Genomic DNA, 57,671 nt, shown 5'->3' on the forward strand with positions numbered 1-57,671 from the left:
ATGATATAAATTTTACACACTTAATAGAAGCTGGTATTTTTGAGTTTTTAAGACGAGTAGTTGTAACTGATATAAGACCAGATGTTTTTAGAAAAGCTTTACAAAAAAAATCAAAAGAGATAAATTCGTGGGTTATTTCAAAATTAAAACCATCAATTGAAACTATTGACAATGGTGTGTTTTTACAAAAATTTGAAGAGTTTTTAAACAATCCTGAAATTTACAAAAAAGAGAGATTTATATTAAAAGCAGCTTCATATCTTGCTACAAAATGGGAATTTTCAATAGTTTATCAAACAAGTCAATTTTTAAGTGATATTGAAGATGTAAAAAAAAGTGTAGATGAAGAACTTGAAGATTATTATGAATTAATTGCTGTTAGAAAAATAGCTTTAAATAAAAAACTATCAAAAATTGTAGATTTAAGTGGAAGATTAAGATTCCAAAAAAGATGGGCACAAACTCCAAGGATTCCTGAAACTTCAGTTTTAGGACATATGTTAACAGTTGCTATCTTTTCATATTTTTTTAGTCTTGAAGTAAAAGCTTGTGATAAAAGACTACAAAACAACTTCTTTACAGCTTTATTTCACGATTTACCTGAAGCTTTAACAAGAGATATAATAAGTCCTGTAAAATACAGCGTTGATGAGTTATCTGAGATTATTGCTGAATATGAAGTTGAAAAAATAGAAGATGCTATTTTGCCAAATATCCCTGAAAATATAAGAGATGAATTTTCATATATTCTAGGTATTTATGATGGAATAAAAGAAGAATTCGCAAATAAAATAAAAATTGATGGGAAAATAGAAATAGTTGATGATATTTCAAAATATAATATCGATAAATATGAAGCAATTGACGGTCTTGCATTAAAACAATGTGATAAACTTTCTGCTTTTGTAGAAGCTAGTTTATCTATCTCTCATGGAATAAAATCAAAAGAATTAATAAGTGGTAAAAAAGAGATTTTAAAAAGCCTAAAAGAAGTTCAAGGAGTCGATTTTAAAGCTATTGCCAGTTCAATAGATAATGAATTTGGAACAACAGGACAAACTCAAGTTAGAATGGATTTTGAATAAGGTAAAAACAAATTAGTTTTTACTTTATCTTTTTATCCAAATTATCTTGTATTTTTCTTCTAATTTCATGTAGATGAGCCATAACATCTTTCAAAACTCTTTTTTTTAAAAAATATTCATCTTTATTTTTATGTTTATCACATTCTTTTTCTATATTTTTTATACTTATAATCAACAAATTATAAATATTATCCATTTTTTGTTCCTTGTGTAATATATTTCAGTACAATAAAATTATTTATTTAATTCTTTTCATTTTATATTTATAATTATAAATATGAATATTTACACTATAATAAAGAAAAATAAGAATTTATTTATTCATAATAATAATTATATGCATCATGTTATAAAAATTATTATTTATTTCGAAGTTAGTATATTATTTAAATAAAGCTTATTTTATGGTAAATATGAGAAATATATATTAATTATTTTATATTTTACATAATTTATATTTTAAAGATATATTTATAAGAACTAAAATAAATAATATAAGTATCTCAAATAAGAATATTTGTATTTAGCTTAAAAATAACCATTTAATATAAATTATTTATTAATATTTATTGTTTATTGTATATTTTCATTATCAATATTATTTATTATTTACTACTTTCATTTATTTATATAAAGATACCATTTAAAAATTATTTTCTTAAGCTTATTTAATATGTTTTTAGATAGGATTCCATTCTTATGTTTATTAATTACTTTAAATCACCTATTTTTTATCAGAACAAAAAATGAAAAAAATTCCATTTTATTTACTTACAAATAAACTTTATACAATGAGTTTAAAAAATTATTTAAATTATTTAAAAAAAGATATTTTATCTAGCAGTTGGTTTAAAGAGAATTGTAAAAATAAGAATATTAGAGTAAAAGTTTTATCAAAAGACTATTTCTCTCAAGAACCAAAAAATTGTTATTTTATATACAATAAAGAAAAAATATATTTTTATAAACTCTTTTTACTAAAGTTTGAATATCAAGAAACAATCAAAAACAATTATCACCTAAAGCTATTAAATATAAATATAAAACATGAAACTTTATTTAATTTAGCAACATTGTTATTTTCATCACAAAAATTATTTTTAGACACAGGTCACTATCCAAATATAATTTTTTTAGATAGAAAGATATTTATAAAATCTTATATAAAAGAATATAATTCTTACTTAGATTTATCTATTTTATCAAAGATTTTAAACAATATAAATTATGCACAAGATAGTTATATTTATAAATTAAATCATCTATTTCCTAAAAAAACTTTTATTTATTCTGTTTATATAAAAATCTTATTAAATTCAAAAAAAGTTTTAGAAAATGATTTAGAAATATCAAAACTATTATTTGAATTGTATAATATAAAAATATCAAGACGAACTGTTTGTGATATCAGAAATAAATATTTAATTCCCAGAATAAAAAGAAATGAAGAAAAAAAACTAACATTAAACTTCAATAATTTTAATAATAAAAGAAAGATTTTGAATAAAGAAAATATTTCAACTTTAGAAAATAATTTAAAAGGTGTTTATGAACTATCATCTAATGAAAAAAATTTTTATCCATTTGCAGAAAATAAAGTCATTTATATTGGTTCATCAAATAATTTAAAAAAAAGATTAAAAACATATACTTCAAAAACCGCACATACAAATAATATTAAAAATTTTATAAAAGAAAATGAAAAAATATACTTCAGAATAATAAAAACTTTCGATTATCAAGAGTACGAAAAAGAGTTAATAGATAGATTTATAAATATTTATGGTGATTTACCAAGATTAAATACACAGAGAATTTTAAAAGAGTTTATTCCAGAAAACTAACTATTTTTAGTTTATCTGGAATAATAAAATTTAAAATTTAGTTTTTAATTCAAACCAAAAATTTCTCCCTGGTTCATATATTCTCTCTTGAGCCATAAAAGTTGTAGCACTTGAAACATCTGAATTACTTAAGTGTTCCATATATGCTTTGTCAAATAAGTTATCAACTCCAAAATTAAGTGAAACATTTTTATTATATTTATATCCACCATTTATAGAGAAGATTGAAGCACCTGGAGTTTCACCTTTGTCAACACCATTCATAACTATACTTCCAGCTCCAATATCATATCTATCTTGTTTTGAAATAAATCTTGCAAGAATTCCAGCTGAATATTTTCCATTATCATACATAGCAGATATTTTACCTTCAAGAGGTGGTTGTTGTGCTAAAGGTTTATCCTCTGTATCATTTCTTCCAACAACATGTGTTAATGATCCTATAATTTTATAATCACTTGTTATTTGGTAACTTGCACTTAATTCTCCACCATAGATAGTTGCATCAATATTATAAACTGATGTATAAGATGTTGTTCCCATACCATATGGAACAGTCATTGTATTTCCATTTTCATCAAACCATCTATTTAAAATATAGTCATCAACTTTACTATAAAACATAGAAGCTGAAGTTGTTAAATCACCACTTGTCCAACTAGCACCAATATCAATTTGATTTGTTTTTTCAGGTTCTGGAATATCTATTGAAGTTATCGCATTTGGATTTGCTTTATTTGAATTATTTATACCTTCAAGGTTATATTTTGTTCTTTCCCAATAATCAGCAAATCTTTCAGAGTGTCCAAATCCGATATATGTTTTTAAACCATAATCTGGAATATCTTTTTCATATCTTATAAATCCACTTGGCAAAGTATCTTTATCTGTTTGATTATAATTTGGATTGTTGTAAATCAACATTCCAAGTTTTGTTCTTTTATCTGTTACTTCATGTTTATCTAATCTAAGTCCAGCAACAATTCTATTATCTTCATTTATATCAATTGTAGATTCATTAAAAAATCCAACTTGAGAAAAATCAAAATCTGTTTGTCTTGGAGCAGAAAGCATATCACTATCCGCTATTGAAGAAGATGTTTTCATCATAGCACTTCTTGTAGTATGTTCATCTTCTTTAAAATCTATACCAGATACATTTGTCAATAAAAGAGATGGTATCTCAGTAGTAACTTTTAAGTTTCCTCCAATCGTTGTTCTATCTGGATTCATAGCAGAATATGCTTTTTTACCAGTCATGGCACTAATAGGAGCTTCTCTTAATGAATAATTATCCATGATATGATCTACATAGTTTCTATAAACTTGCATTTCAACTTTTTCTACATTTTTTGCAAGATTATATTTTATTACTTTTAATGCTATATTTTCTCTAAGTAATTTTGAAGCATCCATTGTTCTATCAGCGTATTTTGCTTCACCATCACCTTTTGAACCTGAAATTTCAAAAGTAGTATCATCTGTAGGTGTATATCCTAAAGTAAGACTTGTATTCCATCTTGTATATTCTGAATCTACAATATCACCTTTACCATCTTTATAATCATTTGAATGTGAACGAGTTGCAATTAACTGAGCGTATCCTAAAGGTGCTCCTCCACTAATATCAATAAATTGATCACTTCTTCCAAAACTTCCTTGTTTAAAAGAAGAATATATATCATAATCTGGTGTAGAATAATATTTAGGATTTTTTTCAAATTGCACTACACCAGCAGAAAAACCAGAACCTGCTAATACAGTTTGAGGACCTTTTGTAATAACTACACTATCGTAAGATTCAGGGAAAATATATGCAGTAGGAGGATCCATTCTTCCTCCACATCCTCCATATACCTCTTGTCCATCTGAGAATATTCCAAGTTTAGAACCAGACATTCCTCTAAATATTGGATCTCCATCTGTTCCACCTTTTCTTTTAACAGAAAAACCTGGTATATTTTTCAAAAAATCAGCTCCATCACTAGCTGGAATTGGTTGAATTGGATTTTTAGGGTCTGTTATAACTTTTAATGGATTGTCAGATTCAACAATAGAAACAACTTCTATTTTCTCTAAAACTGTAGTCTCTTTTTTTTCAGTAGTTTTCTCTTCTGATAAGAGTAAACTTGTACATAAAGATAAACATAAAATAATCCTCTTTCTATTCACAATAAATTCCTTCACTAAAAATTTAATTTATTTTAGAAAAGAGGTGTTAATTTTCTGTTAATTTATTATTAATTTTTATATTTTTTATTAACTAATCTAATAATTTAAAATATAGCCTTAAAAGCTATATTTTAAATTTACGTATCCATATCTTCCTGGATCATTAAATAAAACTCTATCTCCAGCAACTTCAACATATGTAATATCTTGATAAGTATTTGTAGAGTTGTAAACTTTATCAAATAAATTATCAACTCCTAAAGTTACTTCAAAATGTTTAAACAGTGCTTGAGTATATTTTAAATTTACTACTGCATATCCAGCAAGTTCTTGTTCTTTTGCACTTGCATCATAACTATCCCATCTATCAACAGCAATTACTTCTGCTTTAAATTTAGATTTTGCATATTCATAATTTATTGCAAAATTTGCTTTTAATGGTGGAATTTCTGCTAAATCTTTATCATTTCCTGTATATTTCCCATCTTTTTTACCTTTTAAGTAAGCAACTCCATAATCAAAAGATAAATCTTGCGTTAAATAATAAAATCCACTAACGTCAAATCCATAAATTTTTGCATCAATATTTTCAAATGAACCACTGTTATAAATATAATCTTTTAACTCTGAATAAAATATTTTTGGTTTTATAAAAAAACTTCCAATCGTTTTTTCAAATCCTAAATCTGCTTCATAGTTTTTTGTATCTTCTAAATTCGGATTTGAAGCTGTTGTTTGTTGATAAAGTTCTCTAGCATCTGGAACTCTTGAAGATTTTCCAATACCAGCAAAAACTTTACTTTCATCATCTATATTATATGCACCAAAAACATATCCATTTAAACTTGAATATTTATTATCATCTACATTTGGTCTTTGAGTTTCTATATCTGTATAGTCATATCTAATTCCTGCTTCTAAATCTAAAGCACCAAATGATTTTTCAATTTTTGTAAATACAGCTTTATTTGTTGTATCTGTAGAGTACATACGATTAGTATCGCTTGGCGTAGTTACACCAGTATTTATGTTTGTACTATACATACCTCCTCGCCAATTTCTAACGCTAGTATCAAGTCCAACTGTAACTAAAGAGTCTCCAACATCTAAAGAGTTTTTAACTGTTGTTCCCCAAACAGAAGTTTTTAGATGATTTGTCATATACATATTTCTCATCATAGCATTCGAATTTAAGAAAAAGTTTCTCTCTTTTGTGCTCATAGGATGATCCACTTTTGAATAATAGTAGTCTAAATCAAGCTGTTTTGATAAACTTCCTAATTCTCTAATTGTATATCCTAAAGTATAAATATCACTATCATCATAATCAGCATCCATTGGACCTGCTGGATATAAAATACCATCACTTCTATTTGCTGTATATGATAGTCTTAAATCTTGGTCATCTGTAAGATTAAATTGAAGTTTTGATAAAACACTCTTTTTCTCAAAACCATCTAAGTCTTTATTCGTATATTGTTGTACTTTTGGAACTCCTCTTTTTATTTGTTGTTGTAAGAAGTTATCACCATTTCCATCTTTGTATTGTTCACCTTTTTCAGTTGATGCTGAAATTAAAGCTTTTACAAAATCATTTCCTCCACTGATTGTTGTACTAGCTTTTTTATATCCAAAACTTCCTGCATTTAGATTTATTTCCCCATTAAATCCCTCTTTTGGTTCAACTGTATCAACTTTTACTAATCCACTTAAAGTTCCAAAGTTTTCAACATCATAAGGACCTTCAATAATTTTTACACTCTCTATATTATTTGTAACAATATGAGAAGTTGGTGGATCCATTCTATTTGGACAAGCTCCATAAATTTTTGCACCATCAATTAAAATATTGATATTATCCTTTTTTTGTCCCCTTAAAATAATGTCATTTGCTATACCATTTCTTCTTACAATAGAAATATTAGGAGAATTTTTCATCAAAGCATCAGCTAAATCTGCACTTTTTAATTCTTCATTACTAATATCTTTTATAAGCTCTGAATTTGCTTTTTCAACTACATTTATGTCTTTTAAAGTTGTAGTTTCATTTGCACCCAATATAGCAGTTGCAATAAGAGACAAAGAGATAATTTTTTTCATAAATTTTCCTTCTACGTATAAAATTTATGTAAGTATTGCAAAGAGGTGTTAATTTAGTGTTAAATAGATATAAAAAAATTTCATAAAAGAGCGCCTTTAGAAGCTTTTTACAAAGCTTTGATATAATAAAAATAAATAAAAGAGGAATAAATATATGCAAATTATTATTGGTATTGCTATTTTTATTGTAATTATTACAGTATTAATCTACAAAATAAATGATAGATTTGAAAAAAAAGAATTCATAATTTTTTTACTAATTACTATTTTTACAACTATTGGTTTTATTTGGTATGAAAAATCTCAAGAGAGTTTTTTCCCTAAAATGTTTAAAGTAAAATATGAAAAAGAAAATAATGTTTTAATTGAAGGTTTAGAATATGAACTTTTAAATAATAAGGTTGTTACTTCAAAAGATAAGTTTATTTATAAATTTACATATTTAGTAAAAAAAGATAATAAAGAGTTTTTATGCACAGTTAATAATGTTGAAATAAATAAAATTCAAAAAGAGTTTATCTTTAAAGATTTCAGTAATTTAAAAGAAGAGTGTATAGAAAAATAGAATGAAAAAAGCAACAAAACAAGATATAGAAATAATCAAACTAGCCTTTTTGGAACATTATAGCGAAGCTGTTACAGAGTTAAATTATACAAATGATTATGAGTTATTAATAGCAATTATTTTAAGTGCACAATGTACAGATAAAAGAGTTAATATCATAACTCCAGCCCTATTTGAAAAATATCCAAGTGCAAAAGAGTTAGCAGTTGCCGATTTAGCTGATGTTAAAGAGTTACTAAAAAGTTGCTCTTTTTTCAATAATAAAGCAACAAATATCATAAAAATGGCACAAAGTGTTATGATGAATTATGATGGAAATATTCCCCACAATCAAAAAGAGTTGATGAAACTAGCAGGTGTTGGAAATAAAACAGCAAATGTTTTTATGATTGAGTTTGAGGGAGCAAATGTAATGGCTGTTGATACTCATGTTTTTAGAGTTTCTCATAGATTGGGACTAAGTGATGCTAAAAATGTAACACTAACAGAAGCTGATTTGGTAAAAAAATTAAAAGGTGATTTACATATTTTTCATCAAGCAATGGTTTTATTTGGAAGATATATTTGTAAAGCTGTAAAACCAGAATGTGACAAATGCTATTTCCCACATATTTGTAAAAGTAAAAGTGGCTTTAAACCAGCCTAACTTTTACTTTTTTACTTTTACATATCCTTAATCTTAGCTATTTCATCTCTTAATCTAATTGCCTCTTCAAAGTTCAAATCACTTGCAGCTTTTTTCATCTGTTTATTTAATTCAATTAAGATTTTTTTACGTTCACTAGCTGGCATTTTTTCTAGTTTTTGTTTTTTCCAAGCTACATCATCATACTCTTCAAGTTTTAGATTTTCATCAAGTTTTCTTTTTGTAGATTTTGGAGTGATATTGTGTTCAATATTGAAATCTTCTTGAAGTTTTCTTCTTCTATTTGTTTCATCAATTGCAAACTGCATAGAATCTGTTACTTTTTTTGCAAATAAAATAACTCTTCCATTTTCATTTCTAGCAGCTCGTCCAATTGTTTGAATAAGTGAAGTTCTACTTCTTAAAAATCCTTCTTTATCTGCATCAAGTATTGCAACAAGTGAAGTTTCTGGGATATCCAAACCTTCTCTTAAGAGGTTAATTCCAATTAAAACATCAAAAGTTCCAAGTCTTAACTCTCTTATGATTTGATTTCTTTCAATTGCATCAATTTCAGAGTGCATATATTTTACTTTTATTCCTAAATCAGCATAATAACTTGCTAACTCTTCTGCCATTTTTTTCGTCAAAACGGTAACTAAAACTCTTTCATTTTTAGCAATTACTTTTTTTATCTCATCGTGAAGTTTTTCAACTTGAAATTCACTATCTATAATGTCAATTATTGGATCAAGTAATCCTGTTGGTCTTATAATTTGTTCAGCAACAACAGAACTCATTTCAAGTTCTAGTTCATTTGGTGTTGCACTTACAAATACATAATGTGGTGCTTTTTTTATAAATTCATCAAATTTTAGTGGTCTATTATCCAAAGCACTTGGAAGTCTAAATCCATATTCAACTAAAACTTCTTTTCGGCTTCTATCAGCTGCATGCATTCCTCGAAACTGTGGTAAAGATACATGAGATTCATCAACAACAAGTAAAAAATCTTTTCCCATTTGTTCAAAATAATCAAGTAATGAATAAGGAGTTTCACCAGGTTTTAATCCAGTTAAATGTCGTGCATAGTTTTCAATTCCTTTGCACATTCCTGTTCCTTCAATCATCTCTAAATCAAATTCAACTCTTTGTTTTAGTCTTTGATACTCTACTAATTTTTGTTCTTTTTGAAAAAACTCTAATCTATCATCAAGTTCTTCTTCTATTTGCTTAACAGCATTTGCTAAGTTTTCTTGTGTTACAACGAATGGATTAACTGAATAGATAATTGCTTCATTTAAATCTTTAGTTCTTGAATTTGTAATATATTCATGTTTTGAGATTGATTCAACCTCATCTCCAAAAAATTCAACTCTAATAAATTCATCTTCAAAGTAAGCAGGAAATATATCTATAACATCTCCATTTACTCTAAAATCTGCTCTATCAAAAAATTTATCATTTCTTTTATAACCCATTTCCACAAGTTTTAATAAAAACTCTTTTTGTGAATACTCAAACCCTACTTCAATTCTTTGAACCATCGCTTTATATTCACTTGGATTTCCTAAACCATAGTTTGCAGATACTGAAGCAATAACAATTACATCATCAAAAGATAAAAGTGAAGCAGTTGCACTAAGTCTTAATCTTTCTAATTCATCATTTATTGAACTATCTTTTTCTATAAATAAATCACTTCTTGGAATATAAGCTTCAGGTTGATAATAATCATAATAAGAAATGAAATATTCCACATGATTATTTGGGAAAAATGATTTAAATTCACTATAAAGTTGTGCAGCCAAAGTCTTATTATGTGTCATAATAAGAGTAGGTTTTTGAGTTTTCTCAATTACTTTTGCAATTGTATATGTTTTCCCACTTCCAGTTACCCCTAAAAGCGTGTTGTATTGATTACCAGCTTTTATTGAGTTACTTAATGCTTCTATAGCTTTTGGTTGATCTCCACTTGGTTCATAATCACTTACTACCTTAAATTTTGACAAATTTTAATCCTTTAGCTTTTCAATAAAAAATTCATTATTTTTAAATCTTAAATACTCTTTTTGACAACAAAGAGATGCAATATTTATATATTTTTGATTTTTAAAAATTAAAGTTTTACCTTGATGATAATGTCCTTCGATAACAATATCATCACTATAATTTTTTACTCTTTTTTCTACAATGTTCTCGAAATTTAAAATATTATGACAAATATTTTTGTTTAATAAAGCTTGTTCAAGTTTTTTTGAAATAAAAAAATTTATATCTATAAAATTCATAAACTTTAAAAATATACTATTTCTTATTATTTTACAAAATAGTTCATATTTCCAATCTAAAAAATTATCTCCATGGGATAAAGCAACTTTTTTTTCTTCTATTTTTGCAAAAAAAGGTTGATTCTCTCTTTTTATTACTTTTATATTTGAAAAAAGATTTTGTAGATTAAAATCGTGGTTTCCCTCTAAATAAATAATTTCTAAATCATTAGATAATCTGTTCAAAAGATTTATAACTTCAATATTTTGTTTTATAAAATATTTACATTCACATGATAAAAAATCAAAAATATCACCCATTAAAAAAAGTTGAGAAATATTTATCTCTTTATTTTCAATTTTTTTTAATAATTGTAAAAGTTCTTGATTTTTTTGATTGAAGTGAGAATCAGCTACAAAAATAGCCTCATCTTTAATTTGAAGATTCATCGGCTATTTTCTTTATAAACTTATCTCTTTGTAATAAACTTTTAAGATTTCAAAAGTTTTAGCTCCACCAGGAAGTGTTGCATTTAATTCATCACCTGCTTCTTTTCCCATAAGTTGTTTTGCTAAAGGTGAATTAAAAGATATCATTCCTTTTTCAGCACTTGATTCTACTCCACCAACTATTGTGTAAGTAAATTCTTCATCTGTATCGACATCAACTAAGTCAATAGTTGACCCAAAACTTACTCTATCATGAGGTAAAGTTGTTGGATCAATAATAACTGCCTTTGAAATTACTGCATTTAACTCTGCAATTTGAATGTCAATTAACTTTAATTTTTCTTTTGCAGAGTGATATTCGGCATTTTCTTTTAAATCGCCTAACTGTCTAGCTTCATCTAATGCAATTACAGTTTCAGGTCTTTCTGTTTTTTTCAAAAAATCTAATTCTGCTGTTACTTTATTATAACCTGCTAGGGTCATTGGTTCCTTTTCCATCACATCTCCAATAAATATATTTGTGATATAATAGCCAAAAATTTGTAAAGAAGAAGTTTAGTATGAAATATGATAGAACAATAAAACTATTTGGACAAGAAACATTTGATAAGTTTAAAGATGTGAAATTAATACTATTTGGTGTTGGAGGAGTTGGTAGTTTTGCTCTTGATGCACTATATAATACGGGAATTACAAATATCACTATAGTTGATTTTGATACATATGAAGATTCAAATATGAATAGACAATTAGGAAGCCACGGAAATATAGGAAGAATAAAAGTTGAAGTATTAAAAGAAAAATATCCAGAAATTACTCCAATTCATGTAAAAGTTACTCCTGAATGGATTGATAACTTCGATTTTTCATCTTATGATTATATTTTAGATGCAATTGATGATATAAAACCTAAAGTTCATTTGATTAAAAAACATTTTACAAAAGTTATAAGTACAAGTGGAGGAGCAAAAAGAATAGATGCTACTAAACTTGAATATATATCTATTTGGGATACTTATAACGACCAATTTATAAAAAAAGTAAGAACTGAATTAAAAAATCAAGGCTTTAAAAAGAAGTTTAAAGTTATCTTTTCATCAGAAGTTCCTTTATGTATCGAAAAAGGAAGTTTTGAAGGAGTTACTGCTTCTTTTGGTTTAATGATGGCATCTGTAACAGTTCAAAAACTATTAAAAAAAATAAAAAAAGCTAAAGATTAGTTAAAGTTTTAAAATTATATAATAAATCACTTACACAATAAAGGATTTTCATGAGCGGTATTAGTGGTAGTGTTGAACAAATGACACAAGGTCATTTGAGAAATGTTCAACAGTTAGCAGTATTTTACACTGGTCATAATAATATTTACGCAATCAATATAGCGAAAGTTAAAGCTTTTATTATAACAGAAGAAGTAGCTATAAATGATACACCTAAAGATTCCGATATAATAGCTGGAATAGCAACAATTAGAGGTGAACCTGTAACTTTAATAAATCTTGACGCTTGGCTTGGATTAAGAGCATTAGATGTTAAAGAATATAAACTAATTATTTTTTGTGAATTCAATCATAAAAAAATTGGTTTTTTAGTTAAAGATATGCTTGATATTGTTGAAAAAACAACTCAAGAATTAAGACATACAGAAGAAACAAACTCTAAAATTACATATACAACTTATGTTAAAGTAAATAACAAAGATGAATTATGTACAGTATTTAATGCTGAACAACTTTTAAGAGACATCAAATGGACAGATGACGGAGATGATGATGTTAGAAAATATGTAGGAGAAGAACTACACTCAAATAAAGTAGTTTTAGCAGCTGAAGATTCTGGTGTTGCAAGAGAAGTTCTAACGAAATTTTTCCAAAAAGCTGGAGTTAGATATGAAGTTTATGCAAATGGTGGACTTCTAATATCAAGACTTGAAGAACTAAATCCTTCAGAAGTGGGAATGGTAGTTACAGATATTGAAATGCCAGGAACTGATGGTTATCAGGTTGCTTCATTTATTAAAAACAACAATAAATATTCACATATTCCAGTAATTGTAAACTCATCTATGACAACAGATGCAGTAAGAGGAAAAATGAATCAAATTGGAGTTGATGGATTTGTTGGAAAAACTGACATTTCTACTTTATATGATTTAACAAAAAGATTTCTTATAAGATGAGTTTTTCTCATCTTATTTCATTTTTACTTTTTTAACCACTCTTCAAAATATTTTATTTGATTTTCTGTTTGAATAGTAGAAGTTCCACCAAATGAATTTCTTGCATTCATTGAGTTTCTTAAATCTAAATACATAACAATTTCATCACTTATATTTTTTAATTCATCATTTGCTTTTCTAATTTCATCTATGTTTAATTCACTAATATCTTTATTTAATGTATTTGCAAGAGACACAACATCTTTTGTAATATAATAAGCAGTTCTAAATGGCATATTTTGTTTTTGAACTAAATAATCAGCTAAATCTGTTGCTGTTAAATGCCCTATTTTAGAAGCTTGTTCCATTTTCTCAACATTTACAATCATAGTTTTTATAACTTCATTTAAAATTGAAATTGAAATTTCAACAGTTTTAACTGAATCAAAAACTCCCTCTTTATCTTCTTGAGTATCTTTATTGTAAGCTAATGGTAAACCTTTCATTACAGTTAAAAGTGAAATTAAGTTTCCATAAACTCGACCTGTTTTTCCTCTTAAAAGTTCTGGAACATCAGGATTTTTCTTTTGTGGCATAATTGAGCTTGTTGTTGCATATTCATCACTCATTCTTACAAATTGGAACTCATAAGATGACCATAATATTAATTCTTCTGAAATTCTACTAATATGCATCATTGTGGTACTTATATTAAATAAAATTTCTAAAGCAAAATCTCTATCTGAAACAGTATCCATTGCATGTAAAGTTGGAGAAATAAATCCTAACTTTTCACTGCTTGAAAATCTATCAATATTATGAGGAGTTCCTGCAAGTGCAGCACTTCCTAAAGGACAATAGTTATTTCTATCATAAGAACTTTCAAATCTTTCATAATCTCTTTTAAACATATTTGCATAAGCTAATAAGTGAAAACCAAAATTAAGAGGTTGTGCATGTTGTAAATGTGTCATTCCTGGAATTAAAGTTGTTGTATATTTACTTGCAACGTTTACAAAAGTCTCAATTAATTCTTTTAATTGCTCTTTTATACTTAAAGATTTATCCTGAACATAAAGTCTAAAATCTGTTGCAACTTGGTCATTTCTACTTCGTGCAGTATGAAGTCTTTTCCCAGGTTCTCCTATAATTTCAGTAAGTCTTGTTTCAACAGCCATATGAATATCTTCATAAGCTAAAGAAAATTTAAATTCGCCACTTTCAATCTCTTTTTTAACTTGCAAAAGTCCAGTTTCAATTGCTTTTTGTTCTTCACTTGTTAAAATACCTTGTTGAGCTAACATTTGTGAATGAGCAATACTACCTCTAATATCTTGAGCATAAAGTTCTTTATCAAACATTATTGAAGCATTGAACTCATCTAAAATTTGTGCATTTGTATTTTTTAAAATTTGATTATTTTGATTTGACATTCGCTTTCCTAATAAAAATTAAGTTATCATTATAACACAAGTTTATAATATAAATTTAAAGGCTAAATTGCTTTATGGAAAATATTAAAGAGATAACAAAAAATACACTTTCTGAGTTAAAAAATCAGAATTTAGAGACGACTCCTGAAAATTATTTTATAGAGTTTAAAAAACAAGCTGATAGTTTAGATGTAAAATTAAATGAATTTAAACTTTTCGATAAAATAAAAAATTCTTTGACAACAGATGAAAAAAGTCAATTAAAAATGGATTCATTTAATAAATTAGCAGCTGTTTTAACAAAAAGAACAACATCCGAAGAGTTAAGATCTTTAATTGAAGTATTTAATGATATTTTAACTCCTTCTATTAATTTCGAATATATAGAGAATATAGAAGGATTTATTTGTGAGATTATGAAAAATCCTAAAAAACTTACAAATAAAAATACTATTTTTAAATTAAAAGAATTTGCAAACCAAAGAATTGATGCCGATAGAAAAGTTTTAAGAGATAAAACAAATGATATTGTAAAATTAACCTCTTTAATGAGTAGATATTTTGATAAAACTTTAAATGACAGTGATTCTTCAACAGATGAAATCACAAAAATAAAAGATGATTTAGTAAGTCTAAATATTTCAAACTCTTCACATAGAGAATTAAGAGTTGTTCAAAAAAAACTTATAGATACGATTTATAAAATTGAAAACTCTATAAAAGAAAATAATAAAATTCTTTCAAATAATATAGAAAAATTCAAATTTTTAAATAGACAGATTGAAGAGTTACAAAAAGAACTTATTTTGGTGAAAGAAGAACAACAATTTGATTTTTTAACATCACTATTAAATCGAAGAGCTTATCAAGAAGAAGTTAAAAAAGTAGAAAAACAATTTGCTATTTTTGGTTCAGACTTTGCAATAGTTTTTATAGATATTGATCATTTTAAAAATATAAATGATGTTTATGGTCATGCTTGTGGAGATGCGATTTTGAAAAATTTTGCATCTATTTTAAAAGACTTAACAAGAAAAGAAGACATCATTTCAAGATATGGAGGAGAAGAGTTTGTTGCACTTATAAATTATCAAAGTGAAACTGAAATACAAAGATATGTAAAAAGAGTAAAAACAGCTCTACAAAATCATGTATTTATATATAAAACTCAACAATTACAAATAGAATTTTCAGCAGGTGTAGCTTTTAGAAATAAATATAGCTCATTTGCGGAAGCAGAAGCTAGTGCTGATAAACTACTTTATAAAGCAAAAAACAAAGGTAGAGACAAAGTAATTTTTGATGATGGTATAGAGTTATAAATTACGACCAAAGTTGTAACTTTGGAAGATGTGAAACAGCCTTTAAAATATCAGTTTTAGAAACAATCCCCATTAAAATATCGTTTTCATCAACAATTGGGATTGCATCTAATTTTAAGTCTAACATAATTTGAACAACTCTTCTAACATCAGATTCTGGTTCAGCTGTTATAATCTCAGGAAGATAAATATCATCTATTTTTCTTTTCAAAATTTCTTTAGCATTTTCAATATCATCCATTAAAAGATTTAAAATAACTTTTTTATTTACAATTCCAATTATTTTTTTACCAAAAGCTGTTATTGGAATTTGATGCACTTTCTTACTTTTAATGATATTATATACATCTTCTATTGTTGATTTATTATCCATATAAACTACATCTTTAGTCATAATATCTTTTATATGGTAAACAGGCTCTAAAGTATCAATATTTGCTACTTTTTTATATGAATCTAAAAAATCTTGTTTTTGTTGTTTATTTAATTCGCTAGAAAAATCCTGTATTAGACCTTCTTTAGGGTCAAATTTTACAGAATCAGCTTCTTCTACATTTTGTAAATTATATAAATTATCTGATGTACTTCTAAATCCAACTGTACCATTATTATATATTGTAAACAACTAAAATTCCTTTTTTAAAGATTATTGAATATGATAATATAAATTACTTAATCTACAGTTAATATAAATGTCATAAAAAAAAGGGAAGTCACAAAAAGTAACTCCCCTTTTTTAATAAACTATTACTTCTATTTAGATTGGTAAAACTCTTATATTATCATCAATTTTTTGTTGTAAAACTGATTCTATTGCATATAATGTTCCTGTACTTCCAGATGCACAACCAGAACACGAACCTAAATATCTAATATACAAATCGTAGTGTGGTAAATTTTCTTTTATATCAATAATTTCCATATTTCCACCATCCATTACAAGCATAGGTCTAATATCTTCATCAAGAACACTATCAATTGCTTTTATTCTTTGAACTAATGTCATTTCACCAAATGATATAGTTCCAGAGGCACTTGCATTCGCAGCATTTTTAAGTTTTTCTTGCTCCATTTCAGCTCTTACATCTTTTAAAATATCAACCAAATATATATCTTTTTCTTCATGTCCACCAGGTCTAATACATGATTTACAAAATGCTCCAGCTTTTGTATAATCAGTTATTTCTTCAACTGTTTTTAAATTATTTATTCTAATAACTTCTTTTAATGTTGCTAATGAAACTCTTGCACACTCACAAACAATCTGTTCTTCTTCAAAAGAGTCAATATCAACTCCCTTGTATTCAGCTGCAGCTTTTTTAATAACATCATAAGCCATAACTGAACAGTGCATTTTTTGAGGTGGAACAGCTGGCGTTTCTGGATTATCTCTTAAGGCAAATTCAACATCAATATTTGTAATTTTTACAGCTTCATCAACTGTTTTTCCAATACAAAGTTCAGCCATAACATCTGAAGATGCAATTGCAGTACCGCATCCAAAAGATTTAAATTTTGATTCTAAAATTTTATGCGTTTTTTCATCAACTGCCCAATAAAGTCTAACAGCATCACCACATGATTCAGCTCCAAAATCAGCAACAATTAATTTTGCGCCAAGTTCAGCTGCTCTTTCTTCAGTGATTTCACCTTGGTGTTTTGGATTATTCATTCTATTTACAACTTGATTTGAGTATTCATCCCAAATTGAACCACTAATTAAACTATTTTTTGCCATTTATTTTTCCTTTAAATATTCTTCAAATTTTTATAAACCAGATTTATGACATGATGGTGCATAAGCATAAGAACTTGAAATTGTTCTAAGTCTTGTAATTGCTTTTTTGATGACATCAATTGCATAATCAATTTGCTCTTCTGTATTAAATCTACTTAAACTAAATCTAACTCCTGTATGAGCTAACTCACTATCACTTCCAAATGCATTCATAACAGGATTTGCTTCTAAATCTTCACTAGCACATGCACTTCCAGTACTTGCACCAATTCCTGCTTGATTTAAATCCCAAAGCATAGATTCACCCTCAACACCTCTAATAGAAATTAATGTAGTATTTGGTGTTCTATTGTCTTTTCCCCCAATAACGATTGTTTCAGGTATTTCTAAAATTGCAGTTTCTAACTTATCTCTTAATTTTGCCACATGATTTTTTTCATAAGCTAATGCCATTGTTGAAGTTGCTAATTTCATAGCCCATCCCATTCCAACCATTGAAGCAACATCAACTGTTCCCGCTCTAAAACCACCCATTTGTTCTCCCCCATGTAACAATGGAGTTAAAGAGTATCCTTTTCTTACATATAATCCACCAACACCTTTTGGTCCATGAAACTTATGAGCAGAAAAAGATAAATAATCTACATTTACATCTTGAACATCAACTACTATTTTTCCAATAGCCTGAGTTGCATCAGTATGAAAAGGAATTCCAGCTTCTTTACAAATCATACCAATCTCTTTTATTGGGAAAATTTTTCCCGTTTCATTGTTTGCCCACATTATTGAAACTAAAGCTGTATCTTCTTTTATAGCATTTTTTACTGCATTTGCATCTAAAATACCCTCTTCATTAACTTTTAAATATGTAACTTTAACACCTTGTTTTTCTAAAAATCTACAAACAGCTGTAATTGATGGATGTTCAACTTCGCTTGTTATTATATGTTTTTTATCACCATTTAAAATTTTATCTATCCAAATACCTTTTAAAACTGCATTATTGCTTTCTGTTGCATTTGCTGTAACAATAATATCATCTTCATCAGCAGCATTTATACCTTCATATAAAAAATTTAAAGCCTCAACCATTTTAGGGTGAGTTCCTGCTCCAAATTTATGTAAAGAGTTTGGATTTCCGTAAATATCGCAAAAAAATGGTTTCATCTCTTCATAAACCTTTGGATCAACCATTGTTGTTGCATTATTATCTAAATAAACTTCCATTCTTATAATTCCTAATATACTATGTTAAAAAATTTTCTTGTATTCTATTTAAAATAGGATAAATTTTGTCTTAATTAACTACTTAATTAAAGTAAGATGATATTTTATCATCAATAGCATTAATTTTTTAAGATTTATTGAATTATATGCCTTTACATTGTATACTAAATATGATAATATTCCAAATAGGATAATTTTTGTCTTATTTAAAAAACTAGATGGAGCAGTCATGAGTGACAATCAACAAATACATGACGTAATAAACAAAGAATATAAATTAGGATTTGAAACTTTAGTTCAAAGTGATACTTTTGAAAAAGGTTTAAATGAAGATGTTATAAGAGCAATTAGTGCAAAAAAGGATGAACCTTCTTGGCTTTTAGATTTTAGATTAAAGGCTTATGAAAAATGGTTAAAAATGGAAGAGCCAACTTGGGCGAACTTAAAATATCCAAAAATTGATTACCAAGATATAGCTTATTATTCAGCACCTAAAAGAGCTTTGAATTCACTTGATGAAGTTGACCCAGAAATTTTAAAAACTTATGAGAAACTTGGAATTCCACTTGAAGAGCAAAAACAGTTAGCTGGTGTTGCAGTTGATGCAGTATTTGATTCAGTTTCTGTAAAAACAACTTATCAAGAAGAACTTGAAAAATTAGGAATTATATTTTGTTCAATTAGTGAAGCAGCACACAAATATCCAGAACTTGTAAAAAATTATTTAGCAAGTGTTGTTCCAACTGTTGATAATTATTTTTCCTGTTTAAATAGTGCAGTATTTACAGATGGAAGTTTTGTATATATTCCACCAAATACAAGATGTCCAATGGAACTTTCAACTTATTTTAGAATAAATGCTTTAAATACAGGACAATTTGAAAGAACTTTAATAATCTGTGATGAAAATAGTTATGTATCTTATAATGAAGGTTGTTCTGCTCCAACAAGAGATGAAAGACAACTTCACGCAGCAGTTGTTGAATTATGTGCATTAAAAAATGCTCATATAAAATATTCAACTATTCAAAACTGGTTTCCAGGAGATGATAAAGGAAAAGGTGGAATATTAAATTTTGTTACTAAAAGAGGTTTGTGTAAAGGAGATAATTCAAAAATATCTTGGACACAAGTTGAAACTGGAAGTGCAATAACTTGGAAATATCCATCTTGTGTACTTCAAGGAGATAATAGTGTTGGAGAGTTTTATTCAGTTGCTATTGCTTCAAAATCTCAACAAGCAGATACTGGAACAAAAATGATTCATCTTGGAAAAAATACAAAATCAACTATTATTTCAAAAGGTATTTCAGCAATGCATGGAATAAATGGATATAGAGGACTTGTAAAAGTTGGAAAAAATGCACAAAATGCAAGAAATATATCTGAATGTGACTCACTTTTAATAGGACACAAATGTCAAGCTCATACATATCCATATCATGAAATAAGAAATAGTAGTGCAAATATAGAGCATGAAGCAACAACTTCAAAAATATCTGATGAACAACTTTTTTACTTAAATCAAAGAGGAATTGATGAAGAAAATGCGATAGCTATGATAGTGAATGGTTTTTGTAAAGAGGTTTTAAAAGAGTTACCAATGGAGTTTGCTGCTGAGGCAAAAGAGTTATTAAATATATCACTTGAAGGAAGTGTGGGGTAAATTATGAGTAAAAAATTATTATTAAAAATTGAAGATTTAAAAGTTAGTATAAAAGATAAAGAGATTTTAAAAGGTCTAAATTTAGAGATAAATGAAGGTGAAGTTCATGTTCTTATGGGAACAAATGGTGCAGGAAAATCAACTTTGGTAAAAACTTTAAGTGCTCATTATGACTGTGTTGTAAATGAAGGAAAAATCACTTATAAAAATAAAAACTTACTTGAAATGGATGTTGCACAAAGAGCAAATGAAGGTATTTTTATGAGCTTTCAAAGTCCAGTTGAAGTTCCAGGAGTAAATAATAGCTATTTTTTAAAAACAGCTTTAAATGAAAAAAGAGTTTACCAAGGATTAGAACCAATTGATGCAATGGAGTTTTTAAAACATATAAAAGAAGAAACAGCAAAATTTAATATAGATAGAAAACTTCTACAAAGAGATTTAAATGATGGTTTTAGTGGTGGAGAAAAGAAAAGAAATGAGTTAGTTCAACTTCTTATGTTGCAACCTGATTTGATTATGCTTGACGAAATCGATAGTGGACTTGATGTTGATGCTATCAAAACTGTTGCAAATGTTATAAATTCTATGCTTGATGGAAAACGTTCTATTTTGATGATTACTCACTATGATAGATTAATTGAATTAATAAAACCAGATTTTGTTCATATTTTAAATGATGGAAAAATAGCAAAAACAGGAGATTATAACTTAGCTTTAGAACTAGATGAAAAAGGTTATGAAGCAATAGGAATAAAAGATGAAAATAGATGAAATAAAAACAATCACTCTTCCAAAAAAAAGAGATGAAGAGTTTTTAAAAATAAATTTTGAAGCCCTATTCTCTTATGATTTTAAAAATGTTAAAAATTTTGAATTTGATAAAAATCTAAAGACAATAAAAGATGAAAACTCTTATGAATCAATTTTATTTTCTATTGTAAAAAACTTTGATGAAAACCAAAAAGTTTTAGTTATAGACAAAGCTATAAATGAACCAATTATTTTAATTCATAACATGAAAGAAGATGAAACTTTTTTTACAAATTCTCTTAGAATCGAAGTAAAAGAAAATATCAAAGCTTCTATTATCGAACTTTTTGTAAATAGTTCAAATAACTCTTGTTTTGCAGTTAATAGAAATATAGTTTTAGAAAAAAATGCTTCTTTAGAGTATGTAAAAATTCAAGATATAGATTTATCAAATTCTATGATTTTTGCTACTTCTTGTGAACAAAATGAAAATTCAAATCTTGAAATCTCAAATTTTGAGTTTGGAGAAGGATTTATAGTAAATAGCTTTGAAAATATCATAAATAAAGAGTTTATAAATTATGAATTAAATGGTTTAACAAAACTAAAAGATAGTTCTAATACTTCAACTTTAGTAAAAACTATTCATAATGAGAAAAATTCAACAAGTTTTGTAAATTATAAAAATAGTTTAAAAGATAAATCAAGAGCTGTTATAAAAATAAAATCTATTGTAAATCAAAATGCTCAATTTACAAAAGCATTTCAAAATTGTAATACAATTTTATTAAGTGATGATGCAACTATTTTTGCACAACCTCATCTTGAAATATATATAGATGAACTAGAAGCAAGTCATGGAGCAACAACTGGAACTTTAAATGAAGAACAACTTTTATATCTTCAATCAAGAGGAATTAGAAAAGAAAAAGCTTATGATATGCTTCTTAATGCATTTGAAAGTTCAATCAAAGATAATATAAAAGATGAAAAAATAAAAGAATTTATAGAAAACTATAAAAAGGAAAAATATGTTTAAAAATGATTTTCCATATTTTCAAAATTCGAAAACTACATATTTAGACAATGGAGCAACAACACAAAAACCTAAAAGTGTTATTGATTCGCAAGTTGAGTATTATGAGCACTATTGTTCAAATACACATAGAAGTAACTTTGGTGATGCAAACAAAGCAACTTTAGAGTTTGAAAAAACTAGAAAAATATTAAAAGAGTTTATTAATGCTTCTAAAAAAGAAGAAATCATCTTCACAAAAGGTGTTACAGAATCTTTAAATTTTATAGCAACTTCATTTGCAAAAGATTTTAAGACTGTAATAATTTCAAGTTTAGAACACCACTCAAATATTGTTCCTTGGCATATGCAAGGAAGAACTTTAGGTTTGGGACTTGAAGTTGTAAATTGTGATGATAACTTAAATTTTGATATGAATCATTTTGAAGAACTTTTAAAAGCAAAGCCAAATGCTTTTGTAAGTATCACGCATATTTCAAATGCTTTTGGAAAAATCCATGATATAGAAGCTATTACAAAACTTGCACACTCTTATGGTGCGGTAGTTATGATTGATGGTGCTCAAAGTTTAGCTCATACAAGTATTGATGTACAAGCACTTGATGTTGATTTTTTTGCAATTTCAGGACACAAAACTTTTGCACCAACAGGAGTTGGAGCAATTTATATAAAAGAAAAATATCTAAAAGATGTAAAACCATATCAAACAGGAGGAGCAACTATTCACGAAGTTGATTTTAGTGGTTCAACTTTACTTGATTCTCCTTATAAATTTGAAGCAGGAACTCAAAATATAGCTGGTGTTATAGGATTTGGAAAAGCTTTAGAATACTTAAATTATGTAAAATATGAAAATATACAAAGTATAGAACATAATGTTTTTAAATATTTAGATGAAGAGTTAGCAAAACTTCCTGATATTGTATTTTATAATGATTTAGAAAATTGTGTAGGAAGTAGAAGTTTCAATTTCAAAGGTATAGTTCACGATGATATTGGAATACTTTTAGATAAGATGAAAATTGCAGTAAGAGTTGGTCATCACTGTGCTCAACCAATTATGAAAAAACTTGGAATAAAAGGAACAATAAGAGTTAGTATCTCTTTTTATAATGATTATGTAGATGTTGATAATCTTATAACTGCACTAAAAAAAGCTTTGAATATGTTAAGGGATTGATATGAGTACAATAGAACAAAGAGTTGAAGAGATAAAAGATGATTTAGATTTTTTTGATGATGAACTAGCAAAATATGAATATATTATAGATTTAGGTAAAAAGTTAGAAGAGTTTGATGAAAAAGATAAAACTCCTGAAAATATAGTTCATGGTTGTACTTCTCAAGTTTGGTTAACTTGTGAAAATAAAGATGGAAAATTATATTTTTACGGAACAAGTGATGCAATAATAGTAAAAGGTTTAGTTTATATGATACTTCAAATTTTTTCTGGTTCAACTATACAAGAATTAAAAGATGTTGATATGGACATAGTTCATGAACTAAATTTAAGTGAAGTTATAACTCCAAATAGACAAAGTGGAGTTATTGGAATGATAAAAAAAATAAAAGAGTATGCTTTAAAAGCTTAAGGATTTAAAATGGAAGATAAAGTTTTTGATTTAGAGAATGTAAAAGAAAAAATAATAGAAAATTTAAAAAAAGTATATGACCCAGAAATTCCAGCAGATGTTTACAATCTTGGATTAATATATGAAATAAATCTTGAAGAGAGAAGTAATTATTTATATTGCGAGATAGATATGACACTTACAAGTCCAACTTGTCCTGTTGCAGATAGTTTACTAGAACAAGTAAGATATGTAACAATGGCTGTAGATGAAGTAGATGAAGTAAAAGTAAATCTTGTATTTGAACCTGTTTGGGACCCTTCAATGATGAGTGAAGATGCAAAAGAGATAATGGGAGTTAGCGGAGCTGCAATAGGTTTTTAACCTTATTGTAGCCTTATGTCTCATATTTATATAAACTAATAATTCTACACTTAAAATTACTTTTTTACTAACATAATTACACTTTATTTTTTTACTTTTAAATAACTCAAAATAAAAATTCTTACTTTGATTAATAAGATAAATTTTATAAATTAGCAATATCCAACTATAAAATTAGCAATAATTAAAAAGAAATTATTTAAAAAAAACTCTACAATTTCAAATATTAAAAATTAAGGGTATAGATAAATGAAAAAAATTCAAAAAGTACTTATTGCAAATAGAGGAGAGATTGCACTGAGAATTATTAGAGCTTGTAAAGAGCTTGAGATAAAGAGTGTTGCGATATTTTCAGAAGTTGATGTTGAAGGAATTTGGGTAAGAAAAGCAGACGAATGTTACCCAATTATGGGAGATGTTGTTCAAGCATATCTTGATTACAGTAAGATTATCTCAATTGCAAAAAAAGCAGAATGTGATGCAATTCACCCAGGATATGGTTTTTTAAGTGAAAATGCAGATTTTGCAAGAGCTTGTGAAGAAAATGGAATTATTTTTATTGGTCCAAAACCTGAACACATAGAACTTTTCGGTGATAAAATGGCATCAAAAGTAGCTATGAAAAAAGTTGGTGTTCCTGTTCTTGAAGGTACTGATGAACCAATCATTGATATTGAAGAAGGTGCTAAAATAGCAAAACAAATTGGTTTCCCAGTTATCATCAAAGCTGCATTTGGTGGTGGAGGAAGAGGAATGAGAATAGTAAGAGAAGAAAAAGACTTCAAAGAACTATTTGAAAGTGCCTCAAATGAAGCTAAAAAATATTTTGGTCGTGGTGAAGCATTTATTGAAAAATATGTTGAAAATCCAAGACATATAGAAATTCAAGTTATTGCAGATAAATATGGAAACGTTCTTCATTTAGGTGAAAGAGATTGTTCTATTCAAAGAAGACACCAAAAAGTTATTGAAATTGCTCCTTCTCCAAGATTAAATAATGAAGCTAGAAAAGAGTTATATAGAATCGCTACAAAAGCTATGTTCAAACTTGGTTATGAAAGTGTTGGAACAGTTGAATTTTTACTTGATCCAGATGACAACATCTATTTTATTGAGATGAATACAAGAGTTCAAGTTGAACATCCAGTAACTGAAACTATCACAGGAGTTGATATTATTCAAAGAATGATTCAAATTGCTGAAGGTGATAAGATGATATTCTTACAAGAAGAGATTAACTTTAGAGGATATTCAATAGAATTCAGAATCAATGCTGAAAATCCACAAAAAGGATTTATGCCATCAGTTGGAACAGTTAGTAAATATTTAACTCCAGGTGGTCCAGGAGTAAGACTTGACTCTGCACTTTATACAGGATACAAAGTTCCACCGAACTATGATTCTATGGTTGGAAAACTTATCGTTTGGGCTTTAGATTGGGAAGGTGCTGTTAAAAAAGCAAAAAGAGCTTTAGATGAGTTTTATATTGAAGGTTTCCCTACAAATATTCCTTTACATAGAGAAATCGTAAGAGATCAAGATTTTAAAGATGGTATATTTACTACAAATTATCTTGATACAAAAATGGAACTTTTCACACTTCATAGTGAAGATAATATCAAAGAAGAAGAAGAAAAAGTTGCTAAACTTACTCAATTAATTGATACTATCAATAAAAATAACATCAAAGCAAGAATCTAATTCAAAGAAACTAAGAACAAAAGTTCTTAGTTTTATAAACTAATTTAATCTTTTTCATTATTTGACATTATATATTATGATTGTATATACTAACAAATAATTTATATAAGGTTATCTTGATGTCTGTCTTTTTTACTCTTTTAGGAAAAATTATTCCTCTTTATTTTAGTGTTTTTTTAGGATTTATAAGCACTTATAAACTTAAATGCGATAAAGAAACTATTGCAAAAATTTTACTTTTTATTTTAGCTCCATTAATAGTTTTTAATGCTACAGTAAGTGTAAAACTCAATTTACAAGTACTATTTCTACCTATTTCATTTTTTATATTTAGTACAATTTTAGCTTTTACTCTTCTATATTTATTTAAAAAAATATATAGTGATAACACTGCAAATTTATTAGCTTTTAGTACTTCTACTGGAAATACAGGGAATATCGGTATTCCTTTAGCTATTTTATTTTTAGAACCTAAATTAGTGGATATATTTATTTTTTCAATTTTAGCTTCTATTTTATATCAAAATTCTGTAGGATATTACATTACGGCAAAAGGTAATTTTAGTGCAAAAGAGAGTTTTAAAAAAGTTTTAAAACTTCCTGTTATTTATGCGTTTATCTTAGGAATAATATTAAATTTAAATGAAATAAAAATTCCAGATATGTTTTTAAGTTATAGTGATTTCTTAAAAGGAACATATGCAATACTTGGAATGATGTTAGTAGGAATGGGAATGGAAAAGTTTCGTTCAAGTAACTCATTTGATATAAAATTTATTTCATTTACACTAATTATAAAATTTATACTTTGGCCAGTTGCAACTTTATTATTTATATATTTTGACAAAAACTTTATACACTTTTTAGATAAAGATTTTTATATGATTATGTTTTTATTTAGTATTGTTCCACTTGCTGGAAATACTGTAACTGTAGCAACAATATTAAATGTGAAGCCTGAAAAAATGTCAATGGCAGTTTTTATTTCAACTATAATCTCACTATTTTACATTCCATTTGTTTTATATGTTTATATGAATTGATAATGAAATTATCTTGTTTTTTTATATAAAGCTATAAATATTCCAAAAAGAATTATAATAGTAGAAAGAAATAGTTCAAAACTTAAACTTTCACTTAAGAATATAATACTTAAAAATATAGCAATTATTGGTACTAATAACTGAATAATGCTCGCTGTCATAATCTCTATTTTAGGTAAAATTGCATACAAAAGAAATACTCCAAAAGCAGTTGTAATAGAACCTGAAATAGTTGCCATAATAAAAGTAGCAAGATTTATTTTAATACTATTTTCAAAAAAAGTTAAATAAAAAATAGCAAAAATCATAGTAAAAATAAAAGCTTTAAAAAAACTATCTGTAGCATTTAAAATTGTGTCTTTTGATTTTTTTCCAAGAACACTAAATACTGCCCAACCAATTCCTGATAAAAACATCAGAAAAGTATGAAAATATGAGATAGAAAAATCATCTTTGGGATATAAAAGATATGCTAATCCACAAAAAGCTATGAGTATTCCAATAATTTTATTAAAAGTTAATTTTTCATTAAAAAACAAAGCCAAAATAATCATAGTTAATTGAACAACTGCAAATAAAATCAAAGTTCCAATACCTGCAAGCATATTTATATATGAATATGAAAAACAAATAGCATATAAAAAAAACATAAATCCACTAAGATAGTTAGATTTTAATCCTATTTTAAAATTTCTATTTTTATAAAAATATATAGTGAAAAGAATAAACATAGCAGATGCAATTCTCAAAAAAGTAAAAGAGAATGCATCTATATTTTGTGTAGAAATAGCCATTCTAGCTAAAATTGAATTTGAAGCAAAAAATAGTAAAACTACAAAAATTGAAACTACTAATTTTAAATTAAAACCAAAATACTTCATTTCATTCCTTTTATTTCATTGCTTATTCTAATAAAATACTAAATTATATAAATTAGAATACCAAAAATATACCTAAAAGAACTATATGTAAAAGCAATCAATAAAATTTATAAAAGTGTTAATCCACCATCAATTTTTAATGTTTGACCATTTATAAAACTATTTTCTATCAAGAAAATATATGCAGAAGATACCTCTTCAATAGTTGCAGTTCTTCCAAGAGGAATTGTATTTGAAAAATACTCTTCAATACCTTTAACTTCATCTTTATTCATATTTCTCCATAATGGTGTTTTTGTCCAAGTTGGAGCAACTGCATTTACTCTTATTTTTCTTTTTGATAACTCAACAGCTAAACCTCGCACCATTGTACTAATAGATTCATTTCCTATAATTGCTCCTGAGGCATTATCAGCTCTTCCACCACTACCAGCTGTAAATACTAAAGAACCATTATCATTTATTTTATTTGAAGCATATCTTGCAATTTTTAAATTTGCAAAAAGTTTTTCATCAATTGCATTTTTTATAGTTTCGTAAGAAGTATCTAAAAAACCTCCTCCCATAAAACCACCAGCCATAGAAATCATATAATCAAAATTTTCAATCTCTTCAAAGAAACTTTTTATATTCTCTTCTTTTGATGCATCTAAAACTTTTCCTTCAATATTTTTATTAATAGTTTTTAACTCTTTTACTACATTTTCTAATTTATCTTTGTCACGTCCAGTTATTATTACGTTTGCACCTTTAGAAAGTAATGTTTTACAACTTTCTAAACCAAATCCAGAAGTTCCACCTATTATTAATACTTTTTTATTTTCTACATTATTCATTTTTATTCCTTTTCAAGATTTACAGCTTCAACTGTTTCTAAAGCTACACTATTGTCAATATCACCTTTTGCACCACTAATTCCTACTGCTCCACATAATTCACCTTTGTAAAATATTGGAATTCCACCTTGTAATGGAGTAATATTTGGTGTTTTTGACATAGAGATATCACCACTATTTATCATATCTTCAAATAGTTTTGAAGGTGTTTTTAGTAAAGCTGCTGTTTTTGCTTTTTGAATTGCAACTTCAGTTGTTACTAAACTTGCTTCGTCCATTCTTGAAAAAGCCAATAAATTTCCTGATGAATCAACAACTGCTATACTCAAATTTAGATCTTTTTTTGTTGCAATTTTTTGAGCAGCATGAATATAATTTTTTGCACCTTTTAAACTCAATGTTGGTTTATAATTAATCAATTTTTCTCCTTTTTCTTCATTCGCATTACAAAAAGTAAAAAAACATATCGTAACTAATAGATAAAATAAACTTTGTCTTTTTTTCATATTTTTCCTTTTGTAAAATGGTTTATAACCATCAAAATCTTATCTCTATTTATCTTAATAATATCTTACTAGTAAGATAAATATATTAATATTAGAATAATGTTATTTTATATATAATTCTTTCATGAATGTACAAAACATAAAAAATGATATAAATGAGCATAAGATAAAATTAAAAGAAAATTATAGTGATTCATTAGAAATTACTCTGCCTCTTTTTTTAGTAAACAATCTAATGCTTCAAAAAATTTCTAAAATTGAGTTAAATAAATATAATCTAACAAATAGTGAGTTTGACGTACTTATAACAACTTTAGTTTCAGGTGATGAAGAGTATAAAATATCTCCAACTATTCTTTATGAAAAACTTCTTTTTTCAACTGGTGCAATTACAAAAATACTAAATAAATTGGAAGATAAAAAACTAATTTTAAGAATTGACAATGAATTTGATAAAAGAAGCAAGTTATTACAACTCACACCTTTCGGAAAAGAAACTTGTGAAAAACTCTTTGCTGATATATCTTCTTTTCAAGAAAGTATCTATTCTGTTTTAACAAAAAATGAAAGAGATATATTTATAAAAGCTCTTTATAAAATGGTAAAAGAGCTTTAATAGTTTTTAATATTTTATTTATAATTTCTTATTAACATTAGTTTAATTCTATAATAGATAAAATCTTTTACTAACTATTATAGGAGAATTTATGTTTTTTTCGAATAAAGAGGATAAACTTCAACTAAAAGCTATCGATCAAAATTATGCAGTTATAAAATTTAATTTAAATGGAACCGTAAAAGAAGCTAATAAAATTTTTCTTGATATTATGGGTTATAGTTTAAATGAAATAGTTGGAAAACATCATAGAATGTTTTGTGATAAAAGATTTGTCGAAAGTAAAGAGTATCAAGAAGCTTGGGATACTTTAAATAAAGGTAAATCTATTACTTCAGAATTTAAAAGAATAAAAAAAGATGGTGAAGCTGTTTTTCTAAGAGCAACTTATATGCCAATAGTAGATAATAATGGAAAAATTGTAGAAATTATCAAACTTGCGCAAGACATCACAAAAAGAAGACTAAAAGATTTATACTATCTTGGACAAATAAATGCAATAAATAAATCTCAAGCAGTTATTGAGTTTGATATGAATGGCATAGTTATAAATGCAAATAAAAACTTCTTAAATACTTTAGGTTATTCATTAGATGAAATTGTTGGAAAACATCATAGTATTTTTTGTGAAGAATCATATAAAAATTCAAATGAATATAAAGATTTTTGGAAAAAGTTAAATAGTGGTCAATATGATGCAGGCGAATATTTAAGAATAGGAAAAGACGGAAGAAGAGTTTGGATACAAGCAAGTTATAATCCTATTTTAGATTTAGATGGTGTTCCTTTTAAAGTTGTTAAATATGCAACAGATATAACTTTGAAAAAAAATACAATGTTCCAAATAGGAAAAGAGATAGAAGATTTAACAGAATCTTTAACTCATTTAAAAGGTGCTTCTACAACAATGGTAAAAGAAGCAAAAATAAGTATGGAGAACTCACAAGAAACAACTGTATCTATTGAAGAGTTAAACCAAGCTGTTCAAGAGCTATCTAAAAAAATAGAAGTAGTATTATCTTCTATTACAAACATTGCTGATACAACTTTACAAAGTGAAAAGATTGCATTAGAAGCAAAAGAACAATCAAAAGATACTGCACTTGCAATAGTTAAACTAAATGAAGAATCAACTAAAATTGGTGATACAATCAATATTATCACACAAATTGCATTCCAAACAAATATTTTATCTTTAAATGCAGCTGTTGAAGCAGCAACTGCTGGAGAAGCAGGAAAAGGTTTTGCCGTTGTTGCACAAGAAGTAAGAAACCTAGCAACAAGATCAAATGATGCAGCAAAAGATATAACAGCTGCTATTGAATATATTCAATCTTTAGTAAAAAATTCTCTTGATTCTATTCATCATATTGATAGTATAGTTGAAGAGATAAGTTCAATGTCATCAAATATATCAAATGCAGTAAAAGAACAAAAAAATATTACAAATGAGTTAGCAAGTACAGCAAATGAAACAAGCCATACTTTAAATCAAATTACAGATAATATGGTAAGAGTATCAAATAGTGCAAGTAACACAGAAAAAGAAGCTGAAAAAACAAAAGATAATTCAAATGAATTAATTGAAATTTCAAATAAACTTATAGAAACACTAAAAGTGCTTAATTAATTTAAGCATCTTTAGTTTTAAATCATTATTCATTTGTTACTAAAATAGTACATCCTTCTTCTGATTGAGGAATGTGAGAAGTTCCTTTAGGATTTATTATAAATGAACCCTCTTTATATTTTTTATTACCATCATTAAAAGCTCCTGATATTACAAAAATATGTTCATCAAATAAATTGTGTTCATCAAGAAATGGTAGTTTACTATTTTTTTCAAATTTATAAATAGCTGTTAATTTTCCATCATTATTTTGCCAAAGTATGTATTGGCTCACACCTTTTGTAATTTCTATAGGAGTAATATCTTCTAATAAATTTGAGACTATTCCATTGAAGTTTGCTAATTGCATATTTATCCTTTTTATATTTATTTTGTTAGCTAATATTTTGCACACAAAGTAATATTAACAAAAATCTATTTATTTGTCAATTAGTTTGTACACAAGATATATTTTGTTATAATTATTCATAAAATTTCAAAGGTAAAATATGAAAAATAAAGAATTTGATTTCTCTAAAATGATTTGCTTTTTATTGAATTCAACATCAAATGCAATGATTAGAGAATATAGACCTCATCTAGAAGAATTTCAACTAACTTATGCTCAATATTTAGTGATGATGACACTTTGGAACAATGATAATATACTGATAAAAGATATAAGCAAAGAGACATTTTTTGATTCGGCTACACTAACACCTATTTTAAAAAGATTAGAAGAAAAGTCTTATATTATCAGAACTCAATCATTAAGCGATGAACGAGGGAAAATAATAAAATTAACAAAAGAAGGGAAAGATTTGAAAGATAAAACAGCTCATATTTTCAAAAATATGGAGTGTAAAATTGAACTAAGTAGTGAAGAACAAGAAGATATTATTAAAATTTGTAACAAAATATTATCTAAATTAGGTAACTAAATTTTGTCTTTTATTAAGTTCTTAACACAAGTTTCAATCATAGAATAAACATTTTTAAAATCTTCAAAATCTCTAAAGTAGTATGGATCAGGAACACAAGCTCCTTTATATCCAAAATCTCCAAGTTTTAGGGGATTTTTACAACCTAAATTCTTCAAATCTTTTAAGTTATTATCATCAAGTGCAATAACTAAATCAAACTTTTGAAAATCATCTTTTTTCACTTGTCTTGCTTTTTGTTTTGATATATCAACACCATTTAACAATGCAACTTTTATTGAGTTTTCACAAGGAGCTTCACCAATATGCCAAGAACCAGTTCCAGCACTATCTACTAAAATATCAAGTTGTTTTTTATTTATATATTCTTGTGCAATACCATGAGCTAAAGGAGAACGACAAATGTTTCCTAAACATACAAATAAAATTGATTTTTTCATCTTTTGTATTTTTTTAAAAGTATAGATTTATCAATTATTGCATAAATAAATCCAATAGCTAGTCCAATAAAGTGAGCATACCAAGCAATAGGAAGTCCAATAAGTAAAGGAGCAACAGAGATTAGTAAAATCCAAGTTATAATTCCACTTCTTTGAACTTTATCAAAGTATGCAACATATCCTAAAATAGCACAAATCGCTCCACTTGCTCCTACTAAATTTACAGTAATATCTAAAAAAAAGATATATAAAAATGAGAAAAGAGAAGTTAAAACTCCTGTTATTAAATACAATAAAACAAAAGCTTTTGCACCTCTTGATCTTTCTACATAATTACCAAATTGCCAAAGTACAAACATATTCATAGCTAAGTGAGCGATTCCACCGTGAGAAAACATAGAAGTTAGTGGTTGCCAATAAAAACCACCAATCAAAAAGTATAAATTTAATCCAAATAGTAAACTTCCTTGTTGTACATTTATTTGGATTAAATAAAATAAAACTGTAATTATAATAATTACATTTGTTGCTGTAAAATCTTTTTTACTAAAGTTTAGCATCTATTAAACTAAAGCCTCTTTTAAAACATCTTCTATTGTATCAACAGCTTTTATTTCCATTGCATTTTTTACTTCATCTGGAATTTCATCCAAATCTCTATCAAAATTTTTTCTAGGAACTAAAGCTTTTTTCATTTTTGCTTTATATGCTGCGATTAATTTCTCTTTTAATCCACCAATTGGTAAAACTTTACCAGAAAGTGTAAGTTCTCCTGTCATTGCAACATCTGCTTTTATAGCTTTATCACTTAAAATTGAAGCTATTGCAAGTGCCATAGTTATACCTGCACTTGGTCCATCTTTTGGTGTTGCACCTTCTGGAATATGTAAGTGAATATCATATCTTTTATATATTTCACTACAATCAAGCTTTTCATTTTCCTCTTCTTCTTTTACAGATTTAGGAATAATTTTTTCATCAATTTTTAGAACTTTATTATCTATTAAAACTTTTACAACAGAATATGAAATTCTTGAAGACTCTTTCATTACATCACCAAGATTTCCTGTAACAGTTAGATTTCCTTTTCCTTTTAGCTTAATTGCTTCGATTTTTAAAACATCTCCACCAACTGCTGTCCAAGCTAATCCATTTGCAATTCCAATAGAATTTTTCTTTTCAGCTGGGTCAATTTCAAAAATTGGATTATCTAAATAAGCTTTTAAATCTTTTGTTCCAATAGTTACTTTTTCTATTGTTGAGTCATTTAAAATTTGTTTTACAACTTTTCTAAATATTTTAGAAAAAGTTCTTCTTAAATTTCTAACTCCAGCCTCTCTTGTATATTTTGATATGATTAATTCAATAGTTGCTTTATTGATACTTACTTCCGTTTTTTTAAGTCCATGTTTTTCTAACTCTTGAGGAATCAGATAATCTTTTGCAATATGATATTTTTCTTCTGGAGTATAAGAAGATATCTCTATAAATTCCATTCTATCTCTTAAAGGTGCTGGAATTCTTCTTGCATCATTTGCTGTTGAAACAAATATAACTTGAGATAAATCAATTGGAAAGTTTAAATATAAATCTCTAAATTCATGGTTCTGTTCTGGGTCTAAAATTTCTAACATTACAGCTGTTGGATCACCTCTATGATTAGAACCAAGTTTATCAATCTCATCTAAAACCATAACTGGATTCATTTTTTTTGCATCAATCAAACCTTTAACTAATCTTCCTGGCATTGCTCCAACGTAAGTTCTTCTATGTCCTCTAAGTTCATTTACATCTTCCATTCCACCTAAAGCTACTCTTATTAAAGGTCGTTTTAGCGCTTGAGAAATAGAGTTTGCTAAAGAAGTTTTACCAACTCCTGGAGGTCCTACAAAACATAAAACAGTACCTTTTGATTTTAAATCTTCAATATTTCTTTGCTCTAAAAGTTGTTTTACTGCAAAATATTCACTAATTCTCTCTTTTGCTTTTATCAAAGAGTAATGATCTTTATTTAGCTGCTCTTCTACATTTTTTACAGAAATTTTTTCGTTTGCATATTCTCCAAAAGGAATATCTAAAACTTGTTCAACATAAGTTTGAAGTAAAGATGCATCAGGAGAATCAGGATTCATTCTACTTAATTTATCAAGTTGTCTTTTAGTCTCTTTATAAGCCTCTTTATCCATAAACTCTTTTTTAGCTTTTAATCTTTTTTTATAAGATTTTATCTCTATTTCTTTTTGATTATCTGTTCCAAGTTCTTTTTGGATAGCTTTTATTTGCTCTTTTAAAAAATAATCTTTATGTGTTTTTTCTATTTTTGAGTTTACTTTTTGAGTAATTTCTTTTTGGATTTTAAATGATTCTATCTCTTTTTTAATAACTTCTATAATATCAAATAATCTTTGTTCAATATTTGTTTGAGAAAATAGTTTATAAGCTTCTTCTTTTTTTACTTTTAAAACTGAAGATATCAAATCTGCAATTCTTACTGGATCATCATTTTCTTCTATAGTTTTTACTAAATCAGCAGGAAATTTAATATTTAATTTTGATAATTTTTTTACATTTTCTATTAATACTTCGATTACAGATTTTATACTTTCTTCATTTGGTTCTTCATTTTTTAAAGTATCAACATTTACAAAAAGCGGTTGCTCACTTGCAAAATCTAAAATTTTTCCTTTAGTTAAACCTTGGAAAAGCACTTTTATTTTACCATCAGGCAAAGATACTTTTCTCATAATATTTCCTACAACTCCAACATCATAAAAAGAGTCTTTTTCTCTTTTACCCTCTTTTGATGCTTTAGAAACTGTAACCATAACTAATTTATTATGTTCTATTGCATACTCAACAGCTTTTATATTTTGCTCATTACTTAAAAATAAAGGAGCAATCATAAAAGGGTATAAAAATATATCATCTTCAATAATTAGTGGTATAGTTTGTGGAAATTCTTCATAATTTTTTAATTCCATATTTTAATTCAACTCCTAAAATTCATAAATCGTATTAAATTTTATTCAAAAATAGATCTATAAAATGGTACTTTTACAGGTTCAATTTCAGAATTATCAACCCAAGATTCTTTTACTTTTTCTTCATAGAACTCTGTTCCAAGTGGTTTGTCTCTTCTTGTGTAAAGCTCAGAAATTTCTTGATCAAAACTTGCTTTTGACATATATAATCTTGAATTTATAGTGTCAACTAAAGGCATATATGGTGAGTTTTTGTATTTTTCTTTAAACTCTTGAATTTGAGTTAAAGTATCATCTATTAGTTGTTGATCTCTAAATTGATATTTAAATCCTAAAAAATTTGCTTTGATTTTTAAATATCTTGCATAGTCAATATCTTTGCTTAGTCCAAATTTTTTGATGTATTCATCTAAATAAAAATTTGCTAAAGCATACTCTTCTTCTTCGATATGAGCATTTACTAAAATCATAATTGCTGTCGGAATATATGGTGAATTTCTATGTTCACTTTCTAATGATGTATATGTATCATCAGCTTCATCTAAATCTCCTGATGCTATTTGTTTCATCATTTTATTGTACCAATATAAGGCTGGTTTATTATATTCTTGTTCACTTTTAGAAGAACAACCTGTAAATACAAAAGTAGCACAAGTAACTAATAACAAACCTTTTAGCTTCAAACTTTTTATCATTCTAATATCCTTTATCATAAAAAAGACATTCTATCTAATTACAGCTTAGGAATTATCTGCTATAATAAAACAAACTATTTCAAAAAAGGAATATAGATGAAGCTTACACTAATAGGTAATGGTATTATGGCTCAAGCATTGGCTAAAGGACTTGTAAAAAAGTACGAAGTTGAGATGATTGGAAGGGATATTGAAAAATTAAAAATTATTCAAGAGAAAATACCTCAAATAACAATAAAACAACTAGAAGATAAAGAAGATATCACAGATAAAACTGTTATATTTTGTGTAAAACCTTATGCTTTAGAAAGTGTTTCTGTGAGACTTATTGGAAGTGCGAATATATTATTATCTATTTTAGCTGGAACAAAACTTGATTTTTTAAAAAAACAGATTAAAGCTACTCATTATATTAGAACTATGCCAAATATTGCTGCATCAGTTCATAATTCTATGACAACAATTACTGGTGATGCTGAATCAAAAGCTATTGCTATGGAGATTTTTTCTTGTATTGGAGAAGCTCTTTGGGTAAATACAGAAACTCAACTTGATATTGCAAGTGCAATTACAGGTTCTGGTCCTGCATTTTTAGCATTAATCGCTGAAAGTTTAGCGGATGGAGCAGTAAAAGCTGGATTAGAAAGACATCTAAGTGCGCATTTAGTTCAAGGATTATTTAGTGGAACTGCTTCACTTTTAAGACACTCTCATCCAGCAGTTATAAAAGATTCTGTTATGAGTCCAGGTGGAACAACAGCAGCAGGATTTGCTCAACTTGAAGAGGCTGGAGTAAGAAGTGCTATGATAAAAGCGGTTGAAAGCTCTTTTAACAAAGCATTAAAACTTGCAGAAAAATAGTTTTACTTTAATTGAAACATTAGTTAGTATCACTCTTTTGCTTATCGTAATAATTGGGTTTAAATACTCAACTTATTATGATGAAAACTCTTCAAAAAACTTTATGTCGCTAAATAATTTAGAAAATCTATTTGATACAAAAAATTATGGAAGTTTTCAAAACTCAGCTAAAACTTTACAACTTACTATAAACAAAGAAACTATTGAAAATATAACTGTTACAAAATATCAATTTGAAAATGAAAATATAAAGCTTTTTAAGTATGAAAAATAGTTTTTCACTTCTTGAAATAATCATAACTTTGATAATCTCTTCGATAGTTATAATATATTCGACACTTTTTACAAAAGAATTAAGTTTAGAAAATAGATATAATCAAGAGTTAGAAATTGATAAAATAAATTTTTTAGCAACAAAAGTTTTTATAGAAAAAAATAAATACAATATTTCAAATCTACAATTTTCAAATGGTAATTTATATTTTGAAAATAATCTTTTATTAAAAGATGTAAAAGAGTTTAGTATTACGAAAACTTCAAAACAAATATCTGTTTATATAAATTTTAAAGATAAGATTATTCAAACTTGGGAATTTAGTTTATGAAAAAAGCTTATACACTTTTGATTACTATTGTGTTAATCTCTACTTTTTCATATTTAGGTGTTTTGATTTTAGAGACAAAAGCCTTAAAAAATCAAAATTTATCAAACCAATATTTATATATTCAAGCAAAAAATCATCTAAATTTTTTTGAAGATTTTGTAAAAGATTATGATTTAAAAGATATAACTCACCTTCAAATTGAAGATGAATTATTTGATATTTATGCGACTAAACTTATTGATTCAAATATTGTAGATATTTTCGTAAAAGCAAAAGATTTTGATATTTCAATCCATAAACAAATTATTAAAGAATAACTTCTAAAACTTTCATTGCAAGTTTTAAAGCTTTACTTCTATGAGAAAACTCTTTTTTAACTTCTTCATCTAACTCACCTAATGTTTTATCATATCCATTTGGAATAAACATAGGGTCATATCCAAAGCCATTTGTTCCTATCTCTTTATTTAAAACTTCACCATACATCCAACCATGAACTGTATAAACTTCATTTTTATAAACTATTGCAATACAAGCTGTATAAAAAGCAGGAGTTTTTTCTAAACCTAATTTATTTAATTCAGCTTTTAATTTTTCGTTGTTCTTTTTATCACTTGCATTAAGTCCTGCATATCTAGCACTATAAACTCCTGGAGCATTTCCTAAAACAGGAACACTAATTCCTGAATCATCTGAAATCACAACAACATCACCAAAATTAATTTTTTGAAGTTCATCATATATTGTTTGTGCTTTTTTTATAGCGTTACCTTTAAAAGTATCTTTATCTTCATCAATTTCAATTTTTCCTAAAATTTCACTAAATGCTACTATTTCATCATTTGGAAGAAGTCTTTCGAACTCTTTTATTTTTCCCTTATTTGCTGAGGCTAAAACGATTTTCAATCTTTGTCCTTTTTATACTAGTTATTATCGAATTTTTTATATAATAAACCAAAATTATAATATATTTAGGATTATTAATGATTAAATCTGTAATGCCTTTGAGTTTTATCATAGCCCTTAGATTCTTTGGACTTTTTATTGTATTACCAGTTATTTCTGTATATGCTTTATCTTTAGATGGTGCAAATGCAACTTTAGTTGGTATCGTTGTTGGTGGTTATGCTTTAACACAAGTTGTTTTTCAAGTTCCTTTTGGAGTAATGAGTGATAAATTAGGAAGAAAAGGTACAATCATAACTGGACTTTTACTTTTTGCTACTGGTTCGCTAATCTGTGCTGTTGCGACTGATATTTATACTTTGATGTTAGGTCGTCTTTTACAAGGTTCTGGTGCTATTGGAGCAGTTGTAACTGCTATGATAAGTGATTTAGTAAAAGAACACGAAAGATCAAAAGCTATGGCTTTAATGGGTTCTTTTATAGGACTTGCTTTTGCAATAGCAATGTTAGCTGGACCATTAATTGGTGGATTTATAGGTGTTCCAGTTCTATTTTATATTACTATGTTTTTAGCTCTTATTTCTATTTACATTTTAGTAAAAAAAGTTCCAAATCCTCCAATAATAACTCACACATATAATGACAAATTAAGATTATCAGATGTTTTAGGAAATGCAAATATTGCAAGAATGAACATTACAAACTTTTTACAAAAAGCTTTAATGACATTTGCATTTTTAGTAATTCCTATCATCTTAACAAAAACTTATGGTTGGGAGAAAAAAGAGCTTTGGTATGTTTATCTTCCTGCTATGATATTTGGACTTTTATCTATGGCACCTGCTGCTATTATTGCAGAAAAGAAAGGTAAATTCAAAGAGATTTTAGCTCTTGGAATTTTATTTTTTATAATTTCATATTTAGTTATAGGATTTAGTTCTAGTTCGGTTGTTTTTGTAATTGGTGTAGTTATATTCTTTATTGGTTTTAATATGCACGAACCAATCATGCAATCACTTGCTTCAAAATTTGCAAAAGTACACCAAAGAGGAAGTGTTTTAGGAGTATTTAATTCATTTGGATATTTAGGAACATTTGTTGGTGGACTTTTAGGTGGAATTATGCTTGATAACCTCAATTTATCAACATTTTCTATTATTATCGCTGTTATTTGTGTTTTATGGGCAATCCTAATTTTGACTATGCCAAATCCATCAAAAACAAAATCTTTGTATTTAAGTTTAGATGAATACAAACTTGAAAATAGTGGAAAACTAAATCAAAATGATGCAATAGATGAGTGGTACATAAATAATACAGAAAATATTATTGCCATAAAATATAGTGATGAAAAGATTGGAGAAGAAGAGATTAAAAATCTTTTAAAGTGATGAAATATGTTTAAATCAAAACTTTTATATATAATTTTATCTATTTTTTCTCTTACATTTTTTGTATGGGATTTTTGGGTAAATTTTGAAAAGATGAAAGAAGATACTATTTCTTCATCTTTATTAAAAACAAAAACTACTTCGATTTATCTACAAGAAAATCTAAAAAAATTTTTAGAAGATAAAACAAATCCTGAAATTTTATCTATTGTAAATCAAACTTTTAATAGTGACTTTAAAAGTATTAAAGTTGATAATAGTACATTTGAAATAAAAGAAGAAGATTTAGTAAAAGCTTCAAATGACTTGGATAAAAATCAACTTTGGGAAGTTACAGATGCTGCTATTGATGAAACTCTTGGAAGATTTGTGATGAGTACGCAAAGTGATGATTTTGCAAAAGAGTTATTAACTTTAAATGGTTCTATTCCAAATGAAGATAATAAATCTATCGTTCCAAGTCAAGATATATATACTTTTTTACCAAATAAAAATTTCAAAAATCAAAATAGCCTTACGATAAAATTTAAAGCAACAAATCAATTTGAAAAAGTTGTAGATACACAAGCAACTATCTCTTTTGACAAAACTTTGGCACAAGTTTCTAATGATAATGTGAATTATACAACTCCTTTGTGGTTTAAAGAGTTAGTTCCAATATATCTTGAAGAACAAGCAAATGACATAAGTAATAGTTGGAAATCAAATGCTACAATCTATGTAAATACAAACATAGAGAAAGTATATTTTGAGCTTTATGAAAAAGTAAAGGAGAAGTTTTTTGATAATCTTTTATGGTTTTTTGTAACTATTTTAGGATTGTTTGGTTTTAGATTTTTATATGTTTTTTTAAAAAGATAAGTTTTTAGACTTATCTTTTTAAACTACTATATCGATAGAATTTACAACTCCAAGACCTGAACCATCTTCTTTAATAAAAATTCCATTACTTTTTTGTATAGCTTGAGTATTAAAAATACTGTCTTTATAAACAAATCCGCTTTGAATGTCTCCAAGATAAATAGCTCCTACATTTGCATCAAGTAATGAAATTAACGAACTATTTCCACTTTCATCAATACTCCAAATTTTTAACTTATTAAAAACTTCATCAGCTTCATCAATGAAGCCATTTTTATCATTATCATATTTTGCTAATTCTTTAAATCCATCATTTGTTTGAGGACCAAAAAGTTCACTTCCATTATCAATAGTTCCATTATTATTTTTGTCTAAAGCTAAATACCCTGCGCCAGATTTTAAATATGGAATCATTTCTGCTTGTTCATCACTATTCAAATCAAAAGCAAATTTTAGTGAACTAATATTTTCAAAAGGATTAATATCTTCTCCAAAGTTTATAATTAATGGATCAATAAAAGCTTCATCTCCAATAACTATTCTAGTGTTAGTTGATTCATAAAACTCTTTAGAAAAAGATATATCTAAATTCATTTCATAACTTTTATTTGGTGTATTAAATTTCACTTTCGCCGAAAAATCAATACTTTGTTTTGCATAATATTCTTCAGTTGTTTCAAATACTATGGCTTTTAATTTTCCATCATTATTAAGCTCATTAGTATATGGATTTTTAAAAAAATTATTTGGAAAATTTGTAGTTGAATTTTCTTTATTTGTATTTAGCATTTTTTGAGGATATAAAGATATTTTTTGATTTGAGAATTGCTCTAGCAGCATTTCAATAATCAACTTCTTTATTCTATCTTCAGGACTTAAATCTTCTTCGTAATTATATACTGCTCTACTTGATTGTGTATATGTACTACTATATTCGTATTGAAAATTTAATTGAAAAGCCTCTTTAGTATTTTTTATATCATTTGAATTCGTTTCAGCATAAAATTTTTTTGTGCTTTGGCTAATTGATTGTTTAGAAATATTTTGTGATTGTGAATATAGTTCTACTTGTGAATCTTTTATAATCATATACATATCCTTTTATCTAATATTAAGAATTGTATATGAAATGCATTAAATTGTCAAGCCTATTTCAAAAGTAAATTATTAGTATTGTTAGTAAAAAAGAAATCATTTCTAAATATTACATATTTAGAAACGATAAAAAAGTTATATTTTTAGACTATTTAATTCAAACTTTTAAGTTCAGTCTCTATTTTTTCAAGTCTAGTTTTTACTTCTTCTAATGCTTTTTTATTTTCTTCTATTACATTAGCAGGAGCATTTGCAACAAATCTTTCATTTGATAACATACCATTTAGTTTATCAAACTCTTTTTGTGCTTTTTCTTGTTGTTTAGTCAATTTATCAATGATTGGTTTCATATCAATTTCACTTGTTGGAAGATATACTTCTAAGTTATTTGAAACATCAGTGATACTATTTTCAACTTTTGCATCTACAAACTCAACACTATCAACTTTTGCAAGTTTTTCAATAAATGGTTTTGCAACGGCTGTATCAATTGATTTATCAAGTTTTATATATGCTTTTGCAATTTTTGAGTTACCCATATCTATGATAACTTTAGCACGTCTTATTGCAGTAATTGCTTCTTCGATAACAGCAAACATCTCTTCGATTTTATCATCTTTTTTAACATCTTTAGGGAAGTTCATAATCATTAAAGATTCACCCTCTTCTAAAGAAGTTCCACTTAATTTGTGATATAAATAATCACTAATAAACGGCATAAATGGAGAAACCATTTTTAAAGTCTCTTTGAAAATTGCCCCAAGTTCAACAATACTATCTTTACTAGCTTTTGAATACTCAATTCCCCAATCACAAAATTCAGTCCATACAAATCTATATAAAACTGAAGCTGCTTCATTAAATTTATAAGATTCTAATGCACCTCTTACTTCATCAATAGCATCACTTAGTCTACTTTGCATATAAAGTCCAAGAGGAGATTTAATTTCAATATCTTTTAAATCAGGGAATGTATCAACATTTAGGCTTAAGAAATTAGATGCATTATAAAGTTTATTTGTAAAGTTTCTAAATTGCTCTAAGTTTTTTGCACCAAGTTTAATATCTCTTCCTTGAACTGCTAAATATGCAAGTGTAAATCTGATGATATCAGCACTATGCTCTTCAACCATATCAAGTGGATCGATTACATTTCCTTTCGATTTAGACATTTTTGCACCATGTTCGTCACGTACTAGTGCATGCATATAAATATCTTTAAATGGTAATTCACCTCTAAAGTGTTCACCCATCATCATCATTCTAGCTACCCAAAAGAACATAATATCAAAACCAGTAATTAATAAAGAGTTTGGATAAAAATCTTTTAAATCTGATTCGTTAAATGTTCCTTGCATATTTCCATTATTTCCCCAACCAAGTGGTGAAAATGCCCAAAGAGCAGAACTAAACCAAGTATCAAGAACATCTGGATCTTGGTGAATATTTTTACTTGAACAATGTGGACAAGCTTCTGGCTCGTCTTTTTTATCTGCCCATTGGTGTCCGCAATCATCACAATAGAATACTGGAATTCTATGTCCCCACCAAAGTTGTCTAGAGATACACCAATCTCTTAACTCATCCATCCAAGCTCTATATGAATTTAACCAATGACTTGGGTGAAATTTAGTTTCACCAGCATAAGTTTTTTCAATTGATTTTGCTGCAACTTCTTTTCGTACAAACCATTGTTTAGAGATATATGGTTCAACAATATTTTTACATCTGTAACAATGCCCTACTTGATGAACATGCTCTTCAATTTTTACTATAAATCCCTCATCTTGAAGTTTTTTTACAATAATTGGTCGTGCTTCTAATCTTTCAAGTCCAGCAAACTCTCCACAATAGTCATTTAAAATACCTTTTTCATCAAAACAAGTAATAAATTCTAAATCGTGACGTTTACCTACTTCGTAGTCGTTTTGGTCATGAGCAGGAGTAACTTTTACAACACCTGTTCCAAATTCCATATCAACATGCTCATCAGTAATTACTTTGATTTTTCTTGTCGTTAAAGGAAGTACAACTTCTTTTCCAACTATAGCTTTATATCTTTCATCATTTGGATGAACCATAATAGCTGTATCTCCAAAGTATGTTTCAGGTCTAGTTGTTGCAACTGTTACGTATCCGCTTCCATCTGCAAAATGATAGTTCATATGATAAAATTTACCTTGAACTTCATCATGTTCAACTTCGATATCTGATAACGCACCATCGTGTGTACACCAGTTAACCATATAGTTATTTTGAACAATCATTCCTTCATTGTATAGATGAACAAAAGCTTCTTTTACAGCCTCTTTTAATCCTTCATCCATAGTAAATCGCTCTCTAGACCAAGCTGGACTTACTCCTAACTTTCTCATTTGATGAACTATAGTTCCACCTGAGAACTCTTTCCATTTCCAAACTCTTTCTAGAAATTTCTCACGTCCTAGTTCTTCTTTTGTAGTACCCTCAGCTAAAAGTTGTTTTTCAACAACATTTTGAGTTGCAATACCTGCGTGGTCAGTTCCAGGTTGCCAAAGCGTTTTGAAACCATCCATTCTTTTATATCTTGTAATAATATCTTGTAATGTAAATGTAAGTGCATGCCCAATATGTAAACTACCTGTTACATTTGGTGGTGGCATCATAATAGCAAAGTTTTTTCCCGCTTCTTGAATAGATTTATTTCCATCTATTTCAAAATATCCTCTACTTTCCCAAATCTTATAAAAACTATCTTCTACCTTTGATGGTTCATATTTTTCACTCATTAAAAATCCTATAATTTTTTTGAAATAAGTTAGATTATATCTAGTTTTTACTTATAAATAGTGGTACGAGATTTTGAAGGAAATAGAGTTAAAAACTCTATTTATATTTTTGTAGCTTTCATATCAAAAGTTTTGTATAACTTTCTAATTAAAAGCATAAGAATAAGACCATCAGCCATACTAGCAATAATAAATGAAAAATATTCAGCTTGAGAAATAAGTCCATAATTATATGAAAGCATTGCTATTGCAACCATAAAAGTTAAAGGCATAGAATCACTGAGTGCAAAAAGCATTGTTTGTTTAAATTTTAAATAATTATAAAAAACTAAATAAGAACTAATAAGTCTAATCACTATTATCGCACATATTATAAAAATAGAATGATGTAAAATATCTAGAGTTACCATATCTAATTTTACAGTTGAACCTGTATATATAAAGAATATTGGTGCAAAAAAACCATAACCAAAAGATTCTATTTTTTCTAATAATTCATATTTTTGGTTAAAAAACATCTTAAAGAAAATTCCTGTTGTAAATGCTCCTAAAACAACATCTATTTTAAGTATCAGCATAATTGAAACAAAAATTAAAAGTAAAGACAAAGAAAATCTTATATCTTGGTCATGCTTATCATTTTGATTTTCTGGAATAATAAAGTTCTTTATTTCTGGAAACCACCAAAAAATAACATATGAGATTCTAAGAAGAAGTACTATTCCAACAATAACAGAAAGTATAGTTAAAATCGAATAGAAGAAGCTACTTGTAAATCCATATTCTGTCCAACCACTAAATAAAGTTAAGGCTAAAATACTAATGATTTCTCCAACAACCCCAATTGATAAGGCAAGATTTAGCCAAGGTTGCTCTTTTCCATACTCTTTTATCAGCATCATTATCATACCCAAAGAGAAAATTGGAAGAGCTACAAAATACGTAAGTCCTAAATCAAACAACCAACAAACAAGTCCAGAGATTGTATATAATAAAATAAAATAAAGTATTACATTTACAGCCAAAGTTGCTTTTATGATTTTTACAAGCTTAAAGTTTATTTCAAGTCCTGCTAGAAACATCAAATATACAAATCCAAATTTAGCAACTAATTTTAGAGTTTCATCATCATAAATTAAACCTAAATATCCACAAAGTAATCCCAAAGTTATCTCTACAACAACAACTGGTGTTTTTATCATTTTTGAGATAATTGGAGATGCCATAATTATCATACATACTGTTATTATTAAAATAATTTTTTCCATTTTCTACCTAAAAAAATATTTATATTCTATTATAATTGACTTAAAGTTAAGAATTTTCTTCTTCATTTATAGCCATTCCTGCTTCTTTTAAAAAGGGACTTGCTACAAATGTCATCTTTTTTATTTTGTCATATTTTGCATAAGATAAATACAAAATATCTTTCGCACGCGTCACTGCAACATAAAAAAGTCTTCGTTCTTCTTCTAAACTTCCACCTTTACTCATAAGTTTTCTATTTGGAAATCTTCCATCCATTAAATCTATTACATAAACTTCTTTAAACTCTAAACCTTTACTTGCGTGAATAGAAAGTAGATTTACACCCTCACCTTCACTCATTTCGCTTCCACCTAAAATCATAGAGTTTATAAACTTCGATAAATCATTAAAATTTCTTGCTAGATTTTTTAAAAGCATCGCTTTTCTATTTATTTTTGCTAATGCTTTTGTTTTTTGAATATCGTTTATTGTTCCATCTTTTTGTGTTGCTCTTTTTGTTGCTAAAAAATCTTTTAGTTTTGAATAAGCCATCGAAGAAGATATACTTGCAACTAATGTTTCAGGAATTTTTGTTCTTCTTAAATGTTTTAAAAGTAAATAAATATCATAAAGATATTTTCCACCATCAACACTTAACTTTGGATGTTTTAATATAGGATTACTTAAAAATGTCTCTTCAAAGTTACAATCTTTAAATTTTGAAATTGAACCTAACTCTATAAAATCATCAAAAAGTCCTAATTGTTGATTTTTTACTTTTGTTTCATAAGGATTTGAGATATCAATTCTAGGTTGAAATAATCCTCTTATAATATCTCCATCACCAAGTTTAATTAAAGCATCAAAAATATCTTTTGCGATAGCTTTTCCTATTCCTTTTCCATGTTCAACTATATGAATAAATGCCATCATATCATTGTGAGATACTTGCATCACTAAGATATCAAGTATAAATTTTACTTCAACTGAGTCAAAAAAGCTCATTCCACCTTTTCTTTTAGCTGCAATTCCAAATTCTCTTAAATTTGCTTCTATTCCATCTGCACTTGAGTTATTTCTATATATTATTGCTATTTCACTATGAGGTGTTTGACTTTTTGAAATAAGTTGCGAAATATATTCATATTGTGAAAAAAGTTCATTAAAAGCCAAAAGTTTTGGTTTATAAATATCTTCTTTTCTTACAACTTCGAGTTTTTTTTCATAAACTCTTTCATTAAACTCTATAACTTTTGTTGCTAAATCCAAAATAGGTTTTGTTGAACGATAGTTTTTTCTTAAAGTAAAAACATTTGCATCTTTGTATCTTGTTGAGAATGTAGAGATTATTCCTATATCAGAACCATTAAAAGCATAAATACTTTGGTCATAATCTCCAACACAAAAAAGTGATTTTGGTCTAAAAGAATCAAGAAGTCTTCCTTGAAGAGGATTTGTATCTTGGTATTCATCAACAAGTATCTCTTTAAAATCAAAATCTTTCTCTTTTAAAATTTTAAGCATAGTTGTGAGTAAATCATCAAAGTTTACATAACCATATTTTGTTTTTAGTTCGTTAAATTCATCAACAACATCTTCATAAATCAAAGTATATATTTCATGAGAAGAGTTTTTTGATACTATCCAAGAAGCAAAATCTTCTCCATCATTTGAATTTAAATATAAAGAGTACATATCATATAAATATCCACCATCATAAGGTGCTACCTCATCACTTCTATCAAAAAAAACTCTTTTTTCATATATTGATTTGAAAAGTGTTTTTAGTTCATTTGGTTGTTTTAAAGTAATATTTACATTTAGTTCTTTTAGAAGTTTATATGAAACAGAGTGAAAAGTTCCCGCCATAATCTCTTTTGCTATATCTTTTCCAAAAAATTTTGCAACTCTATTTATCATTTCTGCTGCTGCTTTATTTGTAAAAGTTAAAAGTAAAATCTCTTTTGGATTTATCCCACTATTTAATAAATAAGCAATTCTTCCAACAATTGTTGAAGTTTTTCCTGTTCCTGCACTTGCAATTATAAGGTTAAATCCTTGATGGCAAGTTGCTGCTTGTAATTGTTCTTGATTTAGATTTGATAAAGGCATAAAAATTAATCGTTTGTGTGTTTAAAAAGTGAAATCATTTGGGAATACTAACATAAAAGGTTTAAAAAGATAGAAAAGAAAAAAGGACGCCTAGGGGAAGCGTCCTTTTTCACACAAGGAAACATAAAAAATTATCTATTTAAGAAATCTCATCTTAAAATACTCATATGAATAAGTTGCTCAATTACTTATCCATAAAAAAATTATAGTAACTCACAATTAACTAAAATCCAACCATAAATTAACAAAGAGTTAATTGGTATTCCACTTTTTTTCTTTTTCAAGTAATATAGTTATATACTTGCTAGACCAAACAGCTAAAAGAAGGACAAAGATTGTAGCTGTAAGATTTATAAAGAATATATAATCAGAATCAAAATTTATACTAATAGAAGAAAAAATTCTAAGTAGTACAACAAATTGCATAACAATAAATATAAAAGTTGCAAATTTATTTGCGATAATTACTTTTCCAGAATGTCCTAAAATAACTCTTGTTCCAAAACCAAGAAGCAATGTTACAAAATACCCTAAAGCTAAAGTATGAATAACAGCTTTTTCAAAATAAAAATTTGGAGCAACAAATGCAAAGACACTTTCTGTTATAGAAATAAAAAAAGCAACAACTATCCAATAAAGTCCAAGATATAAAACCCAAACAATAGAAGGAACTTTAAATAATGGTAATTTCCATCTTATCAACTCTTTTGTTATCACATATAAAAGTGGAATATCAGCAATAAGATTTAATTTTGCATTTTCAAAAGACAATAAAAAAACTTTTAAAACTAATAATAAAAAGATTGTTTGAACTATTTTAGGGCTTTTATTTATCACATAATTTGGAGCTTTTGCTGTTGTAAAAAAAGGAATCATTCTTTGAGCAATAGTAAAAATAATCATAAACAAAAAAAGATAAAATCCACTATTAATCGAAAGTTTTGAGAAAAAATATGAATTTATAAAATCTAAATTTGAAACCAAAAACACAAAATGAGAAATAAGTCCTACAAAAAAAGCTATTAAAACCCATTTTGTATCTTCTTTTACTTTAATAACACTTTTTTTATGAATATTATAAAGAAGATTAAAACTAAGAATTTGTGCAATTAAAAGTAAAACTTGAAAAACAATAGTGATTTTAGAATAAAAGATTAAACTTAAAAATATTCCTAAACTTGAAATAAAATATATATAAAATAGTCGCATATAATCTTTTGAAGCAATTTCACTTTGCATCAAAAATTTTGGGAAAACAACAAATAAAAAGCCTAAAAAAAACTGAATAAAAACAACAAATACCAAACTATAAGCATGATATACAAGTAATGGCGCTTGAATATCTAAAATACTTGAATAAATCAAAATAAATAACATCATAAAAAGAGCAAAAAATAAAACACCATTTACAAAAAAAGGCTGATGTGGCTGTGAGGTAAATTTTTTGTACCAAGAAAGCATAAATTCTCCTAAATTTTTTATTTGATTTTAGCTATTATAAATATCAATATCATTGATTTAAAACAATAAAATAAAGGTTTTTATGAATTTATTAAAAATAAAAAATTTATTAGAAAATTATCAAATAAATATCTATTTTACAACTATTGCAATTGCAATATTGATTACTTTTTGTATTCCAAATACATCATATCTTGAAACAGCAATCAATCCAGCTTTAGCACTAATGCTATTTGTAACTTTTTTGCAAGTTCCTATATCAGAGCTAACTTCTGCCTTTAAAAATATTAAATTTATTTTTGCTTTGCTTTTTTCAAACTTTATTATTATTCCAATTATTGTTTTTGGTCTTATACAATTTTTACCAGATAATCCACTTTTAAAATTGGGAGTTTTGTTTGTTTTATTAACTCCTTGTATTGATTATGTTGTTACATTTTCACACCTAGGAAAAGCAAATGCAAAACTTCTTCTTAGTTCAACTCCCATTTTATTGATAGTTCAAATGGCATTATTACCAATTTATCTAAACATTTTTTTAGGAGAAGAAGCTTCTTTACTTGTAGAAATTTCACCATTTATTGAAGCATTTATTTTTTTGATTCTAATTCCATTTTCTCTTGCAACTATATTTCAAATTTGGTCTAAAAAAAGTAATTTTGGAGAAAAAATCGTAGATGTATTTAATATTTTACCAGTTCCATCAACTGCTTTAGTTCTATTTATTGTTATTTTAGCTGTTGTTCCACGATTAAGTTTAGCAATAAATGATATTTTGTATGTTATTCCTATTTATGTGGTATTTGCAATTATTGCTCCAATGATTGGGATAAGTGTAGGAAAACTATTCAAATTAAAAAAAGAGGAAAAAGTTTCAGTAGCTTTTAGTTCATCAACAAGAAACTCTTTAGTTATTTTACCTTTAGCATTAGCAGTACCAAATGCTTTGCCACTACTTCCAGCAGTTATTGTAACTCAAACATTTGTAGAATTAATAGCTGAAATAATTTATATTCGTATTTTTACAAAGTTAGATAAAAAAGGCAATTTCAACTAAATAGTTGAATTGCCTTTTTTAATTTATTTATTGAGATTATTGTGAGCTTTACAAGCTTCATCAAAATTCATATCGCAAGCTCTTCTAAAATACTCTTTTGCATTTGCACTATTTTTTGCAAAGAACTTACCATCACTATACATAATTCCAAGATTATAACAAGCTGATGCATTTCCTAAATCACAAGCTTTTATATATAAGTTTGCAGCTTTTAAAGGTGCTTTTTCAACTCCATCTTCATTTTGGTATTTTACAGCTAAGTTATAACAAGCTTTTGCATGATTTAAATCACAAGCTTTTGTTAAAAATTCAACTGCTTTAAAAGTATGCCTTTCAACTCCATCACCAGTTTCATACATAGTTCCAAGATTATAACAAGCTGCACTAATTCCTTGATTACAAAGTTTTTCATATAGTTCAACAGCTTTAAAAGAGTCTTTTACTTCTTGTGCATTTTCATACATATAAGCCAAATTGTAACAAGCATTTGTATGTCCTAAATCACAAGCTTTTGAAAAAAGTTGTACTGCTTTTGGATAATTTTTCGCAATTTTATCACCTTTGTAATACATAAGTCCTAGATTATAACAACCAGAACTTGCACCTTCATTACAACTGTTTTGAAAAATATTTGCAGCTTCTAAAACATTTCCTTTTTCTAACTCTTCAAATCCATCATTTACAACTGAAGCATTTAACGTTAAAAACCCTAAACTCAATAAAAGCATCATTTTAAATAAATTTTTGAACATAATTTCTCCTTTATAAAAAATTATTATTGTACATATTATAACTATTTTTGGTTAATCGAAAGAAAAAAAAGAGGAATATAAAAGTTTAAAGCCACAAAAGTGGCTTTAAAAATTAGTGACAACTTCCACAACAAGAAGTTGATGTAGCACCTTTTGCAGCTTCTAAAACTGCATCATAATCTGGTTCAGCTGTAATTTCTGGAACTATTTGTTTATAAACAATTTTTCCTGAAGCATTTATGATAAATATTGCTCGAGCTGTAAGTCCAGATAATGGTCCATTTGCTTGTAAAACACCATAAGATTTTGCAAAAGCTTTTGCTCTAAAATCTGATCCAACTTTTAAGTTTTCTATTCCTTCTGTTGTACAGAATCTTTTCATAGCAAATGGTAAATCCATAGAAACTACAATAACTTCTGCATTTTCAATTTTTGCTGCTTCGCTATTAAATCTTCTAGTTTCAGTTGCACAAACACCTGTATCTAAAGAAGGAACAACTACAATAACTTGAGCTTTTCCATTTTGTCCACCAATAGTAATATCACTTAAATCTTGTCCTACAACTGTAACAACTGGAGCAATATCACCAACATTTAATTCTGTACCATTTAAAGTTACTTCAAGTTCACCTTTAAATTTTACTGTTGCCATTTATAAATCCTTTATTAATATATTTTTGAAATTATAGTCAAATCGGATAAAAATACTCTTATTCTAAATCAAGATATTTTTTATTTTATCCTTATGCAATTTTCTTCTAAAATTATTTTATTTTCACTTAAAAGTTTTGTTAAAGATGCTTTAAAAGATTTTTTACTTATTCCAAAAACTTCTTTTATATCTTCTGCTTCACTTTTATATGTAAAATTCAGTTCTCCACCATTATTTTCTAAAACTTCAAAAACTTTATCATCTACTATTTTTTGACCTATTTTTTGTAAAGAAATATCAAGTTTATTGTCTTCTCTCACATTTTTTACATAAGCTCTTTTTTTATCACCAATTTTTAAATTTTCAAAAACTTCACTATGGAAAATCATACCTTCATAACGATTATTTACAATTACTTTATAACCTAATGGTGTTTTAGAATAAAGGATTATTTCTACTTCATCATTTTTTTCTAAGTTTCTTATTTTTTTTAATAAATCATATTTTTCAGAAGCTATAAGTCTATTTGTTTTTTCATCTAATTGTAATTGTAAAACTTTGTATGAACCAACATTAAAACTACTTTTTTGTCTATTTTTTGGAACTAAAATATCTTTTGGTAAACCAATATCAACAAATGCCCCAAATTTTGCAGTATCTACAACTTTTAAAAAAGCAAATTCATGTAGATATAAATATGGTTTAAGAGTAGTTGCTACAAGTCTATCTTCACTATCTGTATAAATAAACACATCTAACAAACTATCAACTAACATTGATTTTTCAACATAAGCATTTGGCAATAAAACTTCTGTTTCATCGCCACTTATCAAATAAATTCCTGGTTCACTTACTCTATTTACTTTTAAAGTATTTATTTTTCCTATTTCTATTTTTTCATTCATTTTGGTCTTTCCGATTTTTTTTTATTTTTTTAATTTCAAAAGTTTTACAACTCCTAAAATCACAACTGCCACCATAATAATACTTGCACCTGAACTAATATCATAAAGGTATGAAACAATAAGTCCAATAATAGTGAATATTGTAGCTAAAATAGCGCTAATTATCATCATATTTGAAAGTCTACTTGCAAAAGTTTCTGCTAAATAAGTAGGAATTGTAAGAAGTGCAATAACAAGTATAAGTCCAACTGCTTTAATTGCAGCAACAACACAAAGTGCTGATAAAATCAAAATTAAAGTATAAAAAAACTCTACATTTATTCCTCTAAGACTTGCAAATTCACTATCATATGAAACTGCAAGTATTTGTTTATAAAAAAATACAACAATTGCAATTATAAAAATATCTAAAAGAGTCATATAAATTATATCTTGATGTGAAACTGCAATAATACTTCCAAACAAATAACTCATCAAATCTACATTATAGCCAGGAGTTAAATCCACAAAAATAATTCCTATTGCCATACCACTTGCCCACATCATACCAATAATAGCATCAATTCTTGTTCTATTTTTTAAAGTTATAAAAGCGATTAAAATAGCTGTAATCACTGCAAAAATTGTTGCTCCTAAAAGTACAGGAATTCCTAAATAAATAGCAAGTCCAATTCCACCATAAGAACTATGAGCTATTCCACCTGTTAGAAATGTAACTTTATTTACAACTACAAGTGAACCTATAATTCCAGCTGCAATAGAGATTAAAATTCCTGAAATCAAAGCATTTTGAATAAAATCATATTGTAAAACTTCAAACATTTTTTATCCTTTAATGACTATGATTACAACAAATTTGAGTTTTACCTAAAGCTGAAAGAAGTTCAACTTCGCATAAGTGTTCATTTTGTGTTGTTAAATTTTTTTGTACATTTTCTAAAGAGTGATAAACTATATTTTTATTTATGTGTGCTACTTTTTTTGCATAATTTAATAAAACTGAAATATCATGGCTTATAACAACAACACATATTTGTTTATTTAACCCTTGTAATAAATCATATATTTCTTGTTGTCCTTTTACATCTATACTTGCTGTTGGTTCATCTAAAAGTAGAATTTTAGGATTTGAACAAAGTGCTCGTGCTATAAAAACTCTTTGCCTTTGTCCCCCACTTAAATCTCCAATTTTAGAGTTTGCGTATGCGCTCATTCCAACTTGTTCCAAAGATAATTTGGCACAAGCTATATCCTCTTTTGAATATCCAAATAATTTTCTTTTTGAAGTTATATGTCCCATTAAAACAATTTCAAGTGCCGTTATAGGAAAATCCATATTTAAGTTTGTATTTTGGGGAACATATCCCATTTGGCTTGTTTTAATATTTTTTATTATTGTTCCACTTTGAGGTTCTAATAAACCTAAAATGAGTTTTAAAAGAGTTGATTTTCCACCACCATTTGGTCCAATAATAGCCAAAAAATCATCACTTTTGATAGATAAATTTATATTTTCTAATACATTTGTTTTCTGATATTTAAAAGATAAATTGCTTATATTTATTAATTCCACTAAAAACCTTAATTTGCAACTTTGTTGCAATTTTATCTAAATGTGGATTAATCTTTCTAAATTTCACCTTTTGCATATGAATAAATCATTCCTAAATATTCGTGGAATGCTAACTCAACTTTTTTGATATTTGTTGCATTAAAATATGAAGTTGGATAAGTGCTTGTAAAAAATTTATGATTTGTAGGACTAGCAATTATATTTAAGTCTTCTTTTTCAAACAACATAACGGCTCTTTTCATGTGACTTGCTGTTGTTACAAGAATAAGTTTTTGATTTCCTACTATTTTTTTAGCTTCGATTGCTTCTTCTTTTGTATCTTTTGGAGTATCAAGAGTAATAATATCTGCTTCATTTACTCCTAAACTTATTGCTAATTTTTTTTGCATTTGAGCATGAGAGTTTACATCATCAAAACTATAACCTGAAACTATTAATTTTGAATTTTCTAAGTTTTTATAGTGTCTTATACCTTCAATAAGTCTATTTATAGCTGTTGTATTTAATTCAGAAGTTATAGGAAAATTATCATTTGTTTTATGTCCATTTCCTAAAACTAAAATATATTTTATATCTTTTGGTGTCTCTTTTAATGCTGGATAAGCATTTTCAAGGGGAGATATAATCATATTTGAAATAGTTTGATTTGATAAAAGGGCAAACCACAAAAATCCTAAAACTAAAAATATTTTTGCTTTTTCATATGAGTTTTTTAGTAAAAAAAACAAAGCTAAAAAAAGTAGAATAAGTCCTATTGGAATGGGTAAAAAGAAGGCTGAAATAATTTTTTTTAAAACAAACATTTAATCTCCTATAAGTGCTGATGTATATCCAACAACTCTACTTTTATCATTTGAAAAATTTGCACTTGTACAATAATGTAAAACTTTTGTTTTCAATTTATTTTTAATTGAAAAATCAATTATGGATTCTAATCCAGTTTTTCCACAAGCTTCACAATGGTTAAAAAGTTCTAAATTTTGTTTTTCAATAGCATTTAAACAAATATTATCTAGTTTTTGTGCTTCTTCTTGAGTATAAAAATGACTCAAGTCAGAACTTATAACTATTAGATTTTCATCATTCTTTAAAATATCTTCTATCACTTTTTCTAAATCTTTGTAATCGATATCACCATAAACTATCTCAACTATTTTGATATCTTCAAAATAATGTCTTATAAAAGGCATTTGAGTTTCAGTTGAATGTTCAAATTCACATTCAGCATCAAAATTTAAAAAATCAAATTTATTTATAAGTTTTTGACTAAAATCTTTATCTATTTTTAAATTTCCTAATGGAGTTTCATACTCATCATAAAGTGCTACGCTAGCTCCATTTAAAAAAACTCTATGAGATACTCCAATAATAATAACTCTTTTAAAACTTTTTTTGCAAGCCAATTTATAAGCTAAATTTGCAGTAAATCCGCTATAAACATATCCAGCATGAGGGACAATAATAGCTTTAATATTTTCAAAACCATTTAGCTTTAAATCAACACTATTAAAATGTTCTATATATTTTAAGATTTCATCTTTATCATTTGGATAAAAACTTCCACTAACAACTGCTTTCCTTATAGTCATTTTATTTTTTTCACTTCATAAATAAAAATTTGTGGATGAAAATCTAAATCTATCTCAAAACTTCCTTTATGACAAAGATGAGCAAAAAAATCTTCAAAAGTTGGAAGTTGTTCCCAAACTTGTGGTAAAAAAGTGCTTTTTCTACCATGATATTGCAAAATTACTCCATGAATATTTGGTTTTAGTTTTGATTTTAAATCTTCTAAATCTTTATATATTATTTCAATAGGTGCTGTTAAAATAGAAATTTCAATATTTATTTTTTCAAATTCTTCTAAACTTAATTCATAAAATCTTGGATCTTCGAAAGCAGCGGCATAAGAGTTAGAAATCAAATCATCAAGCAAACTTCTATATGCATAAAGTGTGCCAATACAACCACGAAGTTGTCCATCTAAAGTTAAAGTTACAAAAGTAGCACCAATATTCTTAAGTTTTGGAAAATCTTTTAAAAGTTTTTCTTTATCTATCAATATACTTTCATCAAATCTTTTTTGAATAGCTTTCTTTGCAATATCTAATAAAACTTGATTTTCCATCTAATTCTTTCTTATATTTTTATAATATCTTTTATAGTTTCAATAAATTCTTCACTATCATTGACACAACTACAAACTTTATACTCTTTTATTCCTATTTCATGAGCTATTTCTTTATATTCAATATCAAGTTCAAAAACTGTTTCAGAATTATCAACAATAAATGATAATGGATAAATAATTACATTTTCATCTTTAAAATTTTTTAACATATCTTCAAGTGAAGGTTCAAGCCATTTTAAAGGTCCAACTTTAGACTGATATGCTAAATTTATAGATTTAAAATTTTTTCCTCTTTTTTGTAATTCTTCACTCAAAATTTTTACATGCTCATTCATCTGTTTTTCATAAGGATCACCTGCATCAACTATCTTTTGAGGAAGTCCATGAGCTGAAAATATAAGATTATATGAAGTTTCATCTTTTACATTATTTAAAATTTCATTTACAATACACTCATTAAATTTATCATTTTTATAAAATGTTTCAATAATTTTTAGATTAAAACTATTTTTTGCAAATTTTATAAAATCTTCTAAAGATGATTTTGTTGTTGTTGTAGAATATTGAGGATATAAAGGAAGTAAAAGAACTTCTTTTATTCCATCTTTTTTCATTTGAGATATTGTTTCTTTCGCAAAAGGTGGA

General features: G+C 26.6%; 58 protein-coding genes (2 of these 58 running past the window's edge). 25 read left to right on the forward strand and 33 right to left on the reverse strand.

All coding sequences use genetic code 11. From position 1 onward, the window contains the following. On the forward strand, positions 1 to 1,085 hold the 3' portion of the coding sequence (locus B0175_RS00665) for an HD domain-containing protein (RefSeq protein WP_108526823.1). The gene continues 145 nt to the left of window position 1, outside the view; only the last 1,085 of its 1,230 coding nucleotides appear in the window; its start codon lies off the left edge, out of view; its stop codon occupies positions 1,083 to 1,085. Between the two features lie 19 nt (positions 1,086 to 1,104). On the opposite strand, the gene B0175_RS11215 is transcribed toward B0175_RS00665, so the two are convergent. Then, on the reverse strand, positions 1,105 to 1,281 hold the full coding sequence (locus tag B0175_RS11215) for a hypothetical protein (RefSeq protein ID WP_210004205.1): 177 nt from the start codon (positions 1,279 to 1,281) through the stop codon (positions 1,105 to 1,107). Positions 1,282 to 1,831: 550 nt separating this feature from the next. Between B0175_RS11215 and B0175_RS00670 the strand changes: the two genes are divergently transcribed. Beyond that, positions 1,832 to 2,929 carry a GIY-YIG nuclease family protein gene (locus B0175_RS00670; RefSeq protein ID WP_108526824.1) on the forward strand — a complete coding sequence of 366 codons (1,098 nt, stop codon included), beginning with the start codon at positions 1,832 to 1,834 and terminating at the stop codon, positions 2,927 to 2,929. A gap of 30 nt (positions 2,930 to 2,959) precedes the next feature. Here B0175_RS00670 and B0175_RS00675 read toward each other — a convergent pair whose 3' ends face one another. Both B0175_RS00675 and B0175_RS00680 read right to left on the reverse strand, forming a co-directional pair. Continuing rightward, positions 2,960 to 5,101 (reverse strand): TonB-dependent copper receptor, encoded by a 2,142-nt coding sequence (locus B0175_RS00675; RefSeq protein WP_228156045.1) that lies wholly within the window; start codon positions 5,099 to 5,101, stop codon positions 2,960 to 2,962. Between the two features lie 117 nt (positions 5,102 to 5,218). Then, the gene (locus B0175_RS00680; RefSeq protein WP_108526826.1) at positions 5,219 to 7,201 is read right to left on the reverse strand and encodes a TonB-dependent receptor; all 1,983 of its coding nucleotides are present in this window, start codon (positions 7,199 to 7,201) and stop codon (positions 5,219 to 5,221) included. Between the two features lie 154 nt (positions 7,202 to 7,355). Between B0175_RS00680 and B0175_RS00685 the strand changes: the two genes are divergently transcribed. After that, on the forward strand, positions 7,356 to 7,766 hold the full coding sequence (locus B0175_RS00685) for a hypothetical protein (protein WP_108526827.1): 411 nt from the start codon (positions 7,356 to 7,358) through the stop codon (positions 7,764 to 7,766). Between the two features lies 1 nt (position 7,767). Continuing rightward, positions 7,768 to 8,412, forward strand: coding sequence for an endonuclease III (gene nth / locus B0175_RS00690; RefSeq protein WP_108526828.1), 645 nt, complete (start codon positions 7,768 to 7,770; stop codon positions 8,410 to 8,412). 17 nt (positions 8,413 to 8,429) lie between these two features. Here nth and uvrB read toward each other — a convergent pair whose 3' ends face one another. The 3 genes from uvrB to greA are packed head-to-tail and all read right to left on the reverse strand — an operon-like array spanning position 8,430 to position 11,609. Further along, positions 8,430 to 10,403, reverse strand: coding sequence for an excinuclease ABC subunit UvrB (uvrB, locus tag B0175_RS00695; RefSeq protein WP_108526829.1), 1,974 nt, complete (start codon positions 10,401 to 10,403; stop codon positions 8,430 to 8,432). A 3-nt stretch (positions 10,404 to 10,406) separates the two neighbouring features. Further along, positions 10,407 to 11,111 (reverse strand): UDP-2,3-diacylglucosamine diphosphatase, encoded by a 705-nt coding sequence (locus B0175_RS00700; RefSeq protein WP_108526830.1) that lies wholly within the window; start codon positions 11,109 to 11,111, stop codon positions 10,407 to 10,409. A 12-nt stretch (positions 11,112 to 11,123) separates the two neighbouring features. After that, the gene (greA, locus tag B0175_RS00705; protein ID WP_004510671.1) at positions 11,124 to 11,609 is read right to left on the reverse strand and encodes a transcription elongation factor GreA; all 486 of its coding nucleotides are present in this window, start codon (positions 11,607 to 11,609) and stop codon (positions 11,124 to 11,126) included. Between the two features lie 62 nt (positions 11,610 to 11,671). On the opposite strand from greA, the gene B0175_RS00710 reads away from it, so the two are divergent. Both B0175_RS00710 and B0175_RS00715 read left to right on the forward strand, forming a co-directional pair. Continuing rightward, positions 11,672 to 12,331: a tRNA threonylcarbamoyladenosine dehydratase gene (locus B0175_RS00710; RefSeq protein WP_108526831.1), complete on the forward strand. Its 660-nt coding sequence runs from the start codon at positions 11,672 to 11,674 to the stop codon at positions 12,329 to 12,331. A gap of 50 nt (positions 12,332 to 12,381) precedes the next feature. Further along, positions 12,382 to 13,290, forward strand: coding sequence for a chemotaxis protein CheV (locus B0175_RS00715; RefSeq protein WP_108526832.1), 909 nt, complete (start codon positions 12,382 to 12,384; stop codon positions 13,288 to 13,290). A 23-nt stretch (positions 13,291 to 13,313) separates the two neighbouring features. On the opposite strand, the gene argH is transcribed toward B0175_RS00715, so the two are convergent. Beyond that, positions 13,314 to 14,702, reverse strand: coding sequence for an argininosuccinate lyase (gene argH, locus B0175_RS00720; protein WP_108526833.1), 1,389 nt, complete (start codon positions 14,700 to 14,702; stop codon positions 13,314 to 13,316). A gap of 74 nt (positions 14,703 to 14,776) precedes the next feature. Here argH and B0175_RS00725 point away from each other — a divergent pair, with 74 nt between their 5' ends. After that, positions 14,777 to 16,024, forward strand: coding sequence for a GGDEF domain-containing protein (locus tag B0175_RS00725; RefSeq protein ID WP_108526834.1), 1,248 nt, complete (start codon positions 14,777 to 14,779; stop codon positions 16,022 to 16,024). 1 nt (position 16,025) lies between these two features. On the opposite strand, the gene B0175_RS00730 is transcribed toward B0175_RS00725, so the two are convergent. The 3 genes from B0175_RS00730 to B0175_RS00740 form a co-directional block, all read right to left on the reverse strand. Then, complete coding sequence (locus B0175_RS00730; protein WP_108526835.1) at positions 16,026 to 16,649, reverse strand: CBS domain-containing protein; 624 nt, start codon at positions 16,647 to 16,649, stop codon at positions 16,026 to 16,028. 132 nt (positions 16,650 to 16,781) lie between these two features. Further along, a complete protein-coding gene (locus B0175_RS00735) occupies positions 16,782 to 17,762 on the reverse strand; it encodes an iron-sulfur cluster assembly scaffold protein (RefSeq protein WP_108526836.1) in 981 nt (326 codons plus the stop codon). A 30-nt stretch (positions 17,763 to 17,792) separates the two neighbouring features. Beyond that, positions 17,793 to 18,989, reverse strand: a complete 1,197-nt coding sequence (locus B0175_RS00740; protein WP_108526837.1) for a NifS family cysteine desulfurase — start codon at positions 18,987 to 18,989, stop codon at positions 17,793 to 17,795. 229 nt (positions 18,990 to 19,218) lie between these two features. Here B0175_RS00740 and sufB point away from each other — a divergent pair, with 229 nt between their 5' ends. The 8 genes from sufB to B0175_RS00780 all read left to right on the forward strand — a co-directional run bounded on the left by sufB (position 19,219) and on the right by B0175_RS00780 (position 27,143). Then, a complete protein-coding gene (gene sufB, locus B0175_RS00745) occupies positions 19,219 to 20,655 on the forward strand; it encodes a Fe-S cluster assembly protein SufB (RefSeq protein ID WP_108526838.1) in 1,437 nt (478 codons plus the stop codon). Positions 20,656 to 20,658: 3 nt separating this feature from the next. Then, the gene (gene sufC / locus B0175_RS00750; protein ID WP_004510662.1) at positions 20,659 to 21,429 is read left to right on the forward strand and encodes a Fe-S cluster assembly ATPase SufC; all 771 of its coding nucleotides are present in this window, start codon (positions 20,659 to 20,661) and stop codon (positions 21,427 to 21,429) included. After that, a complete protein-coding gene (locus B0175_RS00755) occupies positions 21,416 to 22,447 on the forward strand; it encodes a SufB/SufD family protein (protein WP_108526839.1) in 1,032 nt (343 codons plus the stop codon). Before sufC ends, B0175_RS00755 begins: the two co-directional genes overlap by 14 nt. Beyond that, entirely contained in the window at positions 22,440 to 23,624 is a 1,185-nt protein-coding gene (locus B0175_RS00760) for an aminotransferase class V-fold PLP-dependent enzyme (RefSeq protein WP_108526840.1), read from the forward strand. The genes B0175_RS00755 and B0175_RS00760 overlap by 8 nt, the downstream gene beginning before the upstream one ends. 1 nt (position 23,625) lies before the next feature. After that, entirely contained in the window at positions 23,626 to 24,036 is a 411-nt protein-coding gene (locus tag B0175_RS00765) for a SufE family protein (protein ID WP_004510659.1), read from the forward strand. 9 nt (positions 24,037 to 24,045) lie between these two features. Beyond that, the gene (locus B0175_RS00770) at positions 24,046 to 24,399 is read left to right on the forward strand and encodes a metal-sulfur cluster assembly factor (protein WP_012012388.1); all 354 of its coding nucleotides are present in this window, start codon (positions 24,046 to 24,048) and stop codon (positions 24,397 to 24,399) included. Positions 24,400 to 24,648: 249 nt separating this feature from the next. Next, positions 24,649 to 26,100, forward strand: a complete 1,452-nt coding sequence (locus B0175_RS00775; protein WP_050071345.1) for an acetyl-CoA carboxylase biotin carboxylase subunit — start codon at positions 24,649 to 24,651, stop codon at positions 26,098 to 26,100. A gap of 119 nt (positions 26,101 to 26,219) precedes the next feature. Beyond that, on the forward strand, positions 26,220 to 27,143 hold the full coding sequence (locus B0175_RS00780; protein ID WP_108526841.1) for an AEC family transporter: 924 nt from the start codon (positions 26,220 to 26,222) through the stop codon (positions 27,141 to 27,143). A gap of 8 nt (positions 27,144 to 27,151) precedes the next feature. Here B0175_RS00780 and B0175_RS00785 read toward each other — a convergent pair whose 3' ends face one another. The 3 genes from B0175_RS00785 to B0175_RS00795 all read right to left on the reverse strand — a co-directional run bounded on the left by B0175_RS00785 (position 27,152) and on the right by B0175_RS00795 (position 29,366). Next, positions 27,152 to 28,024: a DMT family transporter gene (locus tag B0175_RS00785; RefSeq protein ID WP_108526842.1), complete on the reverse strand. Its 873-nt coding sequence runs from the start codon at positions 28,022 to 28,024 to the stop codon at positions 27,152 to 27,154. A gap of 107 nt (positions 28,025 to 28,131) precedes the next feature. Continuing rightward, on the reverse strand, positions 28,132 to 28,860 hold the full coding sequence (locus tag B0175_RS00790) for an SDR family NAD(P)-dependent oxidoreductase (protein WP_108526843.1): 729 nt from the start codon (positions 28,858 to 28,860) through the stop codon (positions 28,132 to 28,134). 2 nt (positions 28,861 to 28,862) lie between these two features. Further along, complete coding sequence (locus tag B0175_RS00795) at positions 28,863 to 29,366, reverse strand: GlcG/HbpS family heme-binding protein (protein WP_108526844.1); 504 nt, start codon at positions 29,364 to 29,366, stop codon at positions 28,863 to 28,865. A 124-nt stretch (positions 29,367 to 29,490) separates the two neighbouring features. On the opposite strand from B0175_RS00795, the gene B0175_RS00800 reads away from it, so the two are divergent. Both B0175_RS00800 and B0175_RS00805 read left to right on the forward strand, forming a co-directional pair. Further along, positions 29,491 to 29,982, forward strand: coding sequence for a MarR family winged helix-turn-helix transcriptional regulator (locus tag B0175_RS00800; protein WP_108526845.1), 492 nt, complete (start codon positions 29,491 to 29,493; stop codon positions 29,980 to 29,982). A gap of 91 nt (positions 29,983 to 30,073) precedes the next feature. Next, positions 30,074 to 31,612 carry a methyl-accepting chemotaxis protein gene (locus tag B0175_RS00805; protein ID WP_108526846.1) on the forward strand — a complete coding sequence of 513 codons (1,539 nt, stop codon included), beginning with the start codon at positions 30,074 to 30,076 and terminating at the stop codon, positions 31,610 to 31,612. Between the two features lie 25 nt (positions 31,613 to 31,637). On the opposite strand, the gene B0175_RS00810 is transcribed toward B0175_RS00805, so the two are convergent. Continuing rightward, positions 31,638 to 31,961 carry a cupin domain-containing protein gene (locus tag B0175_RS00810; protein ID WP_108526847.1) on the reverse strand — a complete coding sequence of 108 codons (324 nt, stop codon included), beginning with the start codon at positions 31,959 to 31,961 and terminating at the stop codon, positions 31,638 to 31,640. Between the two features lie 139 nt (positions 31,962 to 32,100). On the opposite strand from B0175_RS00810, the gene B0175_RS00815 reads away from it, so the two are divergent. Continuing rightward, the gene (locus B0175_RS00815; protein WP_108526848.1) at positions 32,101 to 32,532 is read left to right on the forward strand and encodes a MarR family winged helix-turn-helix transcriptional regulator; all 432 of its coding nucleotides are present in this window, start codon (positions 32,101 to 32,103) and stop codon (positions 32,530 to 32,532) included. On the opposite strand, the gene B0175_RS00820 is transcribed toward B0175_RS00815, so the two are convergent. From B0175_RS00820 to B0175_RS00835, 4 genes are read right to left on the reverse strand one after another with little or no spacing between them, the layout of a single operon-like run. Beyond that, on the reverse strand, positions 32,529 to 32,972 hold the full coding sequence (locus tag B0175_RS00820) for a low molecular weight protein-tyrosine-phosphatase (RefSeq protein ID WP_108526849.1): 444 nt from the start codon (positions 32,970 to 32,972) through the stop codon (positions 32,529 to 32,531). The two genes, B0175_RS00815 and B0175_RS00820, sit on opposite strands and share 4 nt — an antisense overlap. Then, a complete protein-coding gene (locus tag B0175_RS00825) occupies positions 32,969 to 33,532 on the reverse strand; it encodes a rhomboid family intramembrane serine protease (protein ID WP_046997519.1) in 564 nt (187 codons plus the stop codon). The genes B0175_RS00820 and B0175_RS00825 overlap by 4 nt, the downstream gene beginning before the upstream one ends. Positions 33,533 to 33,535: 3 nt before the next feature. Then, a complete protein-coding gene (lon, locus tag B0175_RS00830) occupies positions 33,536 to 35,953 on the reverse strand; it encodes an endopeptidase La (protein WP_108526850.1) in 2,418 nt (805 codons plus the stop codon). A gap of 41 nt (positions 35,954 to 35,994) precedes the next feature. Beyond that, positions 35,995 to 36,648 carry an outer membrane protein assembly factor BamD gene (locus B0175_RS00835; protein ID WP_108526851.1) on the reverse strand — a complete coding sequence of 218 codons (654 nt, stop codon included), beginning with the start codon at positions 36,646 to 36,648 and terminating at the stop codon, positions 35,995 to 35,997. Between the two features lie 96 nt (positions 36,649 to 36,744). On the opposite strand from B0175_RS00835, the gene B0175_RS00840 reads away from it, so the two are divergent. The 4 genes from B0175_RS00840 to B0175_RS00855 are packed head-to-tail and all read left to right on the forward strand — an operon-like array spanning position 36,745 to position 38,431. After that, positions 36,745 to 37,509 carry a pyrroline-5-carboxylate reductase gene (locus B0175_RS00840; protein ID WP_108526852.1) on the forward strand — a complete coding sequence of 255 codons (765 nt, stop codon included), beginning with the start codon at positions 36,745 to 36,747 and terminating at the stop codon, positions 37,507 to 37,509. Beyond that, complete coding sequence (locus tag B0175_RS00845; RefSeq protein ID WP_108526853.1) at positions 37,496 to 37,783, forward strand: type IV pilus modification PilV family protein; 288 nt, start codon at positions 37,496 to 37,498, stop codon at positions 37,781 to 37,783. The genes B0175_RS00840 and B0175_RS00845 overlap by 14 nt, the downstream gene beginning before the upstream one ends. Continuing rightward, positions 37,773 to 38,114 carry a hypothetical protein gene (locus tag B0175_RS00850; protein ID WP_108526854.1) on the forward strand — a complete coding sequence of 114 codons (342 nt, stop codon included), beginning with the start codon at positions 37,773 to 37,775 and terminating at the stop codon, positions 38,112 to 38,114. The genes B0175_RS00845 and B0175_RS00850 overlap by 11 nt, the downstream gene beginning before the upstream one ends. Further along, positions 38,111 to 38,431: a hypothetical protein gene (locus tag B0175_RS00855; protein WP_046995109.1), complete on the forward strand. Its 321-nt coding sequence runs from the start codon at positions 38,111 to 38,113 to the stop codon at positions 38,429 to 38,431. Before B0175_RS00850 ends, B0175_RS00855 begins: the two co-directional genes overlap by 4 nt. On the opposite strand, the gene B0175_RS00860 is transcribed toward B0175_RS00855, so the two are convergent. Further along, complete coding sequence (locus B0175_RS00860) at positions 38,421 to 39,020, reverse strand: non-canonical purine NTP pyrophosphatase (protein WP_108526855.1); 600 nt, start codon at positions 39,018 to 39,020, stop codon at positions 38,421 to 38,423. The two genes, B0175_RS00855 and B0175_RS00860, sit on opposite strands and share 11 nt — an antisense overlap. A gap of 77 nt (positions 39,021 to 39,097) precedes the next feature. On the opposite strand from B0175_RS00860, the gene B0175_RS00865 reads away from it, so the two are divergent. Together B0175_RS00865 and B0175_RS00870 are read left to right on the forward strand one after the other, a co-directional pair. Then, positions 39,098 to 40,411, forward strand: coding sequence for an MFS transporter (locus B0175_RS00865; RefSeq protein WP_108526856.1), 1,314 nt, complete (start codon positions 39,098 to 39,100; stop codon positions 40,409 to 40,411). A gap of 6 nt (positions 40,412 to 40,417) precedes the next feature. Beyond that, a complete protein-coding gene (locus tag B0175_RS00870; protein WP_108526857.1) occupies positions 40,418 to 41,272 on the forward strand; it encodes a LapD/MoxY N-terminal periplasmic domain-containing protein in 855 nt (284 codons plus the stop codon). Positions 41,273 to 41,290: 18 nt separating this feature from the next. Here the strand turns inward: B0175_RS00870 and B0175_RS00875 are convergent, their stop codons facing one another. From B0175_RS00875 to B0175_RS00895, 5 genes are all read right to left on the reverse strand, one after another. Next, positions 41,291 to 42,361, reverse strand: a complete 1,071-nt coding sequence (locus B0175_RS00875; RefSeq protein ID WP_108526858.1) for a hypothetical protein — start codon at positions 42,359 to 42,361, stop codon at positions 41,291 to 41,293. A 158-nt stretch (positions 42,362 to 42,519) separates the two neighbouring features. After that, positions 42,520 to 45,135: a valine--tRNA ligase gene (locus tag B0175_RS00880; protein ID WP_108526859.1), complete on the reverse strand. Its 2,616-nt coding sequence runs from the start codon at positions 45,133 to 45,135 to the stop codon at positions 42,520 to 42,522. A 101-nt stretch (positions 45,136 to 45,236) separates the two neighbouring features. Next, positions 45,237 to 46,403, reverse strand: a complete 1,167-nt coding sequence (locus tag B0175_RS00885) for a cation:proton antiporter (RefSeq protein WP_108526860.1) — start codon at positions 46,401 to 46,403, stop codon at positions 45,237 to 45,239. A gap of 46 nt (positions 46,404 to 46,449) precedes the next feature. Beyond that, positions 46,450 to 48,495: an ATP-dependent helicase gene (locus B0175_RS00890; protein ID WP_108526861.1), complete on the reverse strand. Its 2,046-nt coding sequence runs from the start codon at positions 48,493 to 48,495 to the stop codon at positions 46,450 to 46,452. Positions 48,496 to 48,747: 252 nt separating this feature from the next. Further along, entirely contained in the window at positions 48,748 to 49,956 is a 1,209-nt protein-coding gene (locus tag B0175_RS00895; RefSeq protein WP_108526862.1) for an NnrS family protein, read from the reverse strand. A gap of 82 nt (positions 49,957 to 50,038) precedes the next feature. Here B0175_RS00895 and B0175_RS00900 point away from each other — a divergent pair, with 82 nt between their 5' ends. After that, on the forward strand, positions 50,039 to 51,013 hold the full coding sequence (locus tag B0175_RS00900) for an arsenic resistance protein (protein ID WP_108526863.1): 975 nt from the start codon (positions 50,039 to 50,041) through the stop codon (positions 51,011 to 51,013). A 23-nt stretch (positions 51,014 to 51,036) separates the two neighbouring features. Here B0175_RS00900 and B0175_RS00905 read toward each other — a convergent pair whose 3' ends face one another. From B0175_RS00905 to hemH, 9 genes are all read right to left on the reverse strand, one after another. After that, positions 51,037 to 51,765 carry a tetratricopeptide repeat protein gene (locus tag B0175_RS00905; protein ID WP_108526864.1) on the reverse strand — a complete coding sequence of 243 codons (729 nt, stop codon included), beginning with the start codon at positions 51,763 to 51,765 and terminating at the stop codon, positions 51,037 to 51,039. A 112-nt stretch (positions 51,766 to 51,877) separates the two neighbouring features. Then, entirely contained in the window at positions 51,878 to 52,417 is a 540-nt protein-coding gene (gene prx-suh, locus B0175_RS00910) for a thiol peroxidase Prx-SUH (RefSeq protein WP_004510623.1), read from the reverse strand. A gap of 80 nt (positions 52,418 to 52,497) precedes the next feature. Further along, the gene (locus B0175_RS00915) at positions 52,498 to 53,322 is read right to left on the reverse strand and encodes a CvfB family protein (protein WP_108526865.1); all 825 of its coding nucleotides are present in this window, start codon (positions 53,320 to 53,322) and stop codon (positions 52,498 to 52,500) included. A 21-nt stretch (positions 53,323 to 53,343) separates the two neighbouring features. Next, positions 53,344 to 54,144: a metal ABC transporter permease gene (locus B0175_RS00920; RefSeq protein WP_108526866.1), complete on the reverse strand. Its 801-nt coding sequence runs from the start codon at positions 54,142 to 54,144 to the stop codon at positions 53,344 to 53,346. Between the two features lie 10 nt (positions 54,145 to 54,154). After that, positions 54,155 to 54,895 carry a metal ABC transporter ATP-binding protein gene (locus tag B0175_RS00925; protein ID WP_108526867.1) on the reverse strand — a complete coding sequence of 247 codons (741 nt, stop codon included), beginning with the start codon at positions 54,893 to 54,895 and terminating at the stop codon, positions 54,155 to 54,157. A 56-nt stretch (positions 54,896 to 54,951) separates the two neighbouring features. Continuing rightward, complete coding sequence (locus B0175_RS00930) at positions 54,952 to 55,698, reverse strand: ElyC/SanA/YdcF family protein (protein ID WP_108526868.1); 747 nt, start codon at positions 55,696 to 55,698, stop codon at positions 54,952 to 54,954. Further along, positions 55,699 to 56,484, reverse strand: coding sequence for an AmmeMemoRadiSam system protein B (gene amrB, locus B0175_RS00935; RefSeq protein WP_108526869.1), 786 nt, complete (start codon positions 56,482 to 56,484; stop codon positions 55,699 to 55,701). Then, positions 56,481 to 57,023 (reverse strand): AmmeMemoRadiSam system protein A, encoded by a 543-nt coding sequence (gene amrA / locus B0175_RS00940; RefSeq protein WP_108526870.1) that lies wholly within the window; start codon positions 57,021 to 57,023, stop codon positions 56,481 to 56,483. Before amrA ends, amrB begins: the two co-directional genes overlap by 4 nt. A gap of 11 nt (positions 57,024 to 57,034) precedes the next feature. Beyond that, positions 57,035 to 57,671: the 3' portion of a ferrochelatase gene (hemH, locus tag B0175_RS00945; RefSeq protein ID WP_108526871.1), read on the reverse strand. 296 nt of this gene lie beyond the right edge of the window; the window shows 637 of its 933 coding nt (coding positions 297–933); its start codon lies off the right edge, out of view; its stop codon occupies positions 57,035 to 57,037.

The organism is Arcobacter lacus, assembly GCF_003063295.1.
Classification (GTDB): Bacteria; Campylobacterota; Campylobacteria; order Campylobacterales; family Arcobacteraceae; genus Aliarcobacter; species Aliarcobacter lacus.

What these genes read in the sequence shown, in the direction of transcription:
- B0175_RS11215 (WP_210004205.1), bottom strand. Translation starts at nt 1,281, where the DNA reads ATGGATAATATTTATAATTTGTTGATTATAAGTATAAAAAATATAGAA.
- B0175_RS00670 (WP_108526824.1), top strand. Translation starts at nt 1,832, where the DNA reads ATGAAAAAAATTCCATTTTATTTACTTACAAATAAACTTTATACAATG.
- B0175_RS00680 (WP_108526826.1), bottom strand. Translation starts at nt 7,201, where the DNA reads ATGAAAAAAATTATCTCTTTGTCTCTTATTGCAACTGCTATATTGGGT.
- B0175_RS00685 (WP_108526827.1), top strand. Translation starts at nt 7,356, where the DNA reads ATGCAAATTATTATTGGTATTGCTATTTTTATTGTAATTATTACAGTA.
- nth (WP_108526828.1), top strand. Translation starts at nt 7,768, where the DNA reads ATGAAAAAAGCAACAAAACAAGATATAGAAATAATCAAACTAGCCTTT.
- B0175_RS00700 (WP_108526830.1), bottom strand. Translation starts at nt 11,111, where the DNA reads ATGAATCTTCAAATTAAAGATGAGGCTATTTTTGTAGCTGATTCTCAC.
- greA (WP_004510671.1), bottom strand. Translation starts at nt 11,609, where the DNA reads ATGGAAAAGGAACCAATGACCCTAGCAGGTTATAATAAAGTAACAGCA.
- B0175_RS00710 (WP_108526831.1), top strand. Translation starts at nt 11,672, where the DNA reads ATGAAATATGATAGAACAATAAAACTATTTGGACAAGAAACATTTGAT.
- B0175_RS00715 (WP_108526832.1), top strand. Translation starts at nt 12,382, where the DNA reads ATGAGCGGTATTAGTGGTAGTGTTGAACAAATGACACAAGGTCATTTG.
- argH (WP_108526833.1), bottom strand. Translation starts at nt 14,702, where the DNA reads ATGTCAAATCAAAATAATCAAATTTTAAAAAATACAAATGCACAAATT.
- B0175_RS00725 (WP_108526834.1), top strand. Translation starts at nt 14,777, where the DNA reads ATGGAAAATATTAAAGAGATAACAAAAAATACACTTTCTGAGTTAAAA.
- B0175_RS00735 (WP_108526836.1), bottom strand. Translation starts at nt 17,762, where the DNA reads ATGGCAAAAAATAGTTTAATTAGTGGTTCAATTTGGGATGAATACTCA.
- B0175_RS00740 (WP_108526837.1), bottom strand. Translation starts at nt 18,989, where the DNA reads ATGGAAGTTTATTTAGATAATAATGCAACAACAATGGTTGATCCAAAG.
- sufB (WP_108526838.1), top strand. Translation starts at nt 19,219, where the DNA reads ATGAGTGACAATCAACAAATACATGACGTAATAAACAAAGAATATAAA.
- sufC (WP_004510662.1), top strand. Translation starts at nt 20,659, where the DNA reads ATGAGTAAAAAATTATTATTAAAAATTGAAGATTTAAAAGTTAGTATA.
- B0175_RS00755 (WP_108526839.1), top strand. Translation starts at nt 21,416, where the DNA reads ATGAAAATAGATGAAATAAAAACAATCACTCTTCCAAAAAAAAGAGAT.
- B0175_RS00760 (WP_108526840.1), top strand. Translation starts at nt 22,440, where the DNA reads ATGTTTAAAAATGATTTTCCATATTTTCAAAATTCGAAAACTACATAT.
- B0175_RS00765 (WP_004510659.1), top strand. Translation starts at nt 23,626, where the DNA reads ATGAGTACAATAGAACAAAGAGTTGAAGAGATAAAAGATGATTTAGAT.
- B0175_RS00770 (WP_012012388.1), top strand. Translation starts at nt 24,046, where the DNA reads ATGGAAGATAAAGTTTTTGATTTAGAGAATGTAAAAGAAAAAATAATA.
- B0175_RS00775 (WP_050071345.1), top strand. Translation starts at nt 24,649, where the DNA reads ATGAAAAAAATTCAAAAAGTACTTATTGCAAATAGAGGAGAGATTGCA.
- B0175_RS00780 (WP_108526841.1), top strand. Translation starts at nt 26,220, where the DNA reads ATGTCTGTCTTTTTTACTCTTTTAGGAAAAATTATTCCTCTTTATTTT.
- B0175_RS00785 (WP_108526842.1), bottom strand. Translation starts at nt 28,024, where the DNA reads ATGAAGTATTTTGGTTTTAATTTAAAATTAGTAGTTTCAATTTTTGTA.
- B0175_RS00790 (WP_108526843.1), bottom strand. Translation starts at nt 28,860, where the DNA reads ATGAATAATGTAGAAAATAAAAAAGTATTAATAATAGGTGGAACTTCT.
- B0175_RS00795 (WP_108526844.1), bottom strand. Translation starts at nt 29,366, where the DNA reads ATGAAAAAAAGACAAAGTTTATTTTATCTATTAGTTACGATATGTTTT.
- B0175_RS00800 (WP_108526845.1), top strand. Translation starts at nt 29,491, where the DNA reads ATGAATGTACAAAACATAAAAAATGATATAAATGAGCATAAGATAAAA.
- B0175_RS00805 (WP_108526846.1), top strand. Translation starts at nt 30,074, where the DNA reads ATGTTTTTTTCGAATAAAGAGGATAAACTTCAACTAAAAGCTATCGAT.
- B0175_RS00810 (WP_108526847.1), bottom strand. Translation starts at nt 31,961, where the DNA reads ATGCAATTAGCAAACTTCAATGGAATAGTCTCAAATTTATTAGAAGAT.
- B0175_RS00815 (WP_108526848.1), top strand. Translation starts at nt 32,101, where the DNA reads ATGAAAAATAAAGAATTTGATTTCTCTAAAATGATTTGCTTTTTATTG.
- B0175_RS00820 (WP_108526849.1), bottom strand. Translation starts at nt 32,972, where the DNA reads ATGAAAAAATCAATTTTATTTGTATGTTTAGGAAACATTTGTCGTTCT.
- B0175_RS00825 (WP_046997519.1), bottom strand. Translation starts at nt 33,532, where the DNA reads ATGCTAAACTTTAGTAAAAAAGATTTTACAGCAACAAATGTAATTATT.
- lon (WP_108526850.1), bottom strand. Translation starts at nt 35,953, where the DNA reads ATGGAATTAAAAAATTATGAAGAATTTCCACAAACTATACCACTAATT.
- B0175_RS00835 (WP_108526851.1), bottom strand. Translation starts at nt 36,648, where the DNA reads ATGATAAAAAGTTTGAAGCTAAAAGGTTTGTTATTAGTTACTTGTGCT.
- B0175_RS00840 (WP_108526852.1), top strand. Translation starts at nt 36,745, where the DNA reads ATGAAGCTTACACTAATAGGTAATGGTATTATGGCTCAAGCATTGGCT.
- B0175_RS00850 (WP_108526854.1), top strand. Translation starts at nt 37,773, where the DNA reads ATGAAAAATAGTTTTTCACTTCTTGAAATAATCATAACTTTGATAATC.
- B0175_RS00855 (WP_046995109.1), top strand. Translation starts at nt 38,111, where the DNA reads ATGAAAAAAGCTTATACACTTTTGATTACTATTGTGTTAATCTCTACT.
- B0175_RS00865 (WP_108526856.1), top strand. Translation starts at nt 39,098, where the DNA reads ATGATTAAATCTGTAATGCCTTTGAGTTTTATCATAGCCCTTAGATTC.
- B0175_RS00870 (WP_108526857.1), top strand. Translation starts at nt 40,418, where the DNA reads ATGTTTAAATCAAAACTTTTATATATAATTTTATCTATTTTTTCTCTT.
- B0175_RS00875 (WP_108526858.1), bottom strand. Translation starts at nt 42,361, where the DNA reads ATGATTATAAAAGATTCACAAGTAGAACTATATTCACAATCACAAAAT.
- B0175_RS00880 (WP_108526859.1), bottom strand. Translation starts at nt 45,135, where the DNA reads ATGAGTGAAAAATATGAACCATCAAAGGTAGAAGATAGTTTTTATAAG.
- B0175_RS00885 (WP_108526860.1), bottom strand. Translation starts at nt 46,403, where the DNA reads ATGGAAAAAATTATTTTAATAATAACAGTATGTATGATAATTATGGCA.
- B0175_RS00890 (WP_108526861.1), bottom strand. Translation starts at nt 48,495, where the DNA reads ATGCCTTTATCAAATCTAAATCAAGAACAATTACAAGCAGCAACTTGC.
- B0175_RS00895 (WP_108526862.1), bottom strand. Translation starts at nt 49,956, where the DNA reads ATGCTTTCTTGGTACAAAAAATTTACCTCACAGCCACATCAGCCTTTT.
- B0175_RS00900 (WP_108526863.1), top strand. Translation starts at nt 50,039, where the DNA reads ATGAATTTATTAAAAATAAAAAATTTATTAGAAAATTATCAAATAAAT.
- B0175_RS00905 (WP_108526864.1), bottom strand. Translation starts at nt 51,765, where the DNA reads ATGTTCAAAAATTTATTTAAAATGATGCTTTTATTGAGTTTAGGGTTT.
- prx-suh (WP_004510623.1), bottom strand. Translation starts at nt 52,417, where the DNA reads ATGGCAACAGTAAAATTTAAAGGTGAACTTGAAGTAACTTTAAATGGT.
- B0175_RS00915 (WP_108526865.1), bottom strand. Translation starts at nt 53,322, where the DNA reads ATGAATGAAAAAATAGAAATAGGAAAAATAAATACTTTAAAAGTAAAT.
- B0175_RS00920 (WP_108526866.1), bottom strand. Translation starts at nt 54,144, where the DNA reads ATGTTTGAAGTTTTACAATATGATTTTATTCAAAATGCTTTGATTTCA.
- B0175_RS00930 (WP_108526868.1), bottom strand. Translation starts at nt 55,698, where the DNA reads ATGTTTGTTTTAAAAAAAATTATTTCAGCCTTCTTTTTACCCATTCCA.
- amrB (WP_108526869.1), bottom strand. Translation starts at nt 56,484, where the DNA reads ATGACTATAAGGAAAGCAGTTGTTAGTGGAAGTTTTTATCCAAATGAT.
- amrA (WP_108526870.1), bottom strand. Translation starts at nt 57,023, where the DNA reads ATGGAAAATCAAGTTTTATTAGATATTGCAAAGAAAGCTATTCAAAAA.